Source organism: Cognatilysobacter segetis, assembly GCF_004359965.1.
Taxonomy (GTDB): domain Bacteria; phylum Pseudomonadota; class Gammaproteobacteria; order Xanthomonadales; family Xanthomonadaceae; genus Cognatilysobacter; species Cognatilysobacter segetis.
The window spans coordinates 1-55,865 of record NZ_SMRQ01000008.1; the positions used below are offsets into that span (position 1 = coordinate 1).

Below are 55,865 nucleotides of genomic sequence, written 5' to 3' on the forward strand. Positions count from 1 at the left end.
TCGGCCTTGCCGTCACCGTTGACGTCGCCCGCACCGGCGAGGTTCCAGCCGGCCGGCGGGCGGCTCGAGACCGACACCGGCGTGCCGAGGACGCCACCCGCGGCACCCATCGAGACGTACACCGTCTGGCTGGCCACCGACATCACGTCGGCGAAGCCATCGCCGTTGAAGTCGCCGATCGCGATCGCGGACGTGCCCGCCGGGAGCGAGCCACTGTTCTGACTCACTGCGAGGGTCGTGCCGTTCATCAGCCACGTGCCGAGCTGCCCGCCGGCCGTGTTCTGCCAGACGATGTCGGACATGCCATCGCCATTGAGATCGCGCGCCACCTTGCGGACGGCCGGCGGCGTGTCCGCGACCTTGGCGGCGCGGAACGTCGCGATGGTCGGGATCGTCTGCGTCAGCGTCCGCGCATTGTCCGCCTCGTTCTCGACGCCGCAGGCGAGCCCGCCGCACATGGTGGTGCGGGGATTGGAGAACACGCGATAGCTCGTCTGGCCGGAATCGCCGTAGGCCATGACGGTGTAGAAGTTGCCATTGGTCGCGGTCGTCTTGTAACCGAACGAATACGTGAACGCGCCGTACTCGTTGTTCTGCAACGTGTTGTCCGAGCCCATGGAGGTGGCGCGGTCGTGCGCGGCGCCCATGTTGTGGCCAAGCTCGTGCGCGAGCGTCTCCTCGCGGCAGAAGTAGGTCTTGCCGTCGGTGCCCTGGTCACGGCCGTCGCTGACGACGGAATAGCCGAAGTACTCGTCGCTCTGCGTGACCGTGTCGCGGCCGCCACCGATCAGCCAGGCGATGCCGCAGCCGTCGTGTTCCGGGTCGTAGAAGCGGCGCACCAGCGACACCACGTCCGCGCCGTACGTCTCGCGTGCCTGTCGCAGTGCGCTGAACGCCGCGTTCGGCGTGGTCTGGCCACCGCCGGTGCCGGACTTGTAGCCCGTCAGCTCTTCAAGCGCGGTCGAATTGGAGTTGAGCTCGGTGTAGTTCACCGCCAGCGTCTTGACCAGGCGCACGCGCGCGGCCACCTGGCTGTTCACGTACGCCTGGTTGGTGATGTCCACCATGTTGTTCAATCGGGTCTGCGCCTGCGACTCGCCGCCGTAGTACGTGACGAAGCCGGGCGTGTAGCCGAGCACGAGATCCACCACGGTGTTGCCCTGCGCATCCAGCGCTGCGGCGGTGGCGCCTGCCGCGGACGGCTGCGCACCCGACGTGCTGTCCAGGCCCTCCGCGCTCGGCGGCAGCAGCGCATCGGTTTCCGTCGGCCGCGTGGCGCGGTTCTCGATCGTCGCCAGCCGGACCGGATCGGTTTCGATCATCCACGCGACGCCGTCCTTGATCGTGAGACGCAGGGGCAGGCCCGCGCTCTGGCCGATGGTGCCGAAGGCGGCCTTGGCGCCGAAGGTGATGATCGCCTCCCGACCGCGCGCGCCATCGAGGGCGCCGACCCACGTCCAGTCCCCGTTTTCGTGCTCGACGTGACGCTCGTAGCGGAAACGCAACTGTTCGCCGGAAGGCGAACGCAGGGAAAGCGTGCCGCCGATCGCCGCGCGCGCATGCGCTTCGCTGACATCCGCGCGATGCCAGGTATAGGCGCCGTCGTAGCGGACGACGGGCGTCGAGGGATAGGCGAGCAGATCGCCGCGGTCCGGCGTGGAGGCGAATCGATGCAGCGTGGCGAGCGCAGCGGGCCCACCCGCGAGGCCCGCGGTCGACCCCTGGACGGTTGCAGTCGGCATCGACCGCGCGGCGGCGGGCATGTCGTTCGCCTGCGAGGCCGACCCCTGCCGCTCGGACGAACAGGCGGCCATCGCGAGCGCCGCGGCCAGAATCAGCGGAAAACGGAAGTTCATGGATCACCCCACCCCTAAGCTACGGGTGATGGTGAGGTGAACCCGGCGCGGGTGCAATCGGATCCCATCCACAATCCGCGTATTCCGGCGCGTTTTCCGCTGCCGCTCATCGCGTGTTAACCGAACGCCGCCGCCCCGTTCAGGAACGTCCGTACACGTCCTCCAGCCGGACGATGTCGTCCTCGCCCAGATAAGCGCCGGACTGCACCTCGATGAGTTCCACCGGCTCGCTTCCGCGGTTGCGCAGCCGGTGCACGCTGCCCTGCGGAATGAAGGTGCTCTCGTTGGCGCGCAGGTCGAACACGCGATCGTCGCAGGTGACTTCCGCCACGCCCGAGACGACGATCCAGTGCTCGGCCCGACGCGAATGCTTCTGCAGGCTCAGCGCCGCGCCCGGCTTGACCACGATGCGCTTGACCTGGAAGCCCGGGCCGACCGCGAGCGAGTCGTAGCTGCCCCACGGGCGATAGACCTTGCGGTGCACGAGATGCTCCGTGCGGCCCGCGGCCTTGAGGCGGTCGACCAGCAGCTTGACGTCCTGGACGCGATCCTTGCGCGCCACCAGCGTCGCGTCGGGCGTGTCCGCGATGACCAGGTCCTCGACGCCGAGCGTCGCGATCATGCGGCGCTCGGAGGCGCGCACGAGGCAGCCGCGACTGTCGACCGCGATCACGTCGCCGTCGAGCCGGTTGTCGTCGGCATCGCGCTGCGCGACCGACCACAGCGCCGACCACGAGCCGATGTCGCTCCAGCCGCAACTGACCGGTACCACCGCCGCGCGATCGGTCTTCTCCATCACGGCGTAGTCGATCGAGTCGCTCGGGCCGCGCGCGAACGCCTCCGCGTCGATGCGGATGAAGTCGAGGTCGGCCTGTGCGCTGGCGTACGCCTCGCGCGCCGCGGCCGCGATCGCCGGCGCATGACGCTCGAGCTCCTCGAGGTAGCGCGTCGCACGGAACAGGAACATGCCGGAATTCCACGAATATCCGCCATGCTCGAGGTACGCCCCCGCGGTCGCGAGATCGGGCTTCTCGACGAAGCGCTCCACCGCGAAGCCGGCGCCGTCCAGTGGCGCGCCGCGCAGGATGTAGCCGTACCCGGTCTCGGCGTAGTCGGGCCGGATGCCGAAGGTGACCAGCCACCCGGCGTCGGCGAGGCCGACCGCATGGGCGACCGCGTCGCGGAACGCAGACTCGTCCTCGATCAGGTGGTCGGCCGGCAGCACCAGCATCAACGCGTCCGGATCGCGCGCGGCCAGGTGCGAGGCCGCCAGCGCGATCGCGGGCGCCGTGTTGCGCGCCGCGGGCTCCAGCAGGATGCCGCCGTTGCCGAGGCCGACCGCCTGCAGCTGTTCGCCGACCATGAAGCGGTGGTCGTCCGCGCAGACCGTGACCGGCGCGGCCGCGCCGGGCAGCCGGCTCGCGCGCAGGAGCGTCTCCTGGTAGAGCGAGCGGTCGCCGACCAGGGCGAGGAACTGCTTGGGCTGGTTCTGGCGCGACAGCGGCCACAGCCGCGTACCGCTGCCACCGCTCAGCACGACGGGATGCAGCATCGGTTCGTCCACAGGGAAGGCCGCGACAGGATACGCCGGTCGCCCCTCACGCCCGGCAGGCGCAGTCGGCTAAAATCGGCCGCCTCCAGCGCGCGCCGCGCGCCCGACACGGAATTCCACCCGATGAAGATCCTCGTCGCCTACAAGCGCGTGGTGGACTACAACGTCCGCATCCAGGTCAAGCCCGACGGCACCGGCGTCGTCACCGAGGGCGTCAAGCTCTCGCCGAACCCGTTCGACGAGATCGCGCTCGAAGAAGCACTGCGCCTGCGCGACAAGGGCATCGCGACCGAGGTCGTGGTCGCCACCATCGCCCCGGCCGACGCCCAGCCGCACCTGCGCAACGGCCTCGCGATGGGCGCGAACCGCGCGATCCACGTGGTGGTCGACGCCGGCACGGACGTGCAGCCGCTCACCGCGGCGCGGGCGCTGCTCAAGCTGGTCGAGCGCGAGCAGCCCGACCTCGTCATCCTCGGCAAGCAGGCGATCGACGACGACGCCAGCCAGACCGGCCAGATGCTGGCCACGCTGTGGGGCCGTCCGCAGGCGACCTTCGCCTCCAAGCTCGACGTCGCCGACGGCAAGGCCACCGTGGTGCGCGAGGTCGACGCCGGCCTCGAGACGCTCGAGGTCGACCTGCCGGCGGTGGTCACCACCGACCTGCGCCTCAACGAGCCGCGCTTCATCAAGCTGCCCGACATCATGAAGGCCAAGAGCAAGCCGCTCGAGACGCTGCCCTTCGCCGACCTGGGCGTCGACGCGGGCGCGGGCCTGACGACGACGTCGTTCGCGCCGCCGGCCAAGCGCTCGAAGGGCATCATGGTCAAGGACGCCGCCGAGCTCATCGCGACACTGAAGCAGCGCGGCCTGCTGTAACGCATCGCCGGCGGACCGCGCTGCGCGCGACCGCCCGGCACGTCGGTTCCCGCACGCGGGAACACCGAAACCGAGGAGACAACGATGTCCAAGGTCCTGATCGTCGCCGAGCACCTGGGCGGCCACCTCAACGCCTCCACCGCCAAGTGCGTCACCGCCGCGAAGGCGCTGTCGCCCGAGTCGATCGACGTCGTCGTGCTCGCCGACGACGCGTCGGCGGTCGCCGCCGAGGCGGCGAAGCTCGCGGGCGTCACCCGGGTGCTCACCGTGTCGAACCCCGCGAACGCGCACGCGATCGCGCAGGTGCTCGCGCCGCAGGTCGCGCAGCTCGCCGCGGGCTACACGCACGTGTTCGGGCCCAGCACCACGTTCGGCAAGGACCTGATGCCCTGCGTCGCCGCGCTGCTGAACGCGCCGCAGGTGTCGGACGCGATGGCCGTCGACGGCCCGCGAACGTTCAAGCGGCCGATCTACGCCGGCAACGCGATCGTGACGGTGGAGGTCCCGGAGGGCGTGGTCGTCGTCGCGACGATCCGCACGGCCTCCTTCGCCGAGATCGCGCGCGACGGCAACGCGGCCGTCGAGGCGGTGAATGTCGATGCCGCGCTGCCGGCGCACACGCGTTTCGTCGGCCTCGCCGCGGGCTCCAGCGACCGCCCCGACCTGCAGAGCGCCAAGCGCGTCGTCTCGGGCGGCCGCGGCGTCGGCTCGGCGGAGAACTTCAGGATCGTCTACGAGCTGGCCGACAAGCTCGGCGCCGCCGTCGGCGCCTCGCGCGCAGCGGTCGACGCGGGCTACGTGCCGAACGAGATGCAGGTCGGCCAGACCGGCAAGATCATCGCGCCCGAGCTCTACATCGCCGTCGGCATTTCCGGCGCGATCCAGCATCTGACCGGCATCAAGGACGCCGGCACGATCGTCGCGATCAACAAGGACCCGGATTCGGCGATCTTCGAGATCGCGGATATCGGGCTGGTGGGGGATCTGTTCCAGATTCTCCCGGAGGTCGCGGCAGCTCTCTGACGATGCGGATTCTCGTCACCGGAGGCACCGGGTACATCGGCTCGCATACCTGCGTGGAGCTGCTGGAGCGCGGTCACGACGTCGTCGTCCTGGACAACCTGGTGAACAGCCACCGCTCGGTCCTCGACCACGTCTCGGCGGTCGCGGGCCGCGCTCCGGTGTTCGTGGAAGCCGACGTGCGCGACGCCGGCCGGGTGGCGGACGTGCTCTCCGCATATCGGATCGAGGCCGTGCTGCACTTCGCTGCCCTGAAGGCGGTCGGCGAATCCTGGAGCTATCCGCTCGAGTACTACGACACCAACGTGGGTGGCACGCTGGCGCTTCTCGGCGCCATGCGCACGTCGGGCGTCTCGACGCTCGTCTTCAGTTCGACGGCGACCGTTTACGGCGAACCCGACCACTGCCCCGTCGGCGAGGATGCGCCCCGCGTGGGCGTCAATCCTTACGGTCGCACGAAGTTGATGGTCGAGCATGCGCTCGAAGACCTCGACCGCGCGTGGCCGGAACTGCGCGTGGCCGTGCTGCGCTATTTCAATCCCGTCGGTGCGCACCCGTCGGGGCAGCTGGGCGAGGATCCGCGCGGCACCCCCAACAACCTCATGCCGCTGGTCGCGCTGGCGGCTGCCGGCCACCTCGAACGGCTGCAGGTGTTCGGCGACGATTACCCCACGCCCGACGGAACCGGCGTCCGCGACTACATCCACGTGGTCGACCTCGCGCAAGCGCACGTGGAAGCCCTCGGACACCTCGTGCGCGCAGGTGAATCGATCACGCTCAACCTCGGCACCGGTCGCGGTTACAGCGTGCTTGAAGTGATTCGCGCGTTCGAGCGCGCGTCCGGGCGTGTCGTCCCGTACGAGGTGGTTGCGCGTCGTCCGGGTGACGCCGCCCGCAGCTACGCCGACCCGACGCGCGCGAACGCGCTCCTTGGCTGGAAAGCACGCCTCGGGCTCGACGCGATGTGCGAAGACGCGTGGCGGTGGAGGCAGCACCTCGACGCGCTGCAGTGAAGCGTCACCGCGCGGTGGACTGGAATACCGCGTGCAGCTCGTTGTAGACGAACACGTCGCCCGCGCGCCGGAATGGAAACGGGAAGTAGAAGCTGCGGCGGATGGACCAGTGTTGGTCCTGCGCCCGGTCCAGCATCGCCGCATCGACGAACACCCGATGCGTCGAATCGATCTTGAACCCTGCGCGCCCCGGAACGATGACCAGGATCCGTTCGATCTTCAGGCGACGCGCCGCTTCGAGCAGCTGGCGCAACACATCGAGCGGCTCGTCGAGATGCTCCAGCACGTGGCTGATCACCATCGACCGCAAGCCCTCGTTGCCATCGAGCAGGGACAGGCTCCAACCGTCCTGGAAGCCGTCGTAGAAATCGACGGGCAACCCGTTCGAGCGGCAATACTCGACCGTCGCCTTGTTGTATTCGAGTCCGCGCGATCCCGCGGGCAGGTAACCGAGCAGTTCACCGACGCCGCAGCCGAAGTCGAGGGTCGGCCCCTCGACCTGCGCCGCGGCACGCTTCAGGTAGATCCGCCGCACATACTTGCGCAGCGCGCTCCGGTCGGCTTGATAGCGGGTGTAGTCCGAATCGAATTCAGTCGCCAAGGCCGCCTCCTTCCGTCGGGCGCGCCGTCGGAACTTCTTCACGATCCTTCGGCATGCGCACGGTCGACATCGAGATGTGGCGCGCGAGGTCGGTGATCGACTGATGCAACTCGCGCTGTTTCAGGGCGAGGTTGAGCAGCATCACGAAGCTCGTCGCGCTGTAGCAGTACAGCACGAGGTCGGCGCCGCGCGTGACCCCGGACATGCCCGCGATCCGGTCGGCGACCGCCGGAAACCAGACGAGGAACATGCCTGCCAGGCTGATGCCGATCAGCGAGAGCCCGACGAGTTTCGAGCGCCGCCATTCGCGCAGCCCGTAGGCGATGACGAGGAGACCGAACGCGGAAAGTAGATACCGGATCACTTGCGGATCCTCGCCAGAAGCAGGTCGAGCAGGATATTGAAGGCACCGAAACCCGATTGCCCCTTCGCCATGGAGTAGTCGGTGTAGCGGATGATCACCGGCGCCTCGACGTAGGTGAAGCCGTGGCGCGCGATCTCTTCCAGGATTTCGGAAGCGTGGGCCATCCGGTTCTGGCGGATGCGGATCGTCGCCGCCGCGTCCGACCGCAGTACGCGAAGCCCGTTGTGCGCGTCCGTCACCCGCAAACCGGTGGTGATCCGCGTGAACACCGTCGCGGCCTTCAACAGCAGGCGCCGGCTGGCGCGGATGTTTTCGGCGCTGCCGAGGAACCGGCTTCCGAGCGCCACCTGCGCACCCTGCTCGTGCAGGCGCCGCAGCATTTCGGCTGCGTCCTCCGGACGGTGCTGGCCGTCCGCGTCGAAGGTGACCACGTGATCGAAGCCCGCCCGGCAGGCCCACGCGATACCCGTCTGCAGCGCCGCGCCCTGTCCGAGGTTGATGGGATGAGTGAGGACCGTGGCGCCAGCGGCGAGCGCGCGTTCGCCCGTGTCGTCCCTCGATCCGTCGTCTACGACCACCACGTGCGGGAAAAGCCGCATCGCGTCCACGACGACGCCGTGGATCATCGCCGCTTCGTTGTACGCGGCAATTACGACAGCCGCTCGCTCGTTGAGTATCGACGCCGCCATGACCTCGCCTCCTCCACCGGCTCCAGGGCTCACTTCTGCGTTGCCACGAAAAGCACGCCCGTCGAGATCATCAGGATGCCCGCCCACTGCAGCGAGCTCAGCCGCTCGCCGTAGAAGTACCAGCCCGCGAACGCGGTGATGGTGTACACCATCGCTCCGCTGATCGCGAAGGACACGGCGAGCTTCTCGCGCGTCAGCACGAAGAACCAGGTGACGTAGCCGGCGACCTGCAGGACCAGCGCGAGCCAGACCAGCGGATTGAGCGCCGCGCCCAGCACGAAGTCCACGGGACCGTGCGCCAGCGCGACCTTCATGGCCGGCATGTTGACCGCCTTCTTGAGGATCATCTGTGCCACCAGCGTGCACAGCGTGGTGGTCGCGATCAGAACGTAGGTCAGCACTAGATGTATCCCTGGTAGGAGCGTCGGTACAGGCGACCGAGGAGGACGGCCACGGGTTCGGGCCACAGGGCCCGGAAGACCATCAGGTCCTCGCGCGCCCGACTGCCGTCGTCGAGGCATCGCGCGGTTTCGCTCGAGGTGTGTACGCGATGGTCCATCAGCTGCCCGGGCACGCGGGTCACGCGTCCGGCGGCCGACAGGTCGAGCCACGCCAGCCAGTCCATGTTCGTGCGCAGGTCTTCGCGGAAGCGGAATCCGGGAGCCACGGCCCGGTTGATGCTGACCGCGGGGCAGACCACGGGATTTCCGAACCCGAACAGCATGCGTCGCGCCAGCGGCCCGGCAATGGACCGCCGGCCCAGGAACGCCAAGGCCACCATCAGCCGTTTGACGCGCGCATTGGAGCCGGATGCACGACGCTCGCCGCTCTCGCTGATCTCGCCGGCGTCGCAGAAGTACATCGCGGACCCCGGCGCCCGCGAATGGGCATCGAGCAGCGCGGCAACGAAGCGGGCGTCGTAGACGTCGTCCTGGTGCGCGATCGTGACCAGCGGGGTCTCGGCGGCATCGAGCGCTGCATTCCAGTCCCGCCCGATCCCGCCATTGGGCCCGTGCACCACGAGGCGCGCGCCGAAGGCGCGGCAGGTCGCGTCCAGCCCGTCGAACGGCGTCGACGTGGCCACGACCACGCGCCCCGGCGCGGTCTGACCGGCCAGCGACTGCAGGCAGGCCTCGAGATGCGGCGATCGGCCGTATGCAGGCACGACGAAGGTATGTTGCGGGCCCGCGGCCGAAGCCGCACCCGCGGCGCGCCCGCCGGCTGCGCCGGATTCGCGGCTCACGGGCGCCGCCGTCCGAACGCCGGGCGGCCGCGTGCCGCGCCGAGCCACACGAGCCACAGCATCGAGACGAGGCAGACCGCCGGATACAGATAGCGGAAGTCGCAGGCGATGGAGGTCGGTAGGTAGGACGCGTACAACAGCGCCGTTCCGATCGCCACCGGCACCGTGCCGCGCTTGAGTCGCGCATGCATCGGCGAGAACAGGATCAGCAGCGTTACCAGCACGAGCGCGATCGCGTAGGCGAAGTGGCGGAAGATCGGCCAGTAGACGAGCCCGCGCGACGCGTCGTAGATCGACTGGTCGTAGCGGTCGAGTCCGGGCACGAAGCCCAGCCGGCTCAGCCGCGCATTGTCGCCGTCGATGCCGACGTGCACCGGCAGGCAGGCCTTGACGCCGTCGACGTCGAGAATGGACCGGAACACCGCGAGTCGATGGGCGGCGTACGCCTTCGGTTCCGCGCGCACCATCGCCCACCACATCTTCCGCACGCCGCCGTAGCCCGGCAGCGACAGCCATTGGGTGACGGCCGGGCTGTACCACAGGAAGTCGCCGCGATCCGCGGAGTACACGCTGCGTACCTGCGCCCGGAGCTCGTCGTTCATGGCGATGGGCAGCCGGTCGCTCGGCGTCTGCGATCGCGCCACCATGCCGGCGATGTCGTACTGCATCAGGCCGTTGAAGCCGACCTGGCTGCCGAAGCGGTCGTCCTGATGGATGGTGCGTGCCACCGCGGCATCGAAGACGACGAGACCGGCCCCGAACGCCAGCACGATCGACAGTGCTGCCGCCGCGGCACGGGATCGCGACAGGCCGCGCAGCGACGCAGCCCCCAGCATCGGCAGCACCAGCAGGACCGGTGCCATGAAGATGCCCTGCTGCCGCACCCGCATCGCGAACGCGAGCAGAAGCGCCGACGCCACGGCCCATGCGATCGCCGGGCGTCGCGCTGCGACGCAGGACATCAGGCCGGCGGCGACCCCTGCCGCGAGGAAGGTCGCGAACACCACGTCCTTCCAGACGATCCCGACGTAGATGCCGATGACCGGGTTCGCGATCACCAGGATCGCGGCCGCTGCGCGCATCACGATACTGCGCGGCGAGCGCAGCGGTCCGGCGCGGAACGCCGCGACCGCCGAGAGCGCGAGCGCCAGGTACGTGCAGATGGCATTGAAGGCCATCAACCGGCCGACCCCGGCGGGACCGGGGCCGAACCAGCGCAGCAAGGCGCTCGTATGGGGCGGATTCCAGGTTTCCGACCGCCCCGTGCTGGCCTCGATCACCTGCATGCTCGAGTCCATCGAGATGTGGCCGGGGTAGTGCAGCCAGATGGCGACGGCCGACAACACCGCTGCCAGCAGGATCATCACCATCGCGGGCCAGCGGGGTCCCTCGGCCACGACGTCGTGGCCGTCCCGCCAGGACGCCGATGCGGTGGGGTCCACGGAGCGCTCCTGGAGCCGGGTGATCAGCGGATGCTGATCGACTGGTTCGTCGCGCAGGACACCTTCTTGTCGGTGCCGTTGTCGACGAAGTAGATCGCGTAGTCACCCGGGTCGACGTTGCTGAAGGCGACATCGGCCATGTAGCCGGACTTGTCGAATGCGGGCGTCTTGAAGAAGTCGGCGACATCCTGGCGCGGGCGGCCGGTCTCGACCGGCAGGCGGTAGCTCTTGATGCCGGAAAGCACGATGTCGACCTTGGCGGGAACCGTGCCTGCGTCCTTGTTCACGGCGAAGCCGACGACGCGGTAGCTCTTGTCGCGCGTCGCCACGTAGCTGTTGGGCTTCGCGCCGGGGCTCGACTGGTTTTCGGGCACGGTCACGACGTTCTCGACCGAGCAGACGCCGCTGTTCAGCGACTGCGTGATGGCATCGACGGTCTCCTGCGCGGCCTCGAACTGCGCACCGGCCGGCAGCACCTTGGGCGCGGACGCGGGGTTGGCCGAGCTCGTCTGCGGCGCAGGCTGATCCATCTTTTCGCTGCAACCGGCAGCGACGACGCAGAACGACACGAGGGCGAGAAAACGGGTGGCAAGCACGGCTCGACGGGGAATCATGGGAATCTCCGGACAGGGGAAGTCGGTGGCAAGGCGGGCGGCGAACCGCGGGACCGGCCGTTCAGGCGCGCCATAATCCCAGCAACGCGCCGGCAGGGGCAAGGTGAGGCGGGATCAGACGATGGAATGCCCGGAGCGCCGACCGGTCAGGACGGCCCGCGCGACGCTGCGCCAGCCGCCTGCCCGGTAGAGGGACACGACGGCATCCATGCGCGCCCGGCGCGCGCGCGGGTCACGCAGGCACGCCAGCGCGACTCGCGCCAGCGCACGCATCCTGCCCGTCAGGCGATCTTTTTTTTTAGCGCAAGACTGTCGTATTCGAGCGGCCCCTGGTGCTCCATCCAGCCACGGAGGCCCGCGCCCGACGTGACGTCGAACGGATCGGGGAACGCGTCCTGGAGGTCGGGGCGCTCGCGATAGATACGGCGATGCAGCAGCGGAATGGGCGTCCCGTCGGAATACGCGCCGAAGGCCCAGGGCAACCGCGAAACCGGTTCATCGTCGTCGAAGCGCGCTTCGCTCGAGTACCAGTTCACCAGTGCCTCGACCGACGCGTTCCCGCCGGCGTTCTTGGCCGCCATGGCGCGGTGCGCGCCGCTGTCAAAACCGGTGAAGTGATAGAAGCCCAGGGGCTGTCCGTCGACGGTGAATCCGGAGGCGAGATCGCCCGCGAGCGCGCGCTGCGTGAGGTTCCACGTCGCCACGTTGAACCGGGGGCTCTTGAGGATTTCGACACCGTCGAAAAACGCGGGTGCAAGATCGATCCAGCGCTGGTCGGTGAAGAGCCCGCCCGGGATGTCCGCGACGCAGAAGTGATAGATGCGATCGGCCCACCATTGCGCGAACCGCTGCCCCTCGGCGGTTTTCCTGACGCCGAGAAAGCCGAGGTTGTAGATGCCGTGCTTCAGCGCGGCGATCTCGTTGTCCCGGATCGCATCGAGCGTGGTTTCCGGAACCGTGAGGTGCGGCGTCAGCGCGACGTCGCCGCGATCGAGTTGCTCGAGGAGATCGTCCAGTCGCGAGAACAGCACCATGTCCGGATCGAAATACAGCACGCGATCCACGTCCGGGCGCGCCAGCGTCTCGACCAGGACGAACGGCTTGATCGCGGTCGCGAGCTCGACGATCGAGTGGAAGAACGTCCAGCGGCGACGATCGGGAATGTCGAGGTCGGCCAACGCCACGACCCGGTCGATCGGCTCGGCGCTGAGGTCGAAGGCGGGATTCCGCTCGTCCGCAAGCGCGAGGACGATCTCGAACTCGGGGTGGTGGCGCCGAATCGAGGCGCAGAGCTTGCGCACCTTGGGCAGGTAGTTCAGCGCTGCGGACGTGTATGCGACGGTCTTTCCCACTACGACGGCTCCCGGGGGACTACGCGAACGGAATCGTGGCCCGCTCGGCGAGCCGCATGATATCCGCGAGCGCCGCCTCCGCGGTGATGTCCGTCGTCACGGCACCTAAGGTATAGCGCGCGACGCGCTCGGCCGGCGCGCCGATCCCGAACACGACGAGCGGCATCTCCATCGCCATGATCTCGTCGGTTACGAAGGAATACGTTTCCGGGCAGACGGACGGCATCAGGCACACGTCGACGCCGTATCGCTCGAGAAGCTCGGGAAGGTCATGCGGAACGAACGCGCCGTGCACGTGCAGCGCCCGCGAGGCAGCCGCATTGGACTGCAGCGTGCCGAACACGACGATCCGCATCGGCAGTTGCCGCGCTTCGACGAGCGCGGCCAGTGCGTGCACCACGTCCGAGCCTTTCGCGCGGCTGATGTTGCCGATGACGCCCACGGTCACGACGTTGGACGCGACTCGCCGGACAGGCCGCAGATGGGAGAGGTCGGGGCGATGCGGACGCAGCTCGACCCGGAATAGGTGGGAGCGCTCCGGATAGGCCCGCGACAGGATATCGACCGACACCTGCGAAAACGCGACGATGCGATCGGCGGCCGTCAGGAGGTCCGCCCATCCCTCGCGCCACGCCCGGTTATCGGGCGGCGCGGGGAAGCCCAGCAGATTGGCGGCGTTGCGCGGCAGGCACGCGCGACACGCGTCCGGCGCGGGGACGCCGCAATAACGGCCGTCCGCGTCGATCAGCGTGAATGCGGGGCATACCGAGTGGAAATCGTGCAGGTAGAACACGAGTTCGCCGCCCGCCGCGCGACGATCCACGCACCACCGCACGATCGCGAGCGGATCGTCGAACGACACCAGGTTGTTCACTTCGATCGTTGCGATGCGAAAGCGCGACAACTCGTGCAGCAACCGCTCGACGGTCGGCGCGCGCCGCTCGCGCGTCCGCCTGCCCGGGCGCATGAGCGACAGGACGTAGTCCAGGCGCGCCACGTCCGGACTGACACGAAGCACCGCGCGGCCTTCCGCCAGCAGACTTTCGATGCGTGCGTCGCGGAACGCGTTTGCGCCCCCGCCCAGTGCGTGATCGAACACCACGGTGAGGGGCGTGCCGATCCAGCCGGCGAGATAGAACGCGACCGACTCGGCCATGCCGCGCACCGACGCCTGCGCGCGACGACCGACCGCGCGTGCGGCCGCCGCCAGGCCGATCTCCCGAAGCCGCGCAGGGATTCCACGCAGCCCGCGGCCGGGGCGGTCCTGCAGCGGAAGCGAGGTGACGGGGATGGCGAACTCGTGCATCCGGCCGTCCCGGAGTCGCGCGACGAAGCGCGCCGATCCGCCGAAGTCGACGGTGCCCGCCAGCGAGCCCATGAGCATGAAGCCCGCATTTCCCGCATGCGCGACGTCCGGAAACACCGCGGCCACGTCGGCGCGCGTCGCACCTTCGACGCAGGCGATGCTCGCGACGCCCCCGTCGAGGAGCGGCAGCTCGAGCGCGGCGGTCGCGACGAGCGCATCGGTGTCGAGGAACCACCCCCAACCGAACACGCGTCCATTCCGTACGGTCAGCGCATCGATGGCGAGATGGCTAGTCACGTTCGACGCCACCGGTCAGGCGCGCGAGACGTCTGTACGCCCACCAGAGTCGGGAACCGCGTATCCGCGCGAGTTCGGTATGCGCGTCCGCGAGCGCGCGGCCGCGCGACTCGCCTTCGCGCCGGAGTCCGTGGATTTCGTCCTGCTGCGCTTCGGCGAGGCGCCCATGCTCCGAAACGGTGGCCCGCAGCGTATCGATCTCGACGAGGCGTTCGGCAGCAACTGCTTCGGCTCGCGCCAAGGCGTCGGCAAGGGCTTGCATCTCGTCCAGCCGTTCGTGCGCGAGCTGCTCGGCAACGGCCTTCGCCGACTCCAGTCGACCGATCAGGCCGAGGCGCTCGACTGCCAGTGTCTCGACGCGCGCGAGCGTGTCGGCGAGAACCTGCAGCTCCTGCAGCCGTTCGTGCGCGATCCGCTCGGCAACGGCCTTCGCCGCGTCCAGACGCTCGATGAACTCGAGGCGTTCCGCGGCGATCGCCTCCGCCTGCGATTTCGCGGATTCGAGTGCCGCGGTCTGCGCTGTCTGCGCCTCCAGCAGGCGTTCGGCCCGGCGCAATGCGTCCTCGCCGGCCGCGATGCGCGCATCGAAGTCGCGCAGATCGTGCTCGCGCTGGATCGCGAGAGCCTCGACCTGAGCCAACGCGGCTTCCACCTCATGGATGCGGTCGTGGGCGAGGTGCAGGTCCGCCTGCCCGCCGTCGACGAGCGATTCGGCGCGCGCCAGCGCCTCGGCCATCTGGCCGAGGCGTCCGTCGAGTTCGGCCGCCTGGTCGCCGTATCGCTTCACCAGCGCCTCGGCATCGGCGAGCGCGGCCTGGAGCTGCCGGTTCGCGGCGTCGAGTTCGGCGAGTTCGCGGACATGCTGCGATGCCAGCCCGGTCGCGCGATCCAGCGCCTGCTGCAAGGTCTCGGCACGGCGCTCGGCCCCGAGCTGCGCGTCGGCGGCGTGGCGTCGACGGCGATCGGCGCCGAGCGCGGCGGCGCCGAGGGCGTCGATCCACTCGCCCTGCGACGCCTCGATGCTCTCCAGACGCGCGAGCAGTCCCGGCAGCGCCTCCCGCCACGCCGGGGAGGCGAGCTCGGCGTGCGCGTCGAGCGCCAGCGCATGGATCTCGTCGAGCGCCGTCGACGCATCGACGAGGTGGTGCCGCGCCGACGGGTCGACGAAGTCATCCAGAACGCCCGGGTTGAACCGGATCGGAAGATCGAGCGCGGTGGCGACGTGCCGAAGGCACGCGGCCGGATCGGCGAGGAAACGATCGTAGGTCACCACGATGCTGCGCGGCGGCGCGTGTTCGGCGGCCTCCAGCGTGTGCCGGATCCAGAGCAGGTTGGCGGCGCGCGCATGCATCGCATCACGGCGCGCGAGCGAGGCCGCGACTTCGTCCGGGTGTCGCAGGACGAGCAGCCCGAGCGGCTCGACGCCGTCGGCGCCAAGCACCCTCAGCCACAGGGGAAGCAGGCGGCACATGCGTGGGTCCTTCACCGCCCACACGGATTCGCCGCGAAAGGGAGCCAAGACCCGGGACGCGATGGCGTCGGCGGCCTCGCCGGCGGCCGGGGATGCCTCCCAGCCCCCGGGCAGGCGACGGACGTCGTCCCAGGCTCGCCCCAGCGCCGCCAGGAGTCCCTCGTCCGCGAGCACCGCGTCCGCGTGCTCGAAGTAGCCGCCGGGGTTGTCGGGAGCGCCCTCGATCAGACGGTCGCCCAATGCGATGCCGCATCGGCCGAGCGCGCCGGCGACGGCCGACGTTCCGGAACGATGCATTCCCAGGACCAGCAGTGCGCGGGATCCGCCGGGCCCGGGGAATGTCGGCTCCGCCGCTGTCGTCATTGTCCCTTCGGCCGCGGCGGCAGCGGCTTCGGACCCACCGGTGCTCCCGACTGCGCCGGCAGATCGATCAGGTCGAGGCGGTCGCCGATCGAACGCGTGAGCGCGGCGGCCTGCGTATCCGATTCGACGATGTACGGGACGATCATCAGCACCAGTTCCGTACGCGTGCGGCCGCGCGTCTGCGTCTTGAACAGGTTGCCGACCAACGGCACGTCCTTGAGCAGCGGAACGCCGCTGGTACCGTTGTTCTGGCGGCTCGACATCAAACCGCCGATCAGTATGGCGCTGCCGTCGCGCAGGCTCAGGTTCGTGCTGACCGACCGATTGAAGATCGAAGGCGACTTGACCGCCTCGTTCGCGCTGAGCGGCAGTGCTTCGCTGACTTCCTGCCGCACCTTCAGGTCGATGCGGTTGTCGGAATACACGATCGGCTGGATGTTCAGGATGATGCCGGTTTTGCGGTACTCGATGGACTGCAGCAGGTTGGACGTGCCTTCGGTCTGTTGGACCGAGGCGGTCTGCGTGGTGACCGTCGGAACCTCGGTGCCGACGTCGATGCTTGCTTCCTCGCCGCTCTTGACCATGAGGCGCGGAGTCGACAGAACCGTCAGCCGGTTGTCCTCGGCATAGGCCTTGAGTTGCGCGCGCGCTTCACCGCCCACGTCCAGCAGATAGGTCAGGCCGGAGAACACCTTGGCCGCCGTACCGGAACCGGAACCGGAATTACCCGACCCGAGGGTTCCCGACGTCACCGTGCCGTGGAACCGACCGAGATTGGCGCTCTTGGCGAGCCAGCTGACGCCGAATTCCTGGTTGTTGTCGAGCGTGACCTCGGCGATGGTCACTTCGATCATCACCTGACGTGCCGCGCGATCCATCTGCTTCACGAGCGGCAGCAAACGCGACCAATCCGCGGCGGTACCCTGGAAAATGATGCCGTTGCGCGGTGCGTCGAGGACGAGTTGATTGGCACCGGCAACCGCGCCGCCGCTGGTCGGCTGCGGTGCCACGGCGGTCGTCGACGTGGGCGCGGGCGCGCCTGCCGTGATGGTCTGTCCCGACACGGACTGCGCCGCCGCCGCATTGCTCGCCGCGGCACGCACGCCGCCGAGCGTCGCCACGATGTCCTCCGCGCGCGTGTTCTGCACCTGGTAATAGAAGAGGCTGTTACCGCTGGCGGTCGGATTGGGGCGGTCGATGGTCTGCGCCCATTCGATCGCGTGGTCGAGCACCGCACGCTCCGCGGCGAACACCAGCACGGTGTTGGCCTGCGCGATCGGCAGCACGATGACCGCGGCGCTCTGCACCACGCCCTGCCCCGTGTGCAGCGACGCGCCGTAGCCTTCCGCGACCAGCACGTCGACGAGGCGTCGACCGAGCTCGTCGGCCGACACGAAGGCGGGCTCGAGCCGGGTGCTGACGCGCCCGCGCATGTACGGCCGATCCAGCACGCGGATCGCGGCCGCGGCCTGGGCGACGATGTCGGGACGGCCATACAGGACGACCGCGTTGCGGTTGAGGTCGTCCTGGATCTCCAGTGCGTCGGTCTTGAAAGCCGTCCGCAGCCACTGGTTGACGTCGGACGTGCGCACCGACTGGAGTTCGACCAGCTGGAACACCGGTCGATGCGACACCGGCACTTCAGGCAGGGCGCGCCCGCTCATGAAGAGCGGCGGCTCGAACGTCGTGCCCTTGGCGTCGCGCGTGAAGAACAGGCGGCCACTCTCGTACGAGGTGCTCACGCCATAGGTCTGGAGCACCCGTGTCGCCAGCCGGTAGAAGTCCTGCGGCGCCTGCGGCCCCGACGTGCGCAGCGTGACGAGGTCGGTCATCTTCGCGACCGCCGGGTCCATCTGGAACGTGGTCTTCAGCACGTTGCCGAAGAACTCGTTGATGAACGTCGGGACCGGCACGGCCTCGATGTTCACATTGATCGGCTGCCCGCGAAGCGGCGGAATGCCCGCGGTCGTCGAAACGCCCGAGATCGCCGCGCCGCCGTTGGGGGGCACCGGCGTATCGGACTGCTGCAGGCTCGTCGGGCGTCGCCCCGCCTCGCCGATCACCGTCACGTTCGACGAATTGGCCGCGTCCTTCCGCGGCGACTCCACCGGCGGCGGAACGTCCACGCGCACGGGCTGGGCGCACGCGGCGAGGGCAAGGGCGCCCACGATGGGGACGACACGGAGGGTCTTCATTTGGCGGCTTGATCCGGTGACTTGCTGGGCGCCGCCGACGAAGCGGCGGCACACGAACCGTCGACGGGCGAATCCGTCGAGGAATAGAGGAGCCGTTCGAACCCGCATCCGTCCCTCACGAAGGTGAGGCCGTTCGCGCCAATCGCCCGGAGCGTGCCGCCGTCAGGCAGTGCATCGCCGACCTTCAGATGCAGCGATTCGCGGCCGGATCCGGCGGCGACCAGGGCGATGGGTTCGGGAAGGCTCATGATACCGATAAGTTTCCATGACGCCGCCTTAACAGTGGCGGCGCCGGCAGTCGCTCCCCAGATCGGCGCCGCACGCACCCGGCTGAACTCGGGTTCCGTGACGCGTGCCACGGCCTGCGGACCCGGTACCCGCCAGCCCCGCCGGGCCGCCGCGCCGGCGCCCGGCGATGCAGGCGGAATGATCGCCCCGATCGCGAGTCCGACCAGGGCGCCGCCCACCAGGGCGACCGCGATGCGGTGCCGCAGCACCCGTTCAAGGCGCGACATCGCTTCCCCCGCCGATCCGATAGAAGAACACCACGGTCAGTGAGAACGTGCGGTTCTCGCGGTTCAGCACGCTCGACTGCTCGATCACCGCGAGCCGCGACGAGGACTCGATCGCCTGCATCAGCTGCACCACCTGCGCGGGGTCCGCCGCGCCCGACAGGACGACGGGCACCCGCCAGAGTCCGTGATTCCCCTCGACTTCCGCCGGCGGCTGCGTCGCGATCTGCACCTGTCCGCCGACGGCGGCGGCCCGGTCGCGTGCCCAGGCCTGCACCTCGGCCTCGGCGATGCCCGCCGTCGCGGCATGGCCGATCTGGGCCTGCAGGCCCTTGCGCAGGCGCGCCGCCGACTGAGCGCGTTCGAGCCACTCGGGCTGCCGCGCGAGCGCACGCAGGGAGCGCATTTCGGCAACCCGTTCGGCGTAATCCGATGCCAGCCGACCGCGCAGGTCGATCAACGCGAGCAGCAGGTAGGCAGCCAGCAGCATCGCGATCAGCACGGCAGCGATGCCGAGGCGCGGATTCGACCGGAACTGCCGCGCGATATCGTCGACGATACGTGGAACCGTTCTCAAGGCAGATCCCCCGCGACGGTGGCCTTGATGACCATTTCGTCCGGTCGTTGGCCAATGTTGACGCTCACGGCCTCGAGGTACGGCGAGTCCTCCAGCGTGCGCACGAGCGTCCGCGGATCGCCGCCCGGCAGCCTTACCGTGGCCTCGAGCGACGTCGGATCGGGCGTCCGCCACTCCAGAAGCGTCCAGCCGGCGGGCAGCATCTGCGTCAACGCGGCGAGCAGGCGAACCTGCCCGGCCGCGGGCCGCAGCGCCAGCAGGTCCGCCGCCATGCCGGCGTCGGCTTCCGCGGCGTCGCGTGCGACGCGGATCTCGTGGACGAGCTGTTCCTGTTTCTTGATCGCGCGCTCCAGGCCGGCCCGCTCCACGAGGATCCGCAGCATCGAGCCCGCCGGAACGCAGAGCACCGCCGCCGCGAGGGCCAGCGCGATCGGTGCGAGCGTGGCACGGTGGCGCGCGAAGTCGAGGGATGCCCCCGACTGGCGGCGCGTCCACGCCGCGTCCGCGAGCGGCGCCACTGCCGACGCCGGCAGTTCCGCGACGGCACCGAGCCCTGCGCCGCGCCGGAACATGTTCCAGATCGCCAGGTCGGGCGGCGCCGGCCACCAGACGCTGGCGGTGAGCAGCCCATTGCGCCACACGCGGCCTTCGACGCCTTCATCCATTTCGACGAGGTCGGCCCCGGCGTCGAGCGCTTGGCCCCGGAACAGCGATTCGGGCAGGAGGCGTCGCGGCAGACGCTCGCCGGACATCCGCGCAGGCTCGAGCACCGCGCCCGCCGACCAGGCCCAGACCATCACGCGGTCGCCGATCCATTCCGTGTGGAAGGACGGATCGGGGAACGGCGCCCAGCGCCGCGCTTGGCCCAACGCAAATGCCTTGCGACGCCCGGAGGGGACGCCGGCGCCATCCAGGACGGTGTAGGCGCTCAACCCACGCGCGACGATCCAGTCCCCCGCGCCGGTGCCGGCGCGGACCTGCGCGACACCGTCAAGGCGGCGAAGCTTCAGGCCGGGCGAAAATCGTCGCTGGACTCGCGCGGACCACGCCTTCAGCCGCTCGATCATCGTTGGGAAGCGCAAATTCGTAATCCTCGCGCCAGGGCCGACCGCCCCGGTCGAACGGAGTCAGCGTCCAGTGCAGCACACGGGTGGCCCCTCCCCTGGGCGACGAAAGCGCCAAGGTGCCGGAGTCCATAGGATACAGGGACAGTAGACCTTCATCGCCGAGCGCGGCCCCGAGGACCTGGTACACCGAGGTCATGGAGGTGAAGGGCCTGAGCCTGCGGGCGTCGACGATGCGTTGGGCCATCGCGGCGTCGATGCCGGGAATGGACCGGAGGACTTCGGCGGACGCGGTGTTGGCATTGATCGAGGCGGACCGGACCGTCGTCAGCGTGCGCACCAGGTCGGCGTCGCTGATCCGCGCCAGCGCGAGGTCCCAGCCCATCACGCGCCGCAGCTCGAGCGGCGTCACAAGGGGCCGGTTCGTGGGCGGGCGACGCCGTTGCGACGCGTAGCCGTCCTGCTCCGCACTGTTGAGCCGGTAGAGATCGTCGGGATCCTGATAGTCGGCCAGCAGATTGGCGAGCCTCACGGCGGCGGCGGCCTCCGGCTTTCCGGTGGAATCCAGGTAACGCTCGATCGAAGACGCCGGCACCCAGTTGACGGGCAGCCGGCCGCGGTCGTCCTGCAGGGCGAAGCGGACCTCGCCCGACCCGGCGTACAGACTGCCGTCCAGCGTGATCTCGTTGCCGACCGGCATCAGCGACAGCGCACCCGCGTCATCGCCTGCCCCCGCCGCGACGCGCTCGTCTTCGCTGAGCGCCACCCGGCTGTCGACGGTGAGTCCGCCGAAGGTGCGGCGCTGGGTGAGCAGCAGGTAGGTGACGGACGCGCGCGTGTCGGCCATGTCCAACGCATCGAGCATCGCCTGCTGGCGATCGCTTTCCTCGTCCCGCAACCGCTGCACGGTCACCGCAACGCCCGACGCGAGCAGCGACAGGATGACCAGGATCCCCAGCACGAGGACGAGGATGAATCCGCCCTGGGACGAACGCCCGCGACTCATTCGCGTTCCATCTCGAACACGTCCTTGCGCGGCTCGAGCGGCCCGAGCACCGAAGCGAGCTCGACCTGGCCATCGCGCAGCAGCGCGACGGACGCCGGCAGCGGTGTCTGCGCCCCGAGCGCCGGAGGCCATTGCCGGGACGTCTCGCCGTTCGCGGCGTAGTACAGGAAGCCGGGCGCTTCGGCCGCCTCGATCGGCGCCGACCAGCGCACCTGCCCGTCCTCGGAATATTCGAGCGCCCACCGATCGCCGTCGCGTTTGAAGGCCCACTCGACGTCGGCCGGTGCACCCGGCGTTCCGAACAGGGGATTCAGCGTGGTCGCCACCAGCCGTTCCGTGGTTCCCCGCAGCGGCGCGCCATCGACGGCCACCAGCCCGTGGATGCTGTCGGTGAACCACGCCTGCACCAGCGCGCGACGGTCGATGCCCGCGGCCTGCGCGGCCACGCGCTCGCGAGCGATGCGGTACGTGCCGAGCATCTGGAAAAGTGCAGCGGTCGTCAGGGAGACGATCACCAGCACCACCAGGGTCTCCATGAGCGTGAAACCCCGCGGGCGCATCAGAGATCGTCGTCCGGGTTGCCACCGACGTCGCGGTACCCCACCTGGCGCACGTCGAATGCGTCGACCTCACGCCCTTCTCTGAGCACCCGCACGTGCAGCTGGTACAGGCCGACCAGGAACGGGGTGGCCACGCCGACCTGCGTCACCGCGCGCCGCGGCGGCGCGACAGCCCGTGCAGCCCATTCGATGCGCAGGTCGCCGGCTGCGCGGCTGCCCGTGGCGTCCTGCATCGGATTCACCCGCCTGACCGCGTCCAGGGCGGCCGTCATGAGGGCCGAGCGTTCGCGACTTGCCTGCACCCGTTCCAGAGCCTGGATGTTGGTCGCGAGCCATCCATACAGGGCCACCGCGCCGAGGCTGAAGATCACCAGTGCGACGATGGCCTCCAGCAGGGTGAAGCCCGCCGAGCGAGACCGGCTCACTGCGCCACCTCGGTGTCGCAGAACGGCGCGGCCGCACGGATCGTCCACTCGCGGGCGCCGCGACGCAGAACGACGTCACCGCCTTCGCAGTAGCCGTTGCCCTGGACGCTCCACGGTTTCGGCACGGACACCGCCCACTCGTCGTCGAGCTCGAACGGGAGCCGAGTGCCATCGGCTCCCAGCGCGATGCTGCGCCCCGACGTGCGAGCGCGCATCGGAAGCCCCTGGACCTGGTCGCGCAGTCGGTCGACCGTGTCGCGCGATCGCCAGCTCTCGATGCCGTTGAGCAGGCTCGGCGCCGCCAGCGCGGCCGCCAGGCCCATGATCGTCAGCACGACCACGAGCTCCAGCAGCGTGAAGCCGGACGCGCTAGCGGGACGGCAGGCGGCCGACATCGGCATCGTTGCCCTCGCCGCCCGGCTTGCCGTCGGCGCCGTACGACCACAGCGCGAAGGGCTGCGTGCCGCTCGCCGTCGGCTCGTACTGGTAGGCATTGCCCCACGGATCCTCGGGCAGGCCTTCCTCGAGGTAGGGGCCGGCCCACCGCTTCGCGGCCTTGGGATCCGCGGGACGCTCGGCCAGGATGCCGAGTCCTTCCTCCTTGGTCGGCAGCCTGCCCAGGTCGAGACGCAGCGTCTGCACCGCACCGCCGAGCATCTTGACCTGCGTGTTCGCGGTCTGGACCTTCGCCTTCTCCGCCTGGCCGAACAGGCGGGGCCCGACGAGGCCCATGATCAGGCCGATGATGACCAGCACCACGATCATCTCCAGCAGGGTGAAACCGGACTGGCGGTTGGTTCGCATCACTTTCATTGAAGCCTCATCAGATGGCGAGATCGTTGGCGCTGGTGATCGCGAGGATGACACCGAGGATGATCGTGCCGATCACGGAGCCGATCACCAGAATCGCGGCGGGTTCCATCAGGATCAGGACCCGCTTCATCCGGCTGCGCCCTGACTCCTCGTAAAGCTTCGCGAGCGACCCGAGCATCGCCGCCAGGCGGCCGGAGCGCTCGCCGACCCGCACCAGGTTGTATGCGGTCGCGGTCATTACCTCGTGGTCTTCGAGCGCATCGGCGAGGCCGCTGCCGCCGCGTACCGCGCGTGCCACTTCGTCGAAGTGGGCGCGGCGCGACGGGATCGCCACGCCACCCCGCGCGAGCTCGAGCGCGCGCAGCAGGGGAACACGGTTGCCCAGCAGCGCCGCGAGTACCTTGGCCCAGCGCGCGGTGTCGGACTCGACGATCCACGGCCCGATGATCGGCAGTCGCGCAGCGCCTTCCAGCGCGCGCTCCCGTACGCCCGGGTTGCGGAAGGCCACGACGGCGCCGCCGATCACCGCCGCCAGGCCGCCCAGCGCGAGAACGAAATGGCTGCGGAACCAGACGCCGGTGCCGAGAACGGCCCACGCCAGGAACGGGAGATCGTCCGCACGCTTGAGCAGCGTGGCGAACTTGGGGACCACGAAAACGAACATGATCGAAACCGCGAGCGCGCCGGCAGCGACGAGCACCGCGGGATAGATCATGGCGTTGCGCATCTCGGCGCGGAGGCGGTGCTCGTAGTCCATCTGCGCCGCGGCGTCCGCAAGCGCGCGGCCGAGTTCGCCGGTCATCTCGCCGGCCTTGGCCAGCTGTCCCACGTAAGTCGGCATGGGCAGGCCGCTGCCGACCAGCGCGGTCGAAAACGCCTGGCCCCGCTGCAGTTCGCGCGAGATGACGGCGAATGCTTCACGCACGCGCGGGTGCGCGGAGGAGAGCGACTGCGACTGGACCGATTCCGCGATCGCCACGCCGGACAGGAGCATCGTCGACAGTTCCTGCAGGGCAAGCATCACGTCGGCATGGCCGAGCGATCGCTGGCGCGCAAGGCGCCCCTTGGCGACGCCCTCCTCATCGACCGTGACGACCGTCAGGCCGCGGCGCTCGAGCTGGCGTGCCGCCGCGCGATCGCTGGGTGCGCGCAGCACCCCTTCGATGGGCCGTCCCTCGGTGTTGATCGCCTGGTAAGCGAAACGCCTCACGTCAGGTACCCGTCACCCGAAGCACTTCCTCGAAGGTGGTCTGCCCGCGCCAGGCCTTGAGGAGCCCGTCCTCGCGCAGCGAACGATGACCCTGCGACCGGGCGAGCGCCTTCATTTCATTGACGCTCGCGCGCCGCACGATGAGGTCCTGCATCGGCTCCGTGACCGGAATCATCTCGTAGATGCCCAGGCGGCCGCGGTAGCCCGTGCCCATGCAGGCCGGGCAACCGACGGCCTCGCGCCAGTCGGCGGCTTGGCCGGGCAGCACGCGCGCGGCGATCGGCCCGGCCTCGTGCTCGAGGGTGCGCGCGACGGCAGCCGGGCGCGAGCAGGCCGGGCACAGCCGGCGCACGAGCCGCTGCGCCTGGACGGCCCGGACAGGCGTCGCCACGAGGAACGGCTCCACGCCCATGTCGATCAAGCGCGTGAACGCGCTGATCGCATCGTTCGTATGCAGCGTCGACAGCACCAGGTGGCCGGTGAGCGCGGCCTGGACGGCGATCTCGGCCGTTTCGAGGTCGCGGATTTCGCCGATCATGATGACGTCGGGGTCCTGGCGCAGGATCGACCGCAGCGCATTGGCGAAGCTGAGGCCGATGTCCGAATGCGCCTGGACCTGCGTGATGCCGGGAATCTGGAACTCGACCGGATCCTCGACGGTGATGATCTTCTTGAGCCCGTCGTTCGCCGCGGCGAGCGCGCCGTAGAGCGTCGTCGACTTGCCCGAGCCGGTCGGACCGGTGACCAGCACGATGCCGTGCGCCTCCGACGTCCAGTCCCGCATCATCGCCAGGTGGTCCTGCTCGAAGCCCAGGCGCTCGAGTTCGAGCTCGCGCCGTTCCTTGGGGAGCAGACGCATGACGATCGATTCGCCATGCACCCCCGGCAATGCCGACATTCGGACGTCCATCTCCTGGCCGCCGACACGGGCGGACAACCGTCCGTCCTGCGGAAGCCGCCGCTCGGCGATGTCCATGCCGGAGATCAGCTTGAGCCGCGAGGCCACGGCGTCGTAGCGCTGGCGCGGCAGGTTGAGCCGCGTGTGCAGTACGCCGTCGATGCGGAACCGAACCGCGAACTCATGCTCCTGCGGCTCGAGATGGATGTCGGACGAGCGTTGCTCGACGGCCTGCGCGAGCAGGTTGTTGACCAGCTCGACGACCGGCGCCTCCTCGGCCATCTCCCGGAGGTGGTCGACGTCGGTGCCGGACGGCGTCTCGGCGGCCGACCGCGCGAGCGCATCGAGGAGGCGGTCGAGGTCCTGCGCGCGGCACAGCGCCATGCGGACCGCGCGGCCGGGAAAGGCATGGCGCAAGGCGTCGCCCAGGGCGGGATGAAGCGGATCGCGGGCCGTGCACCAGAGTTCGCCGGCGTCGTCGCTCCACAGCAGGACCTGCTGGTCCAGGGACCAATCCAGGCCGGGCGGAGCGAGCGCGGCGGTGGCGCGCACCAGCGCGATGTCGGGGAGCGGCACGTCCTGGCCGACGACCGGCATGCCGAGTTGCGCTGCCAGCACCTGCAGGAGGTTGTCCTCGCTCACCGCACCCAGGCGCGTCAGCACGTTGCCGAGCCGACCGCCCAGCTGGTCCTGCACCGCCAGCGCGCGTTCGATGTCGGCCTCGGCGGCGAGCTGGCGTTCGAGGAGCAACTCGCCCAGTCGACGCAGCGAAGGCTCGGCGAGATCAGAGGACATCCGCGAATCCGGTTCTCAACAGGTGGAACACGCGCCGCCCCGCGAAGAACAGCGCGAACGATGCAAGCGTATAGAGCGACAGCATGCCCCAATCGGGCCACGCATGTTCGAACAGCACCCGACGCGCCTGCTCGATGGGCACCGTCACGGGATTCAGGAGGAGCCAGCCTTGCAGCGCGGCGGGCATGGCGCTGCGCGGATAAAAGACCGGCCCCAGGAACATCAGCATCATGAGCAACGGGCCGACCGCTTGCGCGAGGTCGCGGACGTAAACGCCGAGCGCCGCCAGGATCCAGACCAGGCCGAGCACCGCGGGGACGAGGGGAAGGACCACGAGCGGAAAGGCGAGCTGTGTCAGCGACAGCCCGCCGCCCCAGATCGCGTTCACCAGAACGAGGAGCACCAGGCCCACCGCGGTGTGGAACGCGGCCGTCAGCACATCGACCCAGCCCAGCACTTCCAGCGGAAACACGACCTTCGTCACGTAATTGGGCTGGGAGACGACGACCAGCGGTGCCCGGGCCACCGCTTCGGCGAGAAAGCCGTGCAGCAGCATGCCCGTGAGCAACCGAAGGGCGAACCCCGCCATGCCGCCTTCGTGCGGTGCCGTCGGCCACCGGGCCGGGAGGACCACGCCGAAGACGAGCGTGTAGACCCCCAGCATCAGCAAGGGGGTGGCCACCGCCCAGAAGTAGCCCAGCAGCGATCCCCGGTAGCGCCCCGCGAGCTCGCGCCGGGTCAGCACCATCACGAGTTGGCGGTCCCGCCAGAAGCCCGGACGGGCCATGCGTGGCGGGGCTTCCGGTACGGCCGTGGAGCTGGTCAAGGGGGCATTCCTGGGCGTCGGGCGCGCAAGTCTAAGGCTCGGGCAGAACGGCCGAGCAGTCACTCCGCGTTCACCGAAATGCCCTTCTCCTGTCTAGGAACGGTTCAGTCTCGTCGCGTTGACGTTAACTAAACGCTGGGTTAACTTCGCGCGGCACAGCTGGAGCGTCTCCGGGAACGGGGATAAAGCGGGAGAGGCCCCCTGCTTGTCTTCGACCTGACATCCAGGCCTGAGACAACTGGTTGCCAGGAGCAGATTGCCTTCTGGTACCAGGCGATTACGGGCAACCAGTTCGGGCTGTGTACAAGCGTTTCAAAATTCCTGACAGGAGCTACAAACAACATGTCTATCAAGAAGAACGTCCTCGCCGTCGCCCTCGTGGTCGGCCTGGGCATGACGGGCGCGGCTTCCGCGTACACGATGACCACCAACGGCAATGCGACGCCGGAGAAGGTCGCGACGTCGGATATCACCAGCGCGTCCACCGTCGTCACGATGACCGAGAGCATCGAGGTCAAGATTGACAACCTCGACTTCATCGTCGGCCGTACGACCGGCTTCAACGTCCGCGTCGAGCTGAACAACGGCGCCAAGTTCGCTGCCAACCCGGCTCCGACGCCGGGCGGTCAGTTGCCGGCCGGCTGGACGGTGACCCGCGTCGCCGGTGGCGCTGGCCAGACGTATGCCGTGTTCTCGGTGAACCCGCCGAGCACCAACCCGGTTCCGGGCATCCAGCCGGGCACCATCTTCACGATCGCCGGCGCCCAGCTGACCAACCTCACGACGCTGCAGACCAGCGGCGCCACGATTGTCGGCACCGCCCGCTTCATCGACCCGGTCGGCGCGAGCGAGATCGGTTCGGCCGTCACCCCGCTGCTGCAGTCGGGCAACCCGGTCCAGCTGAGCTGCGACGCGAACGCGGGTGACACCGCCACGCGCATCGACGTCGGCCAGAACGAGTCGCACGGCTCGAAGACCTACTTCTCGTCGACCGGCGCCATCGGCTACCTGGACGAGAACACGATCGACCTGGGCGACGTGACCGTCGACGCCGATCCGGCCTTCGCTTCGTTCGCCTACACGGGCACGGACGAGTTCACCACGACCGTCACGGGCGACGTCTCGGCGTTCTTCGCTGCCGGCAACTCGCTGTACCTGTCGAACGACAACTGCGCCTCGCCGATCTCGGCGGACGTGACGACCAACGAGTCGACCGGCACCACGACGTTCACCTACACGGCCGCCGACGCGGGCTTCGACGGTACGGGCGGCGCGCTGCAGCTCTGCGGCCAGGTCGCTGGCGACAACACCACGGTCATCGACGCTTCGTCGATCTCGGTGCGCACGGTGTTCAGCCGCTCGGGCACGCCGGACGTCAATGGCGCCTCGTGCTCGCTGCTGCCGCTGCAGTACAACGGCTCGGTGATCCGCGTGTACAACGTCAACCCGGCCGGTAACTCGACCGCGCAGTCGTTCGTCCGCGTCATCAACCAGAGCACCACCTCGGGTCGCGTCTCGATCGTCGGTATCGACGACAACGGCGTGCAGCGTGGTCCGGTCGTGTTCAACCTGGGCGCGCTGAAGTCGATGCAGGTGAACTCGGAAGACCTCGAGGCGGGCAACGCCGCCAAGGGTCTGTCGGGCTCGCTGGGCGACGGCGCCGGCAAGTGGCGTCTGTTCGTGACGGGTGAGTTCTCGGGCATGGTTGTCCAGAGCCTCAACCGCAACGCGACGGACGGCACGGTCACCAACCTGACCGACGCGGACACCCGCGGCGAGCAGCTGTGGCACGACGTGGTCGAGAACGAAGGTTTCGGCCCGCTCTGATCTAGGTAACTGCGTAACGAGAGGGCGGCTTCGGCCGCCCTCTTTTTTTGTGTGGACCGAGCATTCGCTGCCATGAACCCCGACCTGCTCTTCATCAATGGCGTACCGGACGACCTGAAGGTCTTCTGCGTCCTGTCTCCGAAGGGAAACGGACCGACGTACGTCTTCCCGGGCGCCGCCAGCTTCCTGACCGACGCGATCCGTGCGATTCCCCGATCCGAGGTCGCACTGCTGGGACCCGGATTCGATATCCGGCTCAACCCCGACCGGGCGCCGAGAGCGCTGGTCAACCACATCGGCGATCCCGACACCTGCGCGGAAGGACTTCGCCGCTGCGAAGCGCTGCGTCGCAGCACCGGGGTCCCCTGCTTCAACCTTCCCGAGCGCGTCATGCGCACTTCGCGCGACGGCGTGGCCGAGCAGCTCCACGGAGTCGCAGGCGTGCACATGCCGCGCACGCTCCGCGTCGAGCCCAAGCGGCCGTCCGACCTGACCGACGCCGCTGCCCATGCGGGCCTCCGCTATCCCCTGATCGTCCGGATCGCCGGCGACCATGGCGGCCGCTCCATGGTGCGCATGGACAGCGCGGACGACCTCGATCCGCTGTTCTCGATCCCTTGGGGTGGACGCACGGTCTATCTCACCGAGTTCGTCGACTTCGCGGATCCGGACGGCTACTACCGCAAGATGCGCCTCGTGGTCGTCGGCGACGACTTCTTCGTCCGCCACCGCGTGCGCGGCGAGCAGTGGAAACTCCACGTGGCCGACCGCGGCGCCGCCTCCGTCGACGAGGAGCGCGGATTCCTCGAGTCCTTCGAAACCGCCCTCAAGCCACGGCTGGAACCGGTCGTCGACGCCATCCGTGAGCGACTCGGCCTGGACTATTTCGGCATCGACTGCAGCCTGCGACCCGACGGATCGCTGCTGATCTTCGAGGCGAACGTGTGCATGAAGATCCTGCACAACTCGTTCCCGTCCCCCAACGTCTGGGATGCGCCGATCGCGCGCATCGAACAGGCCCTCGTCGCGCTTCTCAGGGAGCCGTCGCGCTGGCGTTCGCAACGGGGCTGACCGTGCACCTCGACTACGCTGCGATCTTCGCCATCCGCGGCGAGCGATACCACCGCGCGATGACACGCTCACCCGGGGCGCGCGCCGCGGAATTCGCGCGGCTGTTCGATCGCCATCCGGTGGAAGCGGGACAGCATGTCCTCGACCTGCCGGCAGGCGGCGGCTACCTCGGCAGCTACCTGCCACGAGGCGCTCGACTCACGGCGAGGGAACTCACGCCGGGGTTCCACGGCAACGTCGAGGTGGTGCCGCTCACGGGAACCGACCTGACGGGCCTGGGCCCGTTCGACCACGCCGTCTGCCTGGCGGCGCTGCACCACGTCGAGGATCCGGCCGCGGTCCTCGCGCGGATGGCCGGCCGGCTGGCGCCCGGCGGCGTGCTCCACTTCGCCGACGTCGCGCAGGGGAGCGGCATCTCCCGCTTTCTCGACGGCTTCGTGGGTCGGTACAACGAGACCGGTCATGACGGCCGCTACCTGGACGCGGACGCGCTGCCCCTGTCCCCGGACCTGGGCGGGGCGGTGACGCGGGTCGAGGACGCGGCCTGTCCCTGGCACTTCGCCGACGAGGCGGAGATGCTCGCGTTCTGCAGCGACCTTTTCGGACTCAGCGACTGCCCGCGCCAGGCGCTGCTCGATGCGCTGGCGCGCGACGTCGGGATCGACGCGACCGGCGACGGCATCTGCCTGCGCTGGCGCCTGACCTACGTGGACGTGCAGCCGGGCTGAGCGGGCGGGCCGGTACAATCCGCCGTTTCCACGGCTCCGGGATGACGTTGAACAGCCCCAGCGCGCTGTCGGCCACGCACGTCGGCAAGACCTACCGCATGTGGCCGAGCCCCGCGGCACGCCTGACGGCGCCCGCGCTGCATCGACTCGGCGGCCTGCTGGCCCGGGTCGCCCCGTCGTGGGGCCTTCGGATCCAGGCCCATGCGCGGAACCGCGTGCATACCCACGACGCGCTGTCGGACGTGACGTTCGAGCTCGCGCGCGGCGAGGCGCTGGGCATCATCGGCCTGAACGGCAGCGGCAAGAGCACGCTGCTGCAGATCGTCGCCGGTGTGCTTCCGCCGTCGACCGGCGCCGTGCAGGTGAACGGCCGCGTGGCAGCGCTGCTGGAGCTGGGCTCGGGCTTCAACCCCGAGCTCAGCGGCCGCGAGAACATCTACATCAATGCCGCGATCCTCGGGCTGGACCGCGCCTACGTCGAGGCGCGCCTGCAGGACATCATCGCGTTCGCCGACATCGGCGATTACGTCGACGAGCCGGTCAAGACCTACAGCTCCGGCATGGTGGTGCGCCTGGCATTCGCCGTGCTCGCCCACACTCAGCCGGACATCCTGATCGTGGACGAGGCGCTCGCCGTGGGCGACGCGGCCTTCCAGGCGAAGGCCATGTCCAAGATCGAGGAGATCCTCGCGCAGGGCACCACGCTGCTGTTCGTCGGCCACGATCTGAACGCGGTCAAGGCGTTCTGCCATCGCGCGATGCTGCTGGAACGCGGGCGGATCGTCATGGAAGGCCTTCCGGACGAGGTGATTACCGAGTACCTGCTCCGCGTGCATCGCCGCGCGCTCGAGCAGACGCGTCGCGAGGGACCGATCGAGCCCATCGAGCGACTGGACGACGGCTACGGCAGCGTCGAGGCGCGCGTCGACCGCGCGAGCGTCAACGGCGCGCACCACGTGACGCTGCGCCACGGCGACGCGCTGGAGCTGGAGTTCGAGGTGCGGCTTGGCCCCGGAATCGCCCACCCCGCGCTGATCGTCGACGTCATGGACGGCAAGGGCCTGCAGCTCACGGGTCGCCGGATCGCGCTGCCGCCGTCGCCGGCATCGGGGCGCTGCACCATACGCGTGGCGATGGACGCGATCTTCCAGCAGGGCGTGTACCGGGTCCGCACGCGGGTGGTCGATGCACCCTCGCTCGATCAGACCTCCGTGCTCTCCCGCCAGGAAGGCAAGCTCTCGTTCGAGGTCGTGGACGATTGCCGCGAGCGGTTTACCGGACTTTTCCCGGTTCCGATGACCATCGAGGTCGATTGATGCGGGACGTGTGGTTCCACCGCCGTTTCCACGGTTACAGCGGCGGCCACGGCAAGGTCTTCGACTACTTCGGGCACGTCGCCGCGCACCCGGCTTTCAGGCCGCGCCTGTTCCTCACGCCCGACAGCGTCGACACCGACAATCCATGGCGACGGGCGGGCGTGGCGGCCGCGGAGGACTGGCACCCCGACGCCGCGGACGTCCTTTTTCTTGGCGGCATGGATTGGACCGCCGTTCCGGACGATCTTCCGCAGCGGCCCGTCATCAACCTGGTCCAGCACGTTCGACACGCCGACCCGGACGGCCCGCTGATCGGGTTCCTGTCGCGTCGCGCGATCCGGATCTGCGTCAGCCAGCCGGTGGCCGCCGCGATCGCATCGACGTCGCGCGTGAACGGCCCCGTGCTGGCCATCGAGGCGGGGCTGGCCTTGCCCGACGTGGAACGTGGAAGCGTCGCGCCGGGGCGCGTGTTCATCGCCGCGGCCAAACAGCCCGAGATCGGAACCGCGCTCGCCGCGGCCCTCGTGGCCCAGGGGCGCGACGTCGATCTCTGCATCGAGTGGACGTCGAGGGCCGAGTTCCTGCGGCGCCTCGCAGCGGCCGAACGGGCGGTGATGCTGCCGTTCGCGACCGAGGGCTTCTTCCTGCCCGGGCTCGAGGCGATGTCGCTGGGCATCGCGTGCGTGGTGCCCGACTGCGTCGGCAATCGCGACTACCTCGAGCCGGGCGTCAACGCGCTGTCGCCCGACATGCGCGTCGAAGCGTTGCTGGATGCCGTGGTCCGACTCGACGCCGCGTCGGTGCGCGGCCGGCTTGCCGCGGCCGGAACGGCCACCGCCGAGCGTTTCTCGCTCACGCGCGAGCGCGCGGCCTTCCACGCAGTCCTCGATCGGCTGGATTCGCTGTGGACGTCCTGAGCGGGCGGAACATCGCGCTGACGGGCTTGCCGCGCGGAGGCACGACGCTGGCGTGCCAGCTGCTCGGCGGCTGCATCGACACCGTCGGGCTTTTCGAGCCGATGGACGTGATGTCGCTGCCGGTGGACCGGGCGGCGGCGATCGCGCAGGTGGCCTCGTTCTTTTCCTCGAGCCGTGAATCGCTCCAGGCCTCCGGCCGCGCGCGCAGCAAGCAGGCACATGGCCGGGTGCCGGACAACCCGTTCGCTGCACCCGATGCCGACGGGCGTCGACGCCAGATCGTGGAGCCGGGCTGGATCGAAGTGAGTCCGCCCCGTGCCGGCTTCGCGCTGGTCGTCAAGCACAACGCCGCGTTCGCCGCCCTGCTGCCCGAACTCGCGCAGCGCTTCGAGACGGTGGCGATCGTGCGCAACCCCGTGGCTGCCCTCGGTTCGTGGTGGTCGGTCGACCTCCCGGTCAGCCAGGGCCGCGCTCCCGCCGCCGAGCGCTTCGACGCATCCCTCAGGTCGCGGCTTGATGCATGCACCTCGCCCGGCCGGCGGCAGATCGCGCTGCTCGACTGGTTCTTCTCCGCGTTCGCCACGCTGCCGCCGTCGCGCGTCATCCGGTACGAAGACATCGTGGCGAGCGATGGCCGCGCGTTGTTCGATCGGGTCGGACGAACGCCGTCCACGGCGCGGACGCTGCAGAGCCGCAACGCGAGCCGCGTGTATCCGCTCGATCGCGACTCCGGCACGCTCGATGCGCTGGTGGCATACGACGGCGCGTGGCGCCGGTGGTATCCGCAGGACGCGCTGGCCACGCTGGCGGCCCGGTCCGGCGCACCGGAATGAAGCCCCGCGTCGACTTCGTGATCGGCGGTGCCCAGAAGGCCGGCACGACCGCACTTGCACGCTATCTGTCGCGCCATCCGGACGTCGCGCTGCCCGCCCGCAAGGAGGCGCATGTCTTCGATGCGCCGGATTTCGACGACGACTGGGGCGTCGCCGAAGTGGATGCCCGTTACGCGCCCCACTTCCCCGAGGCGGGCGGGCACGCACTGCTGGGCGATGCCACGCCGATCTACATGCTGCATCCGCGACTCATCCGGCGGATCGCGCGCTACAACCCGTCGATGCGCTGGATCGTCCTTCTGCGCGATCCCGTCGATCGCGCGATTTCCCAGTACCACATGGAACGACGGCGGCATCTGGAGACGTGGCCGCTGCCCGCTGCGCTTGCGCTGGAGCCGCTGCGGCTGGCGGGTCATGCCGACGACTTCTCCGATGCGTCACCGCTTCGCACGAAGAGCTACCTGCGGCGCGGGCGGTACGCCGATCAGCTCGATGCCATCCACTCGTGCTTTCCCACGACGCAGGTGCTCGTTCTGCTGAGCGACGACCTGCGATGCGACCCCGCGTCGGTGATCGCACGCGTCTGCACGTTCCTGGAAATTCCCCAGCCCCCGGAGCCGCCGGTACCCGAGCGCGTGCACGAAGGTGCATACGCACCGCCCGGCGCGTTCGTGCGCGGGCTGGCGCGACTGCTGCTCTGGCAACCGTCGCGCCGGCTGCGGCAACGCTACGGGATCAGCTTCCCGCGAGGGCGCGGTCCAAGTCGCGCCTGAGGTCGGCCACGTCTTCCACACCCACGCTCAGCCGCACGAGATTGTCGAACAGCCCGAGCTGCGCGCGACGCTCCGCCGGCACCGACGCATGGGTCATGATCGCCGGGTGGTTGACGAGGCTCTCGACACCGCCGAGCGACTCGGCCAGCGCGAACAGCTCGGTACGCTCGCAGAAGCGCTTAGCCGCGTCGAGCCCGCCTTTCACGAAGATGGTCACCATGCCGCCGAATCCGTCCATCTGGCGCTTGGCGAGTTCGTGCTGCGGATGCGACGGAAGCCCCGGATAGATCACCCGCTCGATCGCCGGATGCGTCTGCAGCCATTCCGCCAGCGCCAATGCATTCTCGCAATGCGCCTTCATCCGCAGGTGCAATGTCTTCAGGCCGCGCAGCGCGAGGAAGCTGTCGAACGGACCCTGCACGCCGCCGATCGCGTTCTGCAGGAACGCCATCTGCTCGGCGAGTTCCGTGTCGTCGCCCACCACCGCCATGCCGCCGACGATGTCCGAGTGGCCGTTGAGGTACTTGGTCGCCGAGTGCATGACGATGTGCGCGCCCAGCGCGAGCGGGCGCTGCAGGATCGGCGAGCTGAACGTGTTGTCCACGACGACGATCAGGCCCCGCGCGCGCGCGATCGATGCGATGCGTTCGATGTCTACGAGCTTGAGCAGCGGATTGGTCGGCGTCTCGATCCAGACCATCTTCGTTTCGGGGCGGATCGCCGCCTCGAACGCCGCGGGATCGGTGAGGTCGACCCAGCTGAAGTCCAGGCCCGCACTGCGGCGACGCACGCGCTCGAACAGGCGGTAGGTGCCGCCGTAGACGTCGTCCATCGCGATCACGTGGCTGCCGCTGTCGAGCATCTCGAGGATGGTCGAGGTGGCCGCCAGGCCCGAGGCGAACGCGAAGCCGCGCGTGCCGCCTTCCAGCGCGGCCACGCAGCGCTCGTAGGCGAAACGGGTCGGGTTGTGGCTGCGCGAGTACTCGAAACCCTGGTGCTCGCCCGGGCTTTTCTGCACGTACGTGGACGTCGCGTAGATCGGCGTCATCACCGCGCCGGTCGAGGGGTCGGGTGACTGCCCGGCATGGATGGCGAGCGTCCCGAGGCCCGGGGCGTGGCGATCGTCGTTCGAGTGCATCGTGGTGGTTTCCTCGTTGAAGCGCGGATGCGATACGGGGCAGGCGACGCCGGGCGACGTGGCGGCCCCGCGGGTTCGTTCAAGCAGGCGTCACTGCACGCGCCGCCGCAGGTAGTTCAACAGGTCGATGCGCGTGATCAGGCCGAGGAATCGCGGCCCGTCGGTGATGATCGCCACGTGGCCCCGGTCGAACACGGGCAGCAGCGCCTCGATCGGCGAGCGCACGTCGATCTTGTCGAGCTTGCTGACCATCGCGGTCGACACCGGATCGCGGAAGCGCTGCTCGTCGCCGTACACGTGCAGCAACACGTCGGACTCGTCGACGATGCCGACGAGCTGGTCGCCGTCCATGACGGGCAGCTGCGAGACGTCGTAGAGCTTCATGCGCTGGTAGGCGGTGACCAGCAGGTCGTTCGGGCCGACGACGACCGTGTCGCGCTGCGAATACGGGCGCAGGATGAGGTCGCGCAGGTCGCCGTGCTGCTCGCGCTCGAGGAAGCCGTTGTCGAGCATCCAGTAGTCGTTGTACATCTTCGACAGGTACTTGTTGCCCGTGTCGCAGACGAAGACCAGCACCTTCTTCGGCGTGGTCTGCTCCCGGCAGTAGCGCAGCGCGGCGGCGAGCAGCGTGCCGGTCGAGGAGCCGCCGAGGATGCCTTCCTTCTCCAGCAGCTCGCGCGCGGTGAGGAAGCTCTCCTTGTCGGAAATCGCGTAGGCCTTCTTGACGCGCGAGAAGTCGGAAATGCCCGGCAGGAAGTCCTCGCCGATGCCCTCGACCATCCAGCTGCCCGACTTCTCTGACAGCGTGCCGCGGTTGATGTACTCCTCGAGGATCGAGCCGACGGGATCGGCGAGGATCAATTCCGTGGCCGGCGACTTCTCGGCGAAGCAGCGCGACAGGCCGGTCATCGTGCCGGAGCTGCCGCAGCCGAAAACGATCGCGTCGAGCCCGCCGACCTCGGCCATCTGCTCGAGGATCTCGGGCCCGGTGCCGAACTCGTGCGCGGCCGGGTTGTCCGGGTTGCCGAACTGGTTGATGAAGTACGCGCCCGGCGTCTCGCTCGCGATGCGCGCGGCCATGTCCTGGTAGTAGTCGGGATGGCCCTTCGCGACGTCGCTGCGCGTGAGCACCACCTGCGCGCCCATCGCCTTGAGGTTGAAGATCTTCTCGCGGCTCATCTTGTCCGGCACGACGAGGATCAGTCGGTAGCCCTTCTGCTGCGCGACGAGCGCGAGGCCGATGCCGGTATTGCCCGCGGTGCCCTCGACGAGCGTGTCGCCGGGCTTGATGTCGCCGCGCTTCTCCGCGGCCTCGATCATCTTCAGGCCGATGCGGTCCTTGATCGACCCGCCGGGGTTCTGGCTCTCGAGCTTGAGGTAGAGCTCGCAGACGCCGGTGTCGAGGCGTTGCGCCTTCACGATCGGCGTGTGGCCGATCAGCTCGAGAACGGTCTGGTGGACGGGCATGGCGGATCCGTGCGGCCTGGGAATCGCGCCATTCTACCGGGGCGTGCCGCGCCACCCGGCGGCCGCCGCCGCGAAGGCGGCGACGGCCAGGAATCGATCATCGAACGACGATCAATGGATCATCGTGTCGGCCATGCGGACCAGGCGGTCCTTGGCGGCGAGCTTCTCCCGCTTGAGGCGGGTGAGCTCGAGGTCGTCCACCGGATTGATGCCGAGCTCGGCATTCATCACGCGCCGGTCGAGGTCCTGATGCTGCTGGTAGAGCTGCCGGAATTCGGGATTGGACTTCAGCAGCGTGTCGACTTCGCCGGCGGACCGTTCTTCGAACATGCAAACCTCCTCAGCACTTGCGCCCGGCGGGATCGACCGCCGGAGACGGTGATGGCCGGATCGCATGTCCGCATGTGCTGCCGGCGGCGCGCGACCCGGCGTTATCGGGCCCGTCGAAGCGGGCCGTCGACTCGACCGTACTCCCCCGCCCGGACCGCCGGCAAGCGGCCGTGGCGCAGGGCCGACAGCCGGTCGTCATGTCGCTGAAGAGGTCGCGAAAAGTGCGTTAAACCCGCGAAAAATCCGCTATTTCTGCGTGACGACAACCTCGACCCGGCGGTTCTTCGCGCGCCCGGCGGCGGTGCCGTTGTCGGCCACCGGCGTACCGGCGCCATGACCCGCGACGTCGATGCGGACGTCGCCCGCACCGCCCGCAACCAGCGCCTGCCGGACCGCGTCGGCCCGCCGCTGCGACAGCGCCTGATTGGCCTCCGGCGCCCCCTGGTTGTCGGTGTAGCCGTCCACCCGCACGCCAGCGGCGCGGGCGACATCGATGTAGTGCGCGAGCGCCTTCAGGCTGGCTGCCGCCTTGGCGGTGAGCGTGGCCTGCCCGGAAGCGAACGCGTCGCCGGCCAGGGTGAAGACCTCGCCGCGGGCATCGCGCCGCACGGGCGGCAGCTTGGCGCCCGCGACCAGCTCGGCTTCCTCGCGTGCGAGCGACAGCTCCTTCTCCCGCGCGGCACCCGCTTTCGCCGCCTGTTGCGTGGCCGCGCCCTGCAGCGCCTGCTCGGCCTGCAGGCGCGCCTGTTCCTGGTCCGCCGCCTGCTGGCGCAGGCGCTCGGTCTCCTCCGCGCGCATCTGCGCTTCCATCCGCAGCCGGTCGGCCTCGGCACGGGCCGCCGCGGCCTCGCGGCGCGTGGCTTCCAGCTGCAGCTCGGAGTGGGTGCGCTCGAGGCGGTCGTTGTCGCGCTGGAGCGCCTGCGCGTACGCGGCGAGCTCGGCGGCGCGGACGCGGCGCTCGGCCAGCGCTTCCGCGGCGGGCCGCTGCTTGGCGCGCGCGACGGCCAGCTCGTCGATCGCCTGCTGCGCCCGGGCGCGTTCGAGCTCGGCCAGCCCCGACAGGCGCGGGTCCGCGACCAGCGCCTGCAACCGGCCCGCGTAGTTGCCGTACGCATCGGCAGGCGCCCCGGGCAGCGCGGCCGGCGCGTCCGCGTCGAGCTGCAGCCGCGACTGCAGCTCGGCGACCTCGCGCTCGCGCTGCGCATGTGCCGCGGCGGCCACCGCCGCACGGCTGCGCGCCACCGCGAGCGCGGCGTCGGCTTCGGCGAGCAGCGCCAGACGACGCGCGTCGTCGTCGCGTCCCGCGGACAGCGCCGCCTGCGCCTGCGAAAGCTCCGCCTGCGCCGCCGCGAACTCCGCCTGCGCGTACTGCTCGGCATCGGCCTGGGCGGCGCGACCGACCGCCTGCTGCGCCGCCGCCAGCTCACCGGTCGGTGGCGGCAGGGTGGCGCAGGACGCGAGTGTCACGGTGAGAACGGCAGCAAGAAGCGCGCTGCGGGGATGTGCGAAGCTTGGACGCATGGGGACCCGGACCGTGGCGTGGGGACGCGCGGTCATTGTGGCCATGCCGGCTGTACCGGCGCAAACCTGCATGCCATACGAGGAGACTGCATGGACATCGGCTACTTCCTGAAGCTGATGACGGAGAAGAACGCGTCGGACATGTTCCTGACGACGGGCGCGCCGGTCTATATCAAGGTCGAGGGAAAGCTGCAGCCGCTCGGCAACACCGGCCTGCCGGCGGGCATGGTCAAGAAGATCGCCTACTCGCTGATGGACGAGGGCCAGGTACCGGAGTTCGAGACCAACCTCGAGCTCAACATGGCCTATGCCCTGCCCGACTCGGGCCGCTTCCGCGTCAACGTGTTCAAGCAGCGCGGCGAAGTCGGCATGGTGATCCGCGCGATCAAGAACGTGATCCCGTCGATCGAGGAGCTGCAGCTGCCGCAGGTGCTGAAGGAGATCATCACCTCGCCGCGCGGGCTCGTGCTCATCGTCGGCAGTACCGGGTCGGGCAAGTCGACCACGCTCGCGTCGATGATCGACTATCGCAACAGCAACATGCCCGGCCACATCCTCACCATCGAGGATCCGATCGAATTCCTGCACCGCCACAAGAAGTCGATCGTCAACCAGCGCGAGGTCGGCCTCGATACGCACAGCTTCCACAACGCGCTGAAGAACGCGATGCGCGAGGCGCCGGACGTCATCCTCATCGGCGAGATCCTCGACGCGACGACGATGGAAGCGGCGATCGCGTTCGCCGAGACCGGCCACCTGTGCCTGGCGACGCTGCACTCGAACAACGCCGACCAGACGCTCGAGCGCATCCTCAACTTCTTCCCGGAATCCGCGCACAAGAACGTGCTGATGAACCTCGCGCTGAACCTGCGCGCGGTGGTGAGCCAGCGCCTCGTGGTGGGCGTCGACGGCCGCCGCCTGCCGGCGACCGAGGTGCTGATCAACACGCCGCACGTGCGCGACCTCATGCGTCGCGGCCAGGTGCACGAGATCAAGCACGCGATGGAGGAATCCCTGGAGGAAGGCATGGAAACCTTCGACCAGTGCCTGTTCCGGCTGGCCAAGGAAGGCCGCATCGACATGGAGAGCGCATTGCGCGCAGCGGATTCGCGTGACGGCCTCGCGCTGAAGTTCCGGCTTTCGGAAGGCGCCGGCGCCGAGCACGATCCCTACGCGGACATGTACAACCCGGTGCAATAAGTCGCACCGGCGCTGCATGGAAACGACGACGCCTCGCGGCGTCGCCGTTTTTTATTGAAGGCTCAGGCGCGCTGGGACTCGGGACAGTCGGGCTGCCTCTCCGGCCGCGCCGCGTCGAAGGCAGGCAGCGCGAGGCAGGCCGCCTCGATGCGTGCGATCGTCGGCCAGCGCGCGATGTCCACGCCGAAGCGCCGCGCGTTGTAGGCCTGCGGCACGAGGCAGCAGTCGGCGAGCGTCGGCACGTCGCCCTCGCAGAATTCACCCGTGGCCGGGTTGTCGACCAGCGACGCCTCCAGGGCATCGAAGCCGAGCGCGATCCAGTGCCGCACCCAGTCCTCGCGCTCCGGCTGCGGCGCGTTCCACTCGTGCTCGAGGTACTGCAGCACGCGCAGGTTGTTCAGCGGATGGATGTCGCAGGCGACCAGCTGCGCGAGCGCCCGCACGCGGGCCCGGTCGCGGGCGAGCGCGGGCAGCAGCGGGGTGTCGGGCCAGGTCTCGTCGAGATATTCGAGGATCGCCAGCGACTGCCGGTACAGGCGGCTGCCGTGCTGCAGCACGGGCACCAGCTCCTGCGGATTGGTCTCGCGGAAGGCCTCGCTGTGCTGCTCGCCGCCGTCGCGGACCAGGTGCACCGGCACGGTCTCGTACGGCAGCTCCTTCAGCGCGAGGCCGATCCGCACGCGGTAGGCGGCGCTCGACCGCCAGTAGGAGTACAGGCGCAGCGGCTCGGTCACGGCAGTCGGCTCATGCGGCGGGACGCAAACGTTAGCGCGTCGGCGTGCACGCGGCGTGCGGCGGCCCGGCCGTCCGTCAGCGGACGTGCGGCTCGATGCGCTGCTCGATGGCGCCGAAGACGCTGCGGCCGTCGCGGTCGAGCATTTCGATGCGCACGCTGTCGCCGTACTTCATGAAGGGGGTGACCGGCTTGCCCTGCTCGAGCGTCTCGACGGTGCGGCGCTCGGCGAAGCAGGACGCGCCGAGGGAGGTGTCCTCGTTGGCGACGGTGCCGGAGCCGACGATCGTGCCCGCGCTCAGCGGGCGCGTCTTGGCGGCATGGGCGACCAGCTGCGCGAAGTCGAACTGCATGTCGACGCCGGCCTCGGGCGCGCCGAACCATTCGCCGTTGACGTGCGTCAGCATCGGCAGGTGCACCTTGTTGCCGCGCCACGCATCGCCGAGCTCGTCGGGCGTCACGAACACGGGCCCGAGCGCCGAACGCGGCTTGGACTGCAGGAAGCCGAACCCCTTGGCCAGCTCGTCCGGGATCAGCGCGCGCAGCGAGACGTCATTGATCAGGCCGACGAGCTGGATGTGAGACGCGGCCTCCTCCGGCGAGACCGCCATCGGCACGTCGTCGGTCACGACCACGACCTCGGCCTCGAGGTCGATGCCGTAGCTCTCGCTCGGCACGCGCACCGGATCGCGCGGCGCGAGGAAGCCCGCGCTGGTGGCCTGGTACATCAGCGGATCGGTGTAGAAGCTCTCGGGCACCTGCGCGCCGCGGGCGCGGCGCACCCGCTCCACGTGCGGCAGGTAGGCGGAGCCGTCGACGAACTCGTAGGCGCGCGGCAGCGGCGCGGCGAGCTGGGCGACGTCGAGGTCGAACGCGCCATCGACGGTGCCGGCCTCGAGCGATTCGAACAGGGCATTGAGCCGCGGCGCGAGGTTCGACCAGTCCTCCAGCGCGCGCTGCATGGTCGGCGCGATGCCGTCGGCGCGCACCGCGCGCGTCAGGTCGCGCGACACGACGACGAGCGTGCCGTCGCGGCCGCCTTCCTTCAGGGATCCCAGCTTCATCGGAGGCTCCAGAGAACGGGCGCCGGGCGGCGCGATGGTTTCAATTGTAACGATGGTGCGGGCGATGTACTTCCCACGCCGGGCACGCCACGCGCGACGCGGCGGGTTCCGCCATCGGCGCTCGCGCGTGCGCGCAATCCCGCCGTGCGCCGTTGCCTGCGGCGTCGACGCGCCTAGTCGCCCTGGAACCCGTCCGCGCGATAGGTCAGCACCAGCGTGTCGCGATGCCCGGGATGCGCCGGATCGAGCGGTTGGATCGGCGTCGATTCGTGGATCACGCGGGTGTCGTCGAGCAGCAGCGCCGACCCCGGCTGGTCGAGCGTGAAGCGCTCACCCGCCGGGCCGTCGGCCTCGAACACGCGCGTCTCGCCGCCCTTGATTCCCTGGCGCGCCACCAGCATCACGGCCACGAAATCGACGCCGTCGCGATGCGCGCCTTCGGGCGTGGGACGCCCGACGCCGTCGGCGGTGTCGATGCGGAACTGATGGGCTTCGACGTACCAGCGCGCCGCGCCGCGCACGTCGGAAAACACGCGGCCCAGGCCACGCACCAGCGCGCCGAACGCCGGCGCGTCGACGATCGCCGGCGTCACCGGCTCGAACCAGCGGCGCATGCCGCCGTGCAGCGCGTTGTAGTCGACCGGCTGCCAGTGCGCGCGATGCGGCACCTGCGTGACCGCCCCGCCCTCGACGACGAAGCACGAATGCCGGCGATGGCGGTAGCGGCCGCCGTCGCGGAGATAGGTATCCGGTGGCAGGGTGTCCCAGGACGGTGCCAACGCCGCCAGGTCGGCGACGGTCGTCGCCGCGAGCGTCGCGGTGCCGGGGGCATCCACCACCGCATACCCGCGCGAGGCGAGGCGCTCGCGAACATCGGTGGGGGCGACGATCGGCGGCGGAAAGCGGGCGACCATGGCGGCTCCTGAGCCCGGAAACGCGAAGACCCGCACGCGGCGGGTCTTCGGGCGGTTGCGATGCAACCTTGGTATGGCAGCCCCGGATGGATTCGAACCACCGAATGCCTGAGTCAGAGTCAGGTGCCTTACCGCTTGGCGACGGGGCTATGCAGCTGATTTTACCGCGGTGGATGCTGACGGCAAGCCCGTCAGCATCCTGCGAAGCGCGATTAGCGCTTCGAGAACTGCGTGGCGCGACGGGCCTTGTGCAGGCCGACCTTCTTGCGCTCGACCTCGCGGGCGTCGCGCGTCATGAAGCCGGCGCGGCGCAGGTCGCCCTTCAGGCCTTCGTCGAACTCGACCAGCGCACGGGCGATGCCGAGGCGGATCGCACCGGCCTGGCCGGTGATGCCACCGCCGGCGACCGTCACGACGACGTCGAACTTGTCCGTGGACTGCGTCAGCTCGAGCGGCTGGCGCACGATCATGCGCGCCGTCTCGCGGCCGAAGAACTCGTCCAGCGGACGCTGGTTGATGGTGATGTTGCCCGTGCCGCGGCGCAGGAACACGCGGGCGGTGGAGGACTTGCGGCGGCCGGTGCCGTAATTCTGCTGGGTTGCCATGTTCGTCGGACCTTAGATATCGAGCGGCTGCGGCTGCTGCGCGGCGTGCGGGTGCTCGGCACCCTTGTAGACCTTGAGCTTGCGATACATCGCACGGCCCAGCGGGCCCTTCGGCAGCATGCCCTTGACGGCGATTTCGATCACGCGCTCCGGGTGGCGCTCGAGCGCCTGCGCGAGGGTCTCGGTCTTGAGGTTGCCGACGTAGCCGGTGAAGCGGTGGTACTTCTTGTCCGCCAGCTTGTTGCCGGTGACCGCGATCTTGTCCGCGTTCACGACGATCAGGTAATCACCCGTGTCGACGTGCGGGGTAAAGACGGGCTTGTGCTTGCCGCGAAGGCGGCGGGCGAGCTCCGAGGCCAGGCGGCCGAGGGTCTTGCCGGAGGCGTCGACGAGATACCAGTCGCGCTGGACGGTCTCGGACTTGGCGATAAAGGTCTTCATGACAAAACTCTTGGTGGGTGCCTGGTCGGGCTGGTTGGGATCGCCCGAGGGCCGATCCGAACGTCGCCGCGCGTTTTGGGCGGAACAAAGAAGCGGAACTATAGCCGCGCGCCGAGCCGCGTGCAAGCCGTGTCAAGACCGCGCTAGCATCCGGTGATGCCCCTGCCCCGACCGCCCTCGGCCGACCCGCTGGTCGCGCTGGCCGACCAGTGCGTGCAGTGCGGCCTGTGCCTGCCGGCCTGCCCGACCTACCGGCACGAGCGAATCGAGGCCGAGTCGCCGCGGGGCCGCATCGCGCTGGCACGCGGCTGGGCGCTCCAGGCGCTGGAGCCCACCACCGCGGGCGATACGCATCTCGACCAGTGCCTGGCCTGCCGCCGCTGCGAGGCCGTCTGCCCGGCGGGCGTGAAGTATGGCGAACTCCTCGTGGAGGCGCGCCGCCGCCAGCGGACCCGGCGGAAGCCCGCCGTCCCCCAGCGCGCGATCGAATGGCTGGCGGCGCGTCCCGCCGCGCTGCGTCGCCTGATGGCGGCCTACCGGTGGCTTTGGCCGCTGCTGCCCGCCCCGCTGCGCCGCCTGCCGCGGCCGCCGGAGGCCGTCGCCGCCCCGCCGCGCATCGACGCCCGCTCTGACCGGCCGGTCGCGGCGCTGTTCGTCGGCTGCATCGCACCTGCCTATGAAGGTGCGGCACACGCCGCGCTCGCGACCCTGTTCGAGGCCTGCGGCATCGGATTGCGGATCCCCACGGGGCAGACGTGCTGCGGGAGCCTGCACGCGCATGCCGGCGACACGGACACCGCAGCCGACCTCGCCCGCCGCAACGCCCGGGCCTTCGCGGACGCGGCGCAGGTGGTGACGCTCGCCAGCGGCTGCCACGGCGCGGTCGCCGCCGCGCTCGCTCCGGGCGCGCGCGTCGCCGACGCGCTCGATGTCCTCGACGCCGCGCGCGACCGGCTGCGCTTTCGTCCCTGCGATGCCCGCATCGCGCTGCACCTGCCGTGCACGCAGCAGGCCGTGGCGGGCAGCGCCGGCGCGTTGCGTCGCCTGCTGGCCGCCATTCCGGGCCTCGAGATCGTCGTCCTGGATGCCGGTTTCGGCTGCTGTGGCGCCGCCGGTACTGCGATGTTCATGGACGCGACGCGCGCCGCGTCGTTCCGCGCGCCACTGCTCGCGCAACTGGAATCGAGCGGCGCGACACGCCTGCTCAGCGCGAACATCGGCTGTCGCCTGCACCTCGCGAACGGCACCGCGGTGCCGGTGCAGCATCCGATCGAGTTCCTGGCGTCGCAGCTCGCCACGTCGTGCTGAACCGCGCGCAGTAGACTGCGCACATGCCTGCCCATGCCCGCCGACTTACCGCCATCGACCGCTGGATCGACACGGCGCAGCGCGCCCTCGAGACCGTTGCCGGCAATCCTCCGGCGCAGCGCCGCAATCCCGCCGACACGCAGCCCGACATCGTGCTGGACGATGCCGAACGACGGCATGCCGCCGGATTGATGCGCATCAACCACGTCGGCGAGGTCTGCGCGCAGGCGCTGTACGTCGGGCAGGCCTCCGTCGCGCGCGACGCGCACACGCGCGAACACCTGCTGCAGGCCGCGCAGGAGGAAACCGACCACCTCGCCTGGTGCGCCGATCGCCTGCGCGAGCTCGACAGCCGCCCGAGCCTGCTCAATCCGCTCTGGTTCGCGGGCAGCTACGCGATCGGCCTCGCCGCCGGCCTGCGCGGCGACGGCTGGAACCTGGGCTTCGTGGTCGAGACCGAGCGACAGGTCGAGATGCACATCGACGAACACCTCGAATCGCTGCCGGCGGCCGACGCGCGCAGCCGCGCGATCCTCGAGGTGATGAAGGACGACGAGGTGCGCCATGCCGACAACGCCGAGGCCGCGGGTGCACGCGCGCTGCCCATGCCGATCCCGCAGCTCATGGCGGCGGCGTCGAAGCTGATGAAGACGGTCGCGTACCGCGTGTGATGCGCCGATCCCGCGTGCGCTCGCGTCGCGCCATGCAAACGAAAAAAGGCCGGCAATCGCCGGCCTTTTCCGTTTCGGAAGCACCGGTCAGTCGACCAGGTTGCGCCCGTGGTAAAGCTCCTCGATCTCGCGCTTGAGGCGCGCCTCGACCTTCATGCGGTCCTTGAACGAGAGGTTCTTCGCCTTCTCCTCGAACAGGTACGTGTCGAGGTCGAACTCCTTCAGGTGCATCTTCGTGTGGAAGATGTTTTCCTGGTAGACGTTGACGTCGAGCATCTCGTAGCGGTTGCGCACGTTCTTCGCCAGGTAGTCCTGGATCGAATTGATCTTGTGGTCGATGTAGTGCTTCCTGCCCTTCACGTCGCGCGTGAAGCCACGGACGCGGTAGTCCATGATCACGATGTCGGACTCGAAGCTCTCGATCAGGTAGTTCAGCGCCTTCAGCGGCGAGATCACGCCGCAGGTCGCCACGTCGATGTCCGCGCGGAAAGTCGCGATGCCGTTGTCCGGATGGGTTTCCGGATACGTGTGCACCGTGATGTGCGACTTGTCCATGTGCGCGACGACGGCGTCGGAGATCAGCTCCTTGCCGGCGTCCTTCTTGTCGATCACCGGCTCTTCCGAGATCAGGATCGTCACCGACGCGCCCTGCGGGTCGTAGTCCTGCCGCGCGATGTTCAGGATGTTGGCGCCGATGATCTCGGCGACGTCCGTGAGGATCTGCGTCAGCCGGTCGGCGTTGTACGCCTCGTCGATGTACTGGATGTAGCGCTGGCGCTCATCCTCCGAGGCGGCGTAGGAGATGTCGTAGATATTGAACGACAGCGCCTTGGTCAGGTTGTTGAATCCCTGGAGCCGCAGGCGCGGCAGTGGCTTGACCACGTGCGTGGATCCCGGTGTCTGGAGGAAGGCGCGGCATTATGGGGCATGCGGGGTGACGGGGGAACGAACGCCGCGGAACGCGGCACGATCCGGCTGCGAACCCCGGCAAACGCAAAGGGTGACGGGATTGGCCCTTAGCGCGCGATGGTCTATATAGTCGGTTAATTCCTCCAGAGCCCGGCCCATGTCCCCCGACCTGGCACACCCGACGGCGCCGAGGCGCCCGCAGAGCCCGTTGATGCCCGACAACGCGGCGATCGACCGGTTCCTCGCGCACTGCCACCGCCGTCGCTATCCGTCCCGTACCGACGTCTTCCGCCCCGGCGATGCCGCGACCACCCTCTATTTCGTGATCTCCGGCTCGGTGAGCATCATCAACGAGGAAGAGGACGGCCGCGAGCTGGTGCTCGGCTATTTCGGCCCCGGCCAGTTCGTCGGCGAGATGGGCCTGTTCATCGAAAGCGACCGTCGCGAGGTGACCCTGCGCACCCGCACCGCCTGCGAACTCGCGGAGATCGGCCACGAGCGCTTCTACGACCTGCTGATGACGCGTCTGTCCGGCGACGCGCCCAAGCTCCTCTATTCGATCGGCGCGCAGATCTCCCGGCGCCTGCTCGACACCAGCCGCAAGGCCGGTCGCCTCGCCTTCCTCGACGTCACCGACCGCATCGTGCGCACCCTGCACGACCTGGCCAAGGAGCCCGAGGCGATGAGCCATCCGCAGGGCACGCAGATCCGCGTGTCGCGCCAGGAGCTCTCGCGCCTGGTGGGCTGTTCGCGCGAAATGGCCGGCCGCGTGCTGAAGAAGCTCCAGGCCGACGGCCTGCTGCACGCCCGCGGCAAGACCGTCGTCCTGTACGGCACGCGCTGAGCCGGACGTGATCGAGGCCGGCGGCATCCGCGTCCGCGATGCACGCATCGGCGACGCCCACGACGTCGCCCGGCTGCTCGAGGCCCTCGGCTATCCCTGCGACCGCGACGAGGCGTCCGAACGCATCGTCGCGGTGCTCGGCGACCCCCGCCAGCGGCTGCTGCTGGCCGAGATCGACGGGCACGCCTGCGGCCTCGCCGGTATGGACCTGCGCTATTCCCTGGCCCGCGGCGCCGAACAGGCGCGGATCACCGCGCTGGTGGTCCTGCCCGAGTGCGAACGCCAGGGCGTCGGCCGTCGGCTGCTGCGCGAGGTCGAGGCGATCGCCCGCCAGGCCGGCGCCGCGCGGATCGAGGTGACCAGCGCGTCCAGTCGCGCGAACGCGCACACCTTCTATCGCGACTGCGGCTATACCGAGGCCTCGCTGCACTTCGCGAAACTGCTGGGCGATTGAGCCGCGGCCGCGACGCGGCATTGCCACCCAGCGTCTAGAATCCGCGATCCGCTGCGTCCCCCGCCGGTGTCGTTTCCTCGCTGCCCACCGATGCGCCGAAAGCCCGACCCCTTCCGCATCGCCGCGATCTCGTTCGCGATCGCCTTCCATGCAGCCATTGCGGTCGTCGTGTTCCGCCCCGCCGCACCGCTGCGTCCGGCGGCGACGGACGACGCCGTGACGATCCAGCTCGTGCGCGTGGCGCCGCCTCCGCCCGCCCCGCCGCCACCGCGGCCTACGCGGCCTACGCCGCCGATCCCGCCGCCGCGCCCCGCGCCGGTTGCACCCTCGAAGACGCAGCCTGCGGCGACGAGTCCGGCCGCGGGGCCGGGCGGCGATAGCGAATTCGTCTGGCGATACGATCCCGACGCGGGCGTCGGCATCGTCGTGTATGGCGATCGCGGTGCCGTCGACGTCCCGATTCCCGACCAGCCGCCGCGCGAACTCCCGGGCTACCGCATCGGCTTCGACCCCGCGTCGATCGACGGCCTGAACGGCCCCGCGTCGGGCGGCTCCGCTACGTTCGACGTACTGGTCGACGAGTCCGGAATGCCGACGTCCGCCGTCATCGTGCAGCAGGCCTGCGGCGAGCGCGCCCTTGAGATCGCGGTGTCGGTGATCAGCCAGTGGCGATTCGCGCCGGCGATGCGCGAGGGCGTGCCGGTTGCCGGATGGCTGCGGGTTCCGCTGCAGTTCTAGGCGTCCGTCACCGCATCGCCGACCCGCCCCGGGCAGCCCCAGTTGAGCATCGGCGTCCCGACCGGCAGGCGCTCGCGGAAGAAGGCGATACCGTCGGGCTTGGGATTGACCACCACGGGCCGCGCGGCCGCCTGCAGCAGCGGCAGGTCGGCGGTGCTATCGGAGTAGGCGGCGGCAATCGGCGCGTCGAAGCCCGCTTCGCGCAGCATCGTCATCTTCATCGCGTGGTGGCAGTGGCGCGAGGCACGCAGTCCGCCCATGAACCGCTCGAGCTGCGTGCCGACCACCGGCAGGTCCTCGTGCGCGACGAAACCGAGGATCGCGCGCGCCAGCCGCGGCGGCGCCCCGGTGGCGACGACCACGCGGTCGCCCGCGCGCCGGTGGCGATGCAGCACGTCCAGCGCCACCGGCAGCAGGCGCGCGCGGATGCCGTCGACGTGCCGGCGCACGTACGCGTCCACCAGCGCGTCGAAAGGTTCGCGCTCGAACAGCGTGCCGACCCAGACGAACGCGCCGATGCCGTGGCGACGCGTGGGCAGGAACGCGACCATCGGGCCGGCGACGGGCGCGATCAGCAGCGCCAGTGCCTTGCGCCAGGCACTGCGGCGGATCAGCCAGGCGAACAGGTGGCTGCCCGAATCGCCGTCGTACAAGGTGTGGTCGAAGTCGAACACGACGAGGGGCGCGTCCGCGACCGGCGCGGGGTAGGCCGCTTCGCCTGTAACTCCCGACACGTTCAATGCGTCGACACTCATCCGAACAACCGCTGCAGCGCCGCGCCCGGATCCTTCTCGCGCATGAAGCTCTCGCCGACGAGGAACGTCTCCACCCCGGCCGCGCGCATCTTCGCGACGTCGGCCTGCGTGGCGATGCCGCTTTCGGTCACCAGGATGCGGTCGGTCGGCACCGCCTGCTTCAGCTCGAGCGTGGTGTCGAGCGAGACCTCGAACGTGCGCAGGTTGCGATTGTTGACGCCGATCAGCGGGCAGTCGGTCTGCAGTGCGCGCTCGAGCTCGTCGATGTCGTGCACCTCGACCAGCACGTCCATGCCGAGTTCCATCGCGAGGTTCGCCATCTCCACCAGCGGGCCGTCCTCGAGCGCCGCGACGATCAGCAGGATCGCGTCGGCGCCGATGAAGCGCGCCTCATAGACCTGGTAGGGATCGATCGTGAAGTCCTTGCGCAGGATAGGCAGCGCGCAGGCGCGATGCGCAAGCCCGAGGTAGAGGTTGCTGCCCTGGAAGAAGTCGACGTCGGTCAGCACCGACAGGCAGGCCGCGCCGCCGGCCTCATAGCTGCGCGCGATCTGCGCCGGATCGAAGTCGGGCCGGATCAGGCCCTTCGACGGGCTCGCCTTCTTCGCCTCGGCGATGACGGCGGGCAGGCCCTGCGCATGCTTCGCGCGGATCGCCTCGACGAAACCGCGTGGCGGCGGCGCGTCGGCCGCGCGCGCCTTCAGGTCGGCGAGCGAGCGGATGCGCGAGCGCTGCTCGATCTCCTCGGCCTTGCGCGCGAGGATGGTGTTGAGGATGTCGCTCATGCATCGGCCCTGCGGGAATAGGCGCGCTCGACCTTCGCCACGCGCACTTCGAAATGGTCGTACCACTGCGCGCGACCGTACTCGCGGATCGCGCGGTGCTCGGCATGCTCGCGCCACGCGGCGATGGAGGCTTCATCGGCCCAGTAGGACAGCGTGATGCCGAAGCCGTCCGCGTCGCGCACCGACTCCATGCCGAGGAAGCCCGGCTGGGTCGAGGCGAGCGCGAACATGCGCTCGGCGGCGTCGGCATACGCATCGACCTCCCGCGCATTGCGCTGCGAGGTGAACGTCACCACCCAGTACGGCGGCGGGGGCGTGCGGGCGAAACCGGCGCTCACGTGGCCGCCAATGCCTGCGTGGTGGCGACGAACTCGTGCAGCTTGGCGCGCGCGGCGCCCGACGCGAGGGTGCGCCGCGCGAGCGCGATGCCGTCGGCGATCGACTCCGCAAGTCCTGCCGCATACAACGCCGCACCCGCATTGAGCGCGACGATCTCGCGTGGCAGCCCGGCCTCGTCGTCGAGCGCGCGCATCAGCATCGTGCGCGACTCGGCCGCATCGGCGACGCGCAGGTTGCGGCTCGCCGCCATGGCGATGCCGAAATCCTCCGGATGCACCTCGTACTCGCGCACCACGCCGTCGCGCAGTTCGCCGACCAGGGTCGCCGCGCCGAGCGAGAGCTCGTCCATGCCGTCGCGGCCCCAGACGACCAGCGCGCGCTCGGCACCGAGCTCCTGCAGCACGCGCACCTGGATGCCGACGAGGTCCGGATGGAACACGCCCATCAGGATGTTCGGCGCGCCGGCGGGGTTCGTGAGCGGACCGAGGATGTTGAACAGCGTGCGCACGCCCATCTCGCGGCGCACCGGCGCGACGACCTTCATCGCGGGATGGTGCAGCGGCGCGAACATGAAGCCGATGCCGGTGCGCGCGATGCACTCCGACACCTTCTCCGGCGACAGCTCGATGTGCGCACCCAGCGCCTCCAGCACGTCCGCGCTGCCCGAGCTCGACGACACGCTGCGCCCGCCGTGCTTGGCGACTTTCCCGCCCGCGGCGGCGACCACGAACATACTGGCCGTGGAGATGTTGAACGTGCTGGCGCCGTCGCCGCCGGTGCCGACGATGTCGACCATGTGCGAGCGATCCGCGACGTCGACCGGCAGCGCGAACTCGCGCATCACCGTGGCGGCGCCGGCGATCTCGCCGACGGTCTCCTTCTTGACGCGCAGCCCGGTGAGGATCGCCGACGTCATCACCGGGCTGACCTCGCCGCGCATGATCATGCGCATCAGCCCGACCATCTCGTCGAAGAAGATCTCGCGGTGCTCGATCGTGCGTTGCAGCGCCTGCTGGGGCGTGAGGGACATGCTCATCGCTCCAGGAAGTTCCTCAGCAGCGCGTGGCCGTGCTGGGTGAGGATCGATTCGGGATGGAACTGCACACCCTCGACCGGGTGCTCGCGATGGCGCAGGCCCATGATCTCGTCGAACGCGCCGTCGTCGCCCTCGGTCCACGCGGTGATCTCCAGCGCCTGCGGCAGCGTGTCCTTCGCGACGACCAGCGAGTGGTAGCGCGTCGCCTCGTACGCATCGGGTAGGCCGGCGAAGACGCCCTGTCCCTCGTGGCGGATGCGCGACGTCTTGCCGTGCATGATCGTCTTCGCCCGCACCACGTCGCCGCCGTACGCCTGCCCGATCGACTGGTGGCCCAGGCAGACGCCGAGCGTGGGGATGCGCGCCCCGAGCTCGCGGATCACGTCGACGCAGACGCCCGCCTCGTTCGGCGTGCAGGGCCCCGGTGAGATGACGATGCGCTCGGGCGCGAGCGCCTCGATCTGCGCGACGCTCAGCTCGTCGTTGCGCACGACCTTCACCTCGGCCCCGAGCGACTGCAGGTACTGCACGAGGTTCCAGGTGAAGCTGTCGTAGTTGTCGATCATCAGCAGCATGCGGTCGGCCTCGGACGACGGGCGCGGCCGGCCGGCGCCCGGCGGGACGCGGCGGCGGAAGGACGGAAGGCGATCGCCCGTGGGGCGATGCGGGACGAGCTGTCAGGTCGGGATGCGTACGGCACGCGCGGGTTCCTCGGATGGCGACGGGGCAAGGCGGACGATGGCGCGGGGCCACCATCGCCAGCCGGCGTCGGCATGCGGGAACGGACGGGGCGCATTGCGGTGCATCGGCCTACTGTAGCGGCTCGCCGCGCGCGGCGCGACCGCAACTCAGTCGGCGAGCGGCAGGCTGACGCGCACGCCGAGGCCGGGCGCGCGGTCGACGAGGCGCACATGCCCGCCGTGACGCAGCACGATCGCGCGCACGAGGCTCAGGCCGAGGCCGATGCCCGGCGAGCCCCGGTGGGCCTCGAGGCGCTGGAAGCGGTCGAACACGCGCTCGCGCTCGGCTTCGGGTACGCCCGGGCCCTCGTCGTCGACCGCCAGCAGGGCCTGGCCGTCCACGCGGTCCAGCCGCAGCGCGACGGTCGTGCCGCGCGGCGCGTACTTGAGCGCGTTGTCGAGCAGGTTCACCAGCAACTGGAACAGCTGGTCGCGATCGCCGCGGACCCGGCAGGGCACGGCCGACACCTCGAGCCGCAGCCCGAGCTCGAGCGCGCTCGGCGTATAGAGCTCGGCGGCATCCGCCACGAGTTCGGAGAGGTCGACCGCCGGCGCGTCCGCGACCGCGGGCTGCGACTCGATGCGTGCCAGGCGCAGCAGCGCGCCGAACGCCTGCAGCAGCTGGTCGGTTTCGGCGAGCGCGGCGTCGAGCACGGCGCGACGGTCGGCGTCGTCGCGATGGCGCGCTTCCTCGAGGCGGTTGCGCAGGCGCGTCAGCGGCGTGCGCAGGTCGTGGGCGATGTGGTCGGTCGCGTGGCGGACCGCGCCAAGCAGGTCCTCGATGCGGTCGAGCATGGCGTTGAAGCGGCGCGCGAGGCGGTCGAATGCGTCGTCACTGCCGTCGATGGGCACGCGCAGGCCGAGCTCGCCCTCACCGACGCGGCCGGCCGTCTCGTCGAGCGCGCGCAGGCGGCGGGACACCCAGCGCGAGGTGAGCCAGCCGGTGAGTGCGCCGAGCGTTGCGGCCACCAGCGCGGCGGCCAGCGCCGTACGCAGCATCAGCGCGAGGAACCGGTCCTGCGAGCGCGTGCGCTGGCCGGTGACCAGGCGCCAGCCGTCGGGGAAGCGGTGCACGCGCGCGATGACGCGCCCGCGCCCGGCGCCGTCGTCCTGCACGTACTCGACCCAGCCCTGTGCGTTGCGCGGGCCCGGCAGGCGCACGGGCGCGCCGAGCACGCGTCGGCCCGCGCGGTCGAACACGGCGTAGACCGACGCGGGATCGTCGGCGTCGACGCGATCGCGCACCTCGTCGAGCAGCGCGCCGCGGCCCTCGTCGCGGGCCACCTCGAGCAGCCCCGCCTCGTCTGCGCGCACGACGTCGCGCGTGTCGCCGTCGAGCATGGTCGAGACGGTGAAGCGCACGCCGACGCCGAGCACGAGGAACGCGACGAAGAACGACAGCGTGACCGCGATCGCGAGGCGCGCGCTGGTCGAGCGCAGCGAGGGGATCACGCGGCGAGCCGGTAGCCGGCGCCGCGCACGGTATGCAGCAGCGGCTTCGGGAAGCCCGCATCGATCTTCTGGCGCAGGCGGCTGATGTGCACGTCGATGACGTTGGTCTGCGGGTCGAAGTGGTAGTCCCAGACGGCTTCGAGCAGCATCGTGCGCGTCACCACGCGGCCGGCCTGCTTCATCAGGTATTCGAGCAGGCGGAACTCGCGCGGCTGCAGCTCGATGCGCTTGTCGCCGCGGCGCGCCTCGCGGCTCAGCAGGTCGAGCTCGAGATCGCCGACGCGCAGCTTCGTCGGTTCGCTTCCGCCGGACGCACCGCGGCGCGCGATCGAGTCGAGGCGCGCGCTCAGTTCGGAATACGCGAACGGCTTCACCAGATAGTCGTCGGCACCGGCGCGCAGGCCCTCGACGCGATGGTCGACGTCGCCCAGCGCGGTGAGCAGCAGCACGGGCACCGCGTTGCCGGCACCGCGCAACGTCTTGAGCAGCGTCAGGCCGTCGACGCCCGGCAGCATGCGGTCGAGCACCAGCGCGTCGTAGGGTTCGGTGGTCGCCATGAACAGGCCGTCGCGGCCGGTGTCGGCCGTGTCGACGGTATGGCCGTCCTCGCGCAGCCCCTTGGCGATGAAGGCGGCGGTGTGCGGGTCGTCCTCGACGAGCAGGATGCGCATGGGAAGCCCGGTGCGTCGGTGGAAAAAAGATACCCCGCCGGCTCGCGCCGACGGGGTATCCCGCCCGGGGAACGTCGGGCCTGGGGGCTGCGGGCGATCAGCCCTTCTTCTTGGCGACCGTCTTCGCCGGCGCTACGGCCTTGGCGGGGGCGGCCTTGGCGATTGCTTTCGCCTGGACGGCCTTGGTGGCGGTCCCGGCGGTCGCCTTGGCCGGCGCGGCCTTCGCCGGGGCGGCAGCGGCCGGCTTCGTGCCGGTCTTGGCCGGGGCCGGAGCGGCGGCGAACGCGGCGCCGGCGACGGCGAAGGCGGCGGTGGCGAGCAGCAGGTGGCGGAGATTCATGAGCGGAGGTCCTGGACGAGGAGGGTTGCGGAACGGCGGTGCGGGCCGCCTCGGAATCGAGACTGCGCGTACGCCCTTCGCCTGCCGATGTCCGGGGCATGAAACATCGGTAATGCGCCCGTGAAGAAAAAACCCCGCACGGCGGCGGGGTTCTTTCCACGACGTCGGCCGGATCAGCCGCTGCCGTTCGCCGGCTTGGCCGGCTTGGCCGGCATCGCGTGCTTCATCGCGTGGTGGGTGCGCGCGACGTGGCGTCGGGCGTGATGCGTGCGGTGCTTGTGGTGTTGGGCCATCGGCTTCGCGGCCGCCGGCTTGGCGGGGGCCGCGGGGGTCGCCGGCGTGGCGGGCGGGGCGGCGAACGCGACGCCGGCGGCGGCCGTCATCGCGACGGCCAGAACGAGTGCATGCAGTTTCATGGGGAACTCCTGACAGAGTTGGATTTCCGGACGGGCGTCGATGCCCGCCACCGCACGTTGCGCCCCCTGCCTTGGGCAGGAGGTGGCGCCCCCATGAACGTTTTTTAATGCGCAAGCCCCCTCGAACGCGCATCCAGCGCAACAGCCGCCTTCACGCGCTGCGTCGCCCGTGGGCCGGACGCTGGCGCTCCCCGCCGCAGGAGATCGTCATGAGCCGACTGGACGAACAGCATCGCGACCGCATGGACGCCCGCGAGTTCGCCTTCCCGAAACAGCGCAAGGAACCGCTCGAGGATGCCGAACACGTGCGCAACGCGGTCGCACGCTTCGACCAGGTCGAAGGCGTCAGCGATGCCGAGCGCGACGACGCATGGGACCGCATCCAGCGCGCCGCGAAGAAGTTCGGCGTCGACCTGCAGGAGAAGAGCTGGCGCGAACTCGGCAAGCCGCACTGAGCGGCGTCAGAGCCCCTTCGCCGCCTGCGCCACCGCGCGGAACAGCGCGCGGCCCTTGTTCATCGTCTCTTCCCACTCCTTCTGCGGGTCGGAGTCGTAGACGATGCCGGCGCCGGCCTGCACGTACAGGCGGC

At 69.7% G+C, this 55,865-nt stretch carries 61 protein-coding genes and 1 tRNA gene (1 of these 62 running past the window's edge); 17 read left to right on the forward strand and 45 right to left on the reverse strand.

Going from position 1 to position 55,865, the window contains the following annotated elements; all coding sequences use genetic code 11:
• Positions 1–1,856 (reverse strand): reprolysin-like metallopeptidase (locus E4F61_RS02860; protein ID WP_202908928.1); only part of this gene is annotated, 1,856 nt, incomplete at its 3' end.
• A 139-nt stretch (positions 1,857–1,995) separates the two neighbouring features.
• The gene (locus tag E4F61_RS02865) at positions 1,996–3,408 is read right to left on the reverse strand and encodes a mannose-1-phosphate guanylyltransferase/mannose-6-phosphate isomerase (RefSeq protein WP_133478164.1); all 1,413 of its coding nucleotides are present in this window, start codon (positions 3,406–3,408) and stop codon (positions 1,996–1,998) included.
• 123 nt (positions 3,409–3,531) lie between these two features.
• On the opposite strand from E4F61_RS02865, the gene E4F61_RS02870 reads away from it, so the two are divergent.
• The 3 genes from E4F61_RS02870 to galE all read left to right on the forward strand — a co-directional run bounded on the left by E4F61_RS02870 (position 3,532) and on the right by galE (position 6,317).
• Positions 3,532–4,284, forward strand: coding sequence for an electron transfer flavoprotein subunit beta/FixA family protein (locus E4F61_RS02870; RefSeq protein ID WP_133478166.1), 753 nt, complete (start codon positions 3,532–3,534; stop codon positions 4,282–4,284).
• Between the two features lie 84 nt (positions 4,285–4,368).
• Positions 4,369–5,307: an electron transfer flavoprotein subunit alpha/FixB family protein gene (locus tag E4F61_RS02875; RefSeq protein ID WP_133478167.1), complete on the forward strand. Its 939-nt coding sequence runs from the start codon at positions 4,369–4,371 to the stop codon at positions 5,305–5,307.
• Between the two features lie 2 nt (positions 5,308–5,309).
• On the forward strand, positions 5,310–6,317 hold the full coding sequence (gene galE / locus E4F61_RS02880; protein WP_133478168.1) for a UDP-glucose 4-epimerase GalE: 1,008 nt from the start codon (positions 5,310–5,312) through the stop codon (positions 6,315–6,317).
• A gap of 4 nt (positions 6,318–6,321) precedes the next feature.
• Here the strand turns inward: galE and E4F61_RS02885 are convergent, their stop codons facing one another.
• The 22 genes from E4F61_RS02885 to E4F61_RS02985 all read right to left on the reverse strand — a co-directional run bounded on the left by E4F61_RS02885 (position 6,322) and on the right by E4F61_RS02985 (position 26,940).
• A complete protein-coding gene (locus E4F61_RS02885; protein ID WP_162301377.1) occupies positions 6,322–6,960 on the reverse strand; it encodes a class I SAM-dependent methyltransferase in 639 nt (212 codons plus the stop codon).
• Complete coding sequence (locus E4F61_RS14605; RefSeq protein ID WP_162301378.1) at positions 6,908–7,282, reverse strand: DUF2304 domain-containing protein; 375 nt, start codon at positions 7,280–7,282, stop codon at positions 6,908–6,910. Before E4F61_RS14605 ends, E4F61_RS02885 begins: the two co-directional genes overlap by 53 nt.
• Positions 7,279–8,058, reverse strand: coding sequence for a glycosyltransferase family 2 protein (locus E4F61_RS02895; RefSeq protein WP_202908929.1), 780 nt, complete (start codon positions 8,056–8,058; stop codon positions 7,279–7,281). Before E4F61_RS02895 ends, E4F61_RS14605 begins: the two co-directional genes overlap by 4 nt.
• Positions 8,001–8,372 carry a DMT family transporter gene (locus E4F61_RS02900; protein ID WP_133478171.1) on the reverse strand — a complete coding sequence of 124 codons (372 nt, stop codon included), beginning with the start codon at positions 8,370–8,372 and terminating at the stop codon, positions 8,001–8,003. The genes E4F61_RS02895 and E4F61_RS02900 overlap by 58 nt, the downstream gene beginning before the upstream one ends.
• Positions 8,372–9,214 (reverse strand): glycosyltransferase family 2 protein, encoded by an 843-nt coding sequence (locus E4F61_RS14610; RefSeq protein ID WP_162301379.1) that lies wholly within the window; start codon positions 9,212–9,214, stop codon positions 8,372–8,374. The genes E4F61_RS02900 and E4F61_RS14610 overlap by 1 nt, the downstream gene beginning before the upstream one ends.
• The gene (locus E4F61_RS14615) at positions 9,211–10,656 is read right to left on the reverse strand and encodes a hypothetical protein (RefSeq protein ID WP_162301380.1); all 1,446 of its coding nucleotides are present in this window, start codon (positions 10,654–10,656) and stop codon (positions 9,211–9,213) included. Before E4F61_RS14615 ends, E4F61_RS14610 begins: the two co-directional genes overlap by 4 nt.
• Positions 10,657–10,679: 23 nt before the next feature.
• Entirely contained in the window at positions 10,680–11,270 is a 591-nt protein-coding gene (locus E4F61_RS02910; protein WP_133478173.1) for a hypothetical protein, read from the reverse strand.
• Between the two features lie 281 nt (positions 11,271–11,551).
• A complete protein-coding gene (locus tag E4F61_RS02915; RefSeq protein WP_133478174.1) occupies positions 11,552–12,622 on the reverse strand; it encodes a glycosyltransferase family protein in 1,071 nt (356 codons plus the stop codon).
• Between the two features lie 19 nt (positions 12,623–12,641).
• Positions 12,642–14,237: a glycosyltransferase gene (locus E4F61_RS02920; RefSeq protein ID WP_133478175.1), complete on the reverse strand. Its 1,596-nt coding sequence runs from the start codon at positions 14,235–14,237 to the stop codon at positions 12,642–12,644.
• A complete protein-coding gene (locus E4F61_RS02925; RefSeq protein WP_133478176.1) occupies positions 14,218–15,993 on the reverse strand; it encodes a hypothetical protein in 1,776 nt (591 codons plus the stop codon). The genes E4F61_RS02920 and E4F61_RS02925 overlap by 20 nt, the downstream gene beginning before the upstream one ends.
• Before the next feature lie 62 nt (positions 15,994–16,055).
• Positions 16,056–18,254, reverse strand: a complete 2,199-nt coding sequence (locus E4F61_RS02930; RefSeq protein ID WP_162301381.1) for a secretin N-terminal domain-containing protein — start codon at positions 18,252–18,254, stop codon at positions 16,056–16,058.
• The gene (locus E4F61_RS02935; protein WP_133478178.1) at positions 18,251–18,769 is read right to left on the reverse strand and encodes a hypothetical protein; all 519 of its coding nucleotides are present in this window, start codon (positions 18,767–18,769) and stop codon (positions 18,251–18,253) included. Before E4F61_RS02935 ends, E4F61_RS02930 begins: the two co-directional genes overlap by 4 nt.
• Positions 18,756–19,268, reverse strand: coding sequence for a GspMb/PilO family protein (locus E4F61_RS02940; protein ID WP_133478179.1), 513 nt, complete (start codon positions 19,266–19,268; stop codon positions 18,756–18,758). The genes E4F61_RS02935 and E4F61_RS02940 overlap by 14 nt, the downstream gene beginning before the upstream one ends.
• Before the next feature lie 71 nt (positions 19,269–19,339).
• A complete protein-coding gene (locus tag E4F61_RS02945; protein WP_162301382.1) occupies positions 19,340–20,212 on the reverse strand; it encodes a hypothetical protein in 873 nt (290 codons plus the stop codon).
• 121 nt (positions 20,213–20,333) lie between these two features.
• On the reverse strand, positions 20,334–21,413 hold the full coding sequence (locus E4F61_RS02950; RefSeq protein WP_162301383.1) for a type II secretion system minor pseudopilin: 1,080 nt from the start codon (positions 21,411–21,413) through the stop codon (positions 20,334–20,336).
• Positions 21,410–21,973, reverse strand: a complete 564-nt coding sequence (locus tag E4F61_RS02955; RefSeq protein WP_133478182.1) for a type II secretion system protein — start codon at positions 21,971–21,973, stop codon at positions 21,410–21,412. The genes E4F61_RS02950 and E4F61_RS02955 overlap by 4 nt, the downstream gene beginning before the upstream one ends.
• Complete coding sequence (locus tag E4F61_RS02960; protein ID WP_162301384.1) at positions 21,973–22,398, reverse strand: PulJ/GspJ family protein; 426 nt, start codon at positions 22,396–22,398, stop codon at positions 21,973–21,975. The genes E4F61_RS02955 and E4F61_RS02960 overlap by 1 nt, the downstream gene beginning before the upstream one ends.
• Positions 22,395–22,793, reverse strand: a complete 399-nt coding sequence (locus E4F61_RS02965) for a prepilin-type N-terminal cleavage/methylation domain-containing protein (protein WP_238382774.1) — start codon at positions 22,791–22,793, stop codon at positions 22,395–22,397. The genes E4F61_RS02960 and E4F61_RS02965 overlap by 4 nt, the downstream gene beginning before the upstream one ends.
• On the reverse strand, positions 22,768–23,211 hold the full coding sequence (gene gspG, locus E4F61_RS02970; RefSeq protein ID WP_133478185.1) for a type II secretion system major pseudopilin GspG: 444 nt from the start codon (positions 23,209–23,211) through the stop codon (positions 22,768–22,770). The genes E4F61_RS02965 and gspG overlap by 26 nt, the downstream gene beginning before the upstream one ends.
• 10 nt (positions 23,212–23,221) lie before the next feature.
• Positions 23,222–24,421 (reverse strand): type II secretion system F family protein, encoded by a 1,200-nt coding sequence (locus E4F61_RS02975; RefSeq protein WP_133478186.1) that lies wholly within the window; start codon positions 24,419–24,421, stop codon positions 23,222–23,224.
• A gap of 1 nt (position 24,422) precedes the next feature.
• Positions 24,423–26,114 carry a GspE/PulE family protein gene (locus E4F61_RS02980; protein WP_133478187.1) on the reverse strand — a complete coding sequence of 564 codons (1,692 nt, stop codon included), beginning with the start codon at positions 26,112–26,114 and terminating at the stop codon, positions 24,423–24,425.
• Entirely contained in the window at positions 26,104–26,940 is an 837-nt protein-coding gene (locus tag E4F61_RS02985; RefSeq protein ID WP_202908930.1) for an ABC transporter permease, read from the reverse strand. The genes E4F61_RS02980 and E4F61_RS02985 overlap by 11 nt, the downstream gene beginning before the upstream one ends.
• 342 nt (positions 26,941–27,282) lie before the next feature.
• On the opposite strand from E4F61_RS02985, the gene E4F61_RS02990 reads away from it, so the two are divergent.
• From E4F61_RS02990 to E4F61_RS03015, 7 genes are all read left to right on the forward strand, one after another.
• On the forward strand, positions 27,283–28,767 hold the full coding sequence (locus tag E4F61_RS02990; protein ID WP_133478188.1) for a hypothetical protein: 1,485 nt from the start codon (positions 27,283–27,285) through the stop codon (positions 28,765–28,767).
• Between the two features lie 72 nt (positions 28,768–28,839).
• The gene (locus tag E4F61_RS02995; protein WP_133478189.1) at positions 28,840–29,838 is read left to right on the forward strand and encodes an ATP-grasp domain-containing protein; all 999 of its coding nucleotides are present in this window, start codon (positions 28,840–28,842) and stop codon (positions 29,836–29,838) included.
• A 2-nt stretch (positions 29,839–29,840) separates the two neighbouring features.
• Complete coding sequence (locus tag E4F61_RS03000) at positions 29,841–30,566, forward strand: class I SAM-dependent methyltransferase (RefSeq protein ID WP_133478190.1); 726 nt, start codon at positions 29,841–29,843, stop codon at positions 30,564–30,566.
• Between the two features lie 47 nt (positions 30,567–30,613).
• Positions 30,614–31,882, forward strand: a complete 1,269-nt coding sequence (locus E4F61_RS14620) for an ABC transporter ATP-binding protein (RefSeq protein ID WP_238382776.1) — start codon at positions 30,614–30,616, stop codon at positions 31,880–31,882.
• Positions 31,882–32,799, forward strand: a complete 918-nt coding sequence (locus E4F61_RS03010; protein ID WP_133478191.1) for a glycosyltransferase — start codon at positions 31,882–31,884, stop codon at positions 32,797–32,799. The genes E4F61_RS14620 and E4F61_RS03010 overlap by 1 nt, the downstream gene beginning before the upstream one ends.
• Positions 32,787–33,632 (forward strand): hypothetical protein, encoded by an 846-nt coding sequence (locus tag E4F61_RS14625; RefSeq protein WP_162301385.1) that lies wholly within the window; start codon positions 32,787–32,789, stop codon positions 33,630–33,632. Before E4F61_RS03010 ends, E4F61_RS14625 begins: the two co-directional genes overlap by 13 nt.
• Positions 33,629–34,405, forward strand: a complete 777-nt coding sequence (locus tag E4F61_RS03015) for a sulfotransferase family protein (protein ID WP_162301386.1) — start codon at positions 33,629–33,631, stop codon at positions 34,403–34,405. Before E4F61_RS14625 ends, E4F61_RS03015 begins: the two co-directional genes overlap by 4 nt.
• Here E4F61_RS03015 and E4F61_RS03020 read toward each other — a convergent pair.
• The 4 genes from E4F61_RS03020 to E4F61_RS03035 all read right to left on the reverse strand — a co-directional run bounded on the left by E4F61_RS03020 (position 34,368) and on the right by E4F61_RS03035 (position 38,807).
• Complete coding sequence (locus E4F61_RS03020; protein WP_133478193.1) at positions 34,368–35,543, reverse strand: cystathionine gamma-synthase; 1,176 nt, start codon at positions 35,541–35,543, stop codon at positions 34,368–34,370. The genes E4F61_RS03015 and E4F61_RS03020 overlap by 38 nt on opposite strands.
• Before the next feature lie 90 nt (positions 35,544–35,633).
• Complete coding sequence (locus tag E4F61_RS03025; protein ID WP_133478194.1) at positions 35,634–37,010, reverse strand: pyridoxal-phosphate dependent enzyme; 1,377 nt, start codon at positions 37,008–37,010, stop codon at positions 35,634–35,636.
• A gap of 111 nt (positions 37,011–37,121) precedes the next feature.
• A complete protein-coding gene (locus E4F61_RS03030) occupies positions 37,122–37,340 on the reverse strand; it encodes an HP1242/YdcH family protein (protein ID WP_133478195.1) in 219 nt (72 codons plus the stop codon).
• Between the two features lie 246 nt (positions 37,341–37,586).
• Entirely contained in the window at positions 37,587–38,807 is a 1,221-nt protein-coding gene (locus tag E4F61_RS03035; RefSeq protein WP_162301387.1) for an OmpA family protein, read from the reverse strand.
• A 144-nt stretch (positions 38,808–38,951) separates the two neighbouring features.
• On the opposite strand from E4F61_RS03035, the gene E4F61_RS03040 reads away from it, so the two are divergent.
• Entirely contained in the window at positions 38,952–40,061 is a 1,110-nt protein-coding gene (locus E4F61_RS03040) for a PilT/PilU family type 4a pilus ATPase (protein ID WP_133478197.1), read from the forward strand.
• A 62-nt stretch (positions 40,062–40,123) separates the two neighbouring features.
• Here the strand turns inward: E4F61_RS03040 and maiA are convergent, their stop codons facing one another.
• The 6 genes from maiA to rplM all read right to left on the reverse strand — a co-directional run bounded on the left by maiA (position 40,124) and on the right by rplM (position 43,818).
• On the reverse strand, positions 40,124–40,795 hold the full coding sequence (gene maiA, locus E4F61_RS03045; RefSeq protein WP_133478198.1) for a maleylacetoacetate isomerase: 672 nt from the start codon (positions 40,793–40,795) through the stop codon (positions 40,124–40,126).
• A 76-nt stretch (positions 40,796–40,871) separates the two neighbouring features.
• Positions 40,872–41,858 carry a fumarylacetoacetate hydrolase family protein gene (locus E4F61_RS03050; protein WP_133478199.1) on the reverse strand — a complete coding sequence of 329 codons (987 nt, stop codon included), beginning with the start codon at positions 41,856–41,858 and terminating at the stop codon, positions 40,872–40,874.
• Between the two features lie 173 nt (positions 41,859–42,031).
• A complete protein-coding gene (locus E4F61_RS03055) occupies positions 42,032–42,772 on the reverse strand; it encodes a 2OG-Fe dioxygenase family protein (RefSeq protein ID WP_133478200.1) in 741 nt (246 codons plus the stop codon).
• A gap of 74 nt (positions 42,773–42,846) precedes the next feature.
• Positions 42,847–42,921: transfer RNA gene (locus tag E4F61_RS03060), tRNA-Gln, on the reverse strand.
• A gap of 63 nt (positions 42,922–42,984) precedes the next feature.
• The gene (gene rpsI / locus E4F61_RS03065) at positions 42,985–43,377 is read right to left on the reverse strand and encodes a 30S ribosomal protein S9 (RefSeq protein WP_133478201.1); all 393 of its coding nucleotides are present in this window, start codon (positions 43,375–43,377) and stop codon (positions 42,985–42,987) included.
• Positions 43,378–43,389: 12 nt separating this feature from the next.
• Positions 43,390–43,818 carry a 50S ribosomal protein L13 gene (gene rplM, locus E4F61_RS03070; RefSeq protein WP_133478202.1) on the reverse strand — a complete coding sequence of 143 codons (429 nt, stop codon included), beginning with the start codon at positions 43,816–43,818 and terminating at the stop codon, positions 43,390–43,392.
• Positions 43,819–43,974: 156 nt separating this feature from the next.
• Between rplM and E4F61_RS03075 the strand changes: the two genes are divergently transcribed.
• Entirely contained in the window at positions 43,975–45,126 is a 1,152-nt protein-coding gene (locus E4F61_RS03075; protein ID WP_133478203.1) for a (Fe-S)-binding protein, read from the forward strand.
• A gap of 23 nt (positions 45,127–45,149) precedes the next feature.
• A complete protein-coding gene (gene coq7 / locus E4F61_RS03080; RefSeq protein WP_133478204.1) occupies positions 45,150–45,797 on the forward strand; it encodes a 2-polyprenyl-3-methyl-6-methoxy-1,4-benzoquinone monooxygenase in 648 nt (215 codons plus the stop codon).
• A gap of 87 nt (positions 45,798–45,884) precedes the next feature.
• On the opposite strand, the gene speD is transcribed toward coq7, so the two are convergent.
• Positions 45,885–46,679 carry an adenosylmethionine decarboxylase gene (gene speD, locus E4F61_RS03085; RefSeq protein ID WP_133478205.1) on the reverse strand — a complete coding sequence of 265 codons (795 nt, stop codon included), beginning with the start codon at positions 46,677–46,679 and terminating at the stop codon, positions 45,885–45,887.
• 184 nt (positions 46,680–46,863) lie between these two features.
• Here speD and crp point away from each other — a divergent pair, with 184 nt between their 5' ends.
• From crp to E4F61_RS03100, 3 genes are all read left to right on the forward strand, one after another.
• Positions 46,864–47,550: a cAMP-activated global transcriptional regulator CRP gene (gene crp / locus E4F61_RS03090; RefSeq protein ID WP_133478206.1), complete on the forward strand. Its 687-nt coding sequence runs from the start codon at positions 46,864–46,866 to the stop codon at positions 47,548–47,550.
• Between the two features lie 7 nt (positions 47,551–47,557).
• Complete coding sequence (locus E4F61_RS03095) at positions 47,558–48,004, forward strand: GNAT family N-acetyltransferase (protein ID WP_133478207.1); 447 nt, start codon at positions 47,558–47,560, stop codon at positions 48,002–48,004.
• Between the two features lie 90 nt (positions 48,005–48,094).
• Entirely contained in the window at positions 48,095–48,742 is a 648-nt protein-coding gene (locus E4F61_RS03100) for a TonB family protein (protein ID WP_133478208.1), read from the forward strand.
• Here E4F61_RS03100 and E4F61_RS03105 read toward each other — a convergent pair.
• From E4F61_RS03105 to E4F61_RS03145, 9 genes are all read right to left on the reverse strand, one after another.
• Positions 48,739–49,497 carry a haloacid dehalogenase-like hydrolase gene (locus E4F61_RS03105; RefSeq protein WP_133478209.1) on the reverse strand — a complete coding sequence of 253 codons (759 nt, stop codon included), beginning with the start codon at positions 49,495–49,497 and terminating at the stop codon, positions 48,739–48,741. The two genes, E4F61_RS03100 and E4F61_RS03105, sit on opposite strands and share 4 nt — an antisense overlap.
• Positions 49,494–50,282, reverse strand: coding sequence for an indole-3-glycerol phosphate synthase TrpC (gene trpC / locus E4F61_RS03110; RefSeq protein ID WP_133478210.1), 789 nt, complete (start codon positions 50,280–50,282; stop codon positions 49,494–49,496). The genes E4F61_RS03105 and trpC overlap by 4 nt, the downstream gene beginning before the upstream one ends.
• Positions 50,279–50,620: an antibiotic biosynthesis monooxygenase family protein gene (locus E4F61_RS03115; protein ID WP_133478211.1), complete on the reverse strand. Its 342-nt coding sequence runs from the start codon at positions 50,618–50,620 to the stop codon at positions 50,279–50,281. Before E4F61_RS03115 ends, trpC begins: the two co-directional genes overlap by 4 nt.
• Entirely contained in the window at positions 50,617–51,651 is a 1,035-nt protein-coding gene (trpD, locus tag E4F61_RS03120; RefSeq protein WP_133478212.1) for an anthranilate phosphoribosyltransferase, read from the reverse strand. The genes E4F61_RS03115 and trpD overlap by 4 nt, the downstream gene beginning before the upstream one ends.
• Positions 51,652–51,653: 2 nt before the next feature.
• Positions 51,654–52,232 carry an anthranilate synthase component II gene (locus tag E4F61_RS03125; protein WP_133478213.1) on the reverse strand — a complete coding sequence of 193 codons (579 nt, stop codon included), beginning with the start codon at positions 52,230–52,232 and terminating at the stop codon, positions 51,654–51,656.
• Positions 52,233–52,505: 273 nt separating this feature from the next.
• The gene (locus tag E4F61_RS03130; RefSeq protein ID WP_133478214.1) at positions 52,506–53,849 is read right to left on the reverse strand and encodes a sensor histidine kinase; all 1,344 of its coding nucleotides are present in this window, start codon (positions 53,847–53,849) and stop codon (positions 52,506–52,508) included.
• Positions 53,846–54,520, reverse strand: coding sequence for a response regulator transcription factor (locus E4F61_RS03135; protein WP_133478215.1), 675 nt, complete (start codon positions 54,518–54,520; stop codon positions 53,846–53,848). Before E4F61_RS03135 ends, E4F61_RS03130 begins: the two co-directional genes overlap by 4 nt.
• 97 nt (positions 54,521–54,617) lie before the next feature.
• Positions 54,618–54,860, reverse strand: coding sequence for a hypothetical protein (locus E4F61_RS03140; RefSeq protein WP_133478216.1), 243 nt, complete (start codon positions 54,858–54,860; stop codon positions 54,618–54,620).
• Positions 54,861–55,033: 173 nt separating this feature from the next.
• Positions 55,034–55,276, reverse strand: coding sequence for a hypothetical protein (locus E4F61_RS03145; protein ID WP_133478217.1), 243 nt, complete (start codon positions 55,274–55,276; stop codon positions 55,034–55,036).
• A gap of 209 nt (positions 55,277–55,485) precedes the next feature.
• On the opposite strand from E4F61_RS03145, the gene E4F61_RS03150 reads away from it, so the two are divergent.
• Positions 55,486–55,731: a DUF6582 domain-containing protein gene (locus E4F61_RS03150; protein ID WP_133478218.1), complete on the forward strand. Its 246-nt coding sequence runs from the start codon at positions 55,486–55,488 to the stop codon at positions 55,729–55,731.
• Between the two features lie 6 nt (positions 55,732–55,737).
• Here E4F61_RS03150 and trpE read toward each other — a convergent pair whose 3' ends face one another.
• Positions 55,738–55,865, reverse strand: the 3' end of a protein-coding gene (gene trpE, locus E4F61_RS03155) for an anthranilate synthase component I (protein ID WP_133478219.1). 1,354 nt of this gene lie beyond the right edge of the window; only the last 128 of its 1,482 coding nucleotides appear in the window; the start codon falls outside the window, past its right edge; its stop codon occupies positions 55,738–55,740.

Coding starts and splice junctions, on each gene's coding strand:
- E4F61_RS02910 (WP_133478173.1), bottom strand. CDS start 11,270: ATGATTCCCCGTCGAGCCGTGCTTGCCACCCGTTTTCTCGCCCTCGTG.
- E4F61_RS03015 (WP_162301386.1), top strand. CDS start 33,629: ATGAAGCCCCGCGTCGACTTCGTGATCGGCGGTGCCCAGAAGGCCGGC.
- crp (WP_133478206.1), top strand. CDS start 46,864: ATGTCCCCCGACCTGGCACACCCGACGGCGCCGAGGCGCCCGCAGAGC.
- rpsI (WP_133478201.1), bottom strand. CDS start 43,377: ATGGCAACCCAGCAGAATTACGGCACCGGCCGCCGCAAGTCCTCCACC.
- E4F61_RS02965 (WP_238382774.1), bottom strand. CDS start 22,793: ATGTCGGCCGCCTGCCGTCCCGCTAGCGCGTCCGGCTTCACGCTGCTG.
- E4F61_RS03140 (WP_133478216.1), bottom strand. CDS start 54,860: ATGAATCTCCGCCACCTGCTGCTCGCCACCGCCGCCTTCGCCGTCGCC.
- E4F61_RS02875 (WP_133478167.1), top strand. CDS start 4,369: ATGTCCAAGGTCCTGATCGTCGCCGAGCACCTGGGCGGCCACCTCAAC.
- E4F61_RS03040 (WP_133478197.1), top strand. CDS start 38,952: ATGGACATCGGCTACTTCCTGAAGCTGATGACGGAGAAGAACGCGTCG.
- rplM (WP_133478202.1), bottom strand. CDS start 43,818: ATGAAGACCTTTATCGCCAAGTCCGAGACCGTCCAGCGCGACTGGTAT.
- E4F61_RS02980 (WP_133478187.1), bottom strand. CDS start 26,114: ATGTCCTCTGATCTCGCCGAGCCTTCGCTGCGTCGACTGGGCGAGTTG.
- E4F61_RS03125 (WP_133478213.1), bottom strand. CDS start 52,232: ATGCTGCTGATGATCGACAACTACGACAGCTTCACCTGGAACCTCGTG.
- E4F61_RS02955 (WP_133478182.1), bottom strand. CDS start 21,973: ATGCGCCCGCGGGGTTTCACGCTCATGGAGACCCTGGTGGTGCTGGTG.
- E4F61_RS03050 (WP_133478199.1), bottom strand. CDS start 41,858: ATGAAGCTGGGATCCCTGAAGGAAGGCGGCCGCGACGGCACGCTCGTC.
- E4F61_RS02935 (WP_133478178.1), bottom strand. CDS start 18,769: ATGTCGCGCCTTGAACGGGTGCTGCGGCACCGCATCGCGGTCGCCCTG.
- E4F61_RS02870 (WP_133478166.1), top strand. CDS start 3,532: ATGAAGATCCTCGTCGCCTACAAGCGCGTGGTGGACTACAACGTCCGC.
- E4F61_RS02995 (WP_133478189.1), top strand. CDS start 28,840: ATGAACCCCGACCTGCTCTTCATCAATGGCGTACCGGACGACCTGAAG.
- E4F61_RS02865 (WP_133478164.1), bottom strand. CDS start 3,408: ATGCTGCATCCCGTCGTGCTGAGCGGTGGCAGCGGTACGCGGCTGTGG.
- trpC (WP_133478210.1), bottom strand. CDS start 50,282: ATGAGCGACATCCTCAACACCATCCTCGCGCGCAAGGCCGAGGAGATC.
- gspG (WP_133478185.1), bottom strand. CDS start 23,211: ATGAAAGTGATGCGAACCAACCGCCAGTCCGGTTTCACCCTGCTGGAG.
- E4F61_RS02990 (WP_133478188.1), top strand. CDS start 27,283: ATGTCTATCAAGAAGAACGTCCTCGCCGTCGCCCTCGTGGTCGGCCTG.
- E4F61_RS03020 (WP_133478193.1), bottom strand. CDS start 35,543: ATGCACTCGAACGACGATCGCCACGCCCCGGGCCTCGGGACGCTCGCC.
- E4F61_RS02925 (WP_133478176.1), bottom strand. CDS start 15,993: ATGCATCGTTCCGGAACGTCGGCCGTCGCCGGCGCGCTCGGCCGATGC.
- E4F61_RS03105 (WP_133478209.1), bottom strand. CDS start 49,497: ATGAGTGTCGACGCATTGAACGTGTCGGGAGTTACAGGCGAAGCGGCC.
- E4F61_RS03075 (WP_133478203.1), top strand. CDS start 43,975: ATGCCCCTGCCCCGACCGCCCTCGGCCGACCCGCTGGTCGCGCTGGCC.
- E4F61_RS02930 (WP_162301381.1), bottom strand. CDS start 18,254: ATGAAGACCCTCCGTGTCGTCCCCATCGTGGGCGCCCTTGCCCTCGCC.
- galE (WP_133478168.1), top strand. CDS start 5,310: ATGCGGATTCTCGTCACCGGAGGCACCGGGTACATCGGCTCGCATACC.
- E4F61_RS03030 (WP_133478195.1), bottom strand. CDS start 37,340: ATGTTCGAAGAACGGTCCGCCGGCGAAGTCGACACGCTGCTGAAGTCC.
- E4F61_RS03055 (WP_133478200.1), bottom strand. CDS start 42,772: ATGGTCGCCCGCTTTCCGCCGCCGATCGTCGCCCCCACCGATGTTCGC.
- E4F61_RS03025 (WP_133478194.1), bottom strand. CDS start 37,010: ATGCCCGTCCACCAGACCGTTCTCGAGCTGATCGGCCACACGCCGATC.
- coq7 (WP_133478204.1), top strand. CDS start 45,150: ATGCCTGCCCATGCCCGCCGACTTACCGCCATCGACCGCTGGATCGAC.
- E4F61_RS03145 (WP_133478217.1), bottom strand. CDS start 55,276: ATGAAACTGCATGCACTCGTTCTGGCCGTCGCGATGACGGCCGCCGCC.
- E4F61_RS03135 (WP_133478215.1), bottom strand. CDS start 54,520: ATGCGCATCCTGCTCGTCGAGGACGACCCGCACACCGCCGCCTTCATC.
- E4F61_RS03100 (WP_133478208.1), top strand. CDS start 48,095: ATGCGCCGAAAGCCCGACCCCTTCCGCATCGCCGCGATCTCGTTCGCG.
- E4F61_RS03010 (WP_133478191.1), top strand. CDS start 31,882: ATGCGGGACGTGTGGTTCCACCGCCGTTTCCACGGTTACAGCGGCGGC.
- trpD (WP_133478212.1), bottom strand. CDS start 51,651: ATGTCCCTCACGCCCCAGCAGGCGCTGCAACGCACGATCGAGCACCGC.
- E4F61_RS02950 (WP_162301383.1), bottom strand. CDS start 21,413: ATGAGTCGCGGGCGTTCGTCCCAGGGCGGATTCATCCTCGTCCTCGTG.
- E4F61_RS03150 (WP_133478218.1), top strand. CDS start 55,486: ATGAGCCGACTGGACGAACAGCATCGCGACCGCATGGACGCCCGCGAG.